22 protein-coding genes (2 of these 22 cut by a window edge) are annotated in these 57,671 nt (G+C 70.7%); 9 read left to right on the top strand and 13 right to left on the bottom strand.

Going from position 1 to position 57,671, the window contains the following annotated elements; translation table 11 throughout:
• From HUA75_RS15420 to HUA75_RS15385, 8 genes are all read right to left on the bottom strand, one after another.
• Positions 1-1,653, bottom strand: the 5' end (the start) of a protein-coding gene (locus tag HUA75_RS15420) for a non-ribosomal peptide synthetase (protein ID WP_174486816.1). 2,895 nt of this gene lie to the left of the window's left edge; the window shows 1,653 of its 4,548 coding nt (coding positions 1-1,653); its start codon is at positions 1,651-1,653; its stop codon lies beyond the left edge, outside the window.
• On the bottom strand, positions 1,650-8,114 hold the full coding sequence (locus tag HUA75_RS15415) for a type I polyketide synthase (protein WP_174486815.1): 6,465 nt from the start codon (positions 8,112-8,114) through the stop codon (positions 1,650-1,652). Before HUA75_RS15415 ends, HUA75_RS15420 begins: the two co-directional genes overlap by 4 nt.
• Entirely contained in the window at positions 8,111-23,653 is a 15,543-nt protein-coding gene (locus tag HUA75_RS15410) for a type I polyketide synthase (RefSeq protein ID WP_174486814.1), read from the bottom strand. The genes HUA75_RS15415 and HUA75_RS15410 overlap by 4 nt, the downstream gene beginning before the upstream one ends.
• A gap of 11 nt (positions 23,654-23,664) precedes the next feature.
• Positions 23,665-29,238 carry a type I polyketide synthase gene (locus HUA75_RS15405; protein WP_174486813.1) on the bottom strand — a complete coding sequence of 1,858 codons (5,574 nt, stop codon included), beginning with the start codon at positions 29,236-29,238 and terminating at the stop codon, positions 23,665-23,667.
• Between the two features lie 19 nt (positions 29,239-29,257).
• Positions 29,258-34,846: a type I polyketide synthase gene (locus HUA75_RS15400; RefSeq protein ID WP_174486812.1), complete on the bottom strand. Its 5,589-nt coding sequence runs from the start codon at positions 34,844-34,846 to the stop codon at positions 29,258-29,260.
• Positions 34,843-41,907 (bottom strand): SDR family NAD(P)-dependent oxidoreductase, encoded by a 7,065-nt coding sequence (locus HUA75_RS15395; protein ID WP_371746117.1) that lies wholly within the window; start codon positions 41,905-41,907, stop codon positions 34,843-34,845. Before HUA75_RS15395 ends, HUA75_RS15400 begins: the two co-directional genes overlap by 4 nt.
• Positions 41,908-42,782: 875 nt before the next feature.
• Positions 42,783-44,165 (bottom strand): ATP-dependent RNA helicase DbpA, encoded by a 1,383-nt coding sequence (gene dbpA / locus HUA75_RS15390; RefSeq protein WP_141641662.1) that lies wholly within the window; start codon positions 44,163-44,165, stop codon positions 42,783-42,785.
• An 88-nt stretch (positions 44,166-44,253) separates the two neighbouring features.
• Complete coding sequence (locus HUA75_RS15385) at positions 44,254-44,694, bottom strand: DUF488 domain-containing protein (protein WP_246137056.1); 441 nt, start codon at positions 44,692-44,694, stop codon at positions 44,254-44,256.
• A gap of 255 nt (positions 44,695-44,949) precedes the next feature.
• Between HUA75_RS15385 and nagZ the strand changes: the two genes are divergently transcribed.
• Positions 44,950-46,014 carry a beta-N-acetylhexosaminidase gene (gene nagZ, locus HUA75_RS15380; RefSeq protein ID WP_141641672.1) on the top strand — a complete coding sequence of 355 codons (1,065 nt, stop codon included), beginning with the start codon at positions 44,950-44,952 and terminating at the stop codon, positions 46,012-46,014.
• Positions 46,015-46,054: 40 nt separating this feature from the next.
• On the opposite strand, the gene HUA75_RS15375 is transcribed toward nagZ, so the two are convergent.
• The 4 genes from HUA75_RS15375 to HUA75_RS15360 all read right to left on the bottom strand — a co-directional run bounded on the left by HUA75_RS15375 (position 46,055) and on the right by HUA75_RS15360 (position 49,211).
• The gene (locus HUA75_RS15375) at positions 46,055-46,492 is read right to left on the bottom strand and encodes a hypothetical protein (RefSeq protein ID WP_141641661.1); all 438 of its coding nucleotides are present in this window, start codon (positions 46,490-46,492) and stop codon (positions 46,055-46,057) included.
• A gap of 100 nt (positions 46,493-46,592) precedes the next feature.
• Positions 46,593-47,087 carry a hypothetical protein gene (locus HUA75_RS15370; protein WP_141641660.1) on the bottom strand — a complete coding sequence of 165 codons (495 nt, stop codon included), beginning with the start codon at positions 47,085-47,087 and terminating at the stop codon, positions 46,593-46,595.
• A 379-nt stretch (positions 47,088-47,466) separates the two neighbouring features.
• Positions 47,467-48,648: a thioredoxin-dependent thiol peroxidase gene (bcp, locus tag HUA75_RS47725; protein ID WP_305794729.1), complete on the bottom strand. Its 1,182-nt coding sequence runs from the start codon at positions 48,646-48,648 to the stop codon at positions 47,467-47,469.
• A 68-nt stretch (positions 48,649-48,716) separates the two neighbouring features.
• Entirely contained in the window at positions 48,717-49,211 is a 495-nt protein-coding gene (locus HUA75_RS15360; RefSeq protein WP_141641658.1) for a hypothetical protein, read from the bottom strand.
• A 56-nt stretch (positions 49,212-49,267) separates the two neighbouring features.
• On the opposite strand from HUA75_RS15360, the gene HUA75_RS15355 reads away from it, so the two are divergent.
• Complete coding sequence (locus HUA75_RS15355; protein WP_141641657.1) at positions 49,268-49,915, top strand: hypothetical protein; 648 nt, start codon at positions 49,268-49,270, stop codon at positions 49,913-49,915.
• A 68-nt stretch (positions 49,916-49,983) separates the two neighbouring features.
• Here HUA75_RS15355 and HUA75_RS15350 read toward each other — a convergent pair whose 3' ends face one another.
• Positions 49,984-51,312, bottom strand: a complete 1,329-nt coding sequence (locus tag HUA75_RS15350; RefSeq protein ID WP_174460908.1) for a response regulator — start codon at positions 51,310-51,312, stop codon at positions 49,984-49,986.
• Between the two features lie 114 nt (positions 51,313-51,426).
• Here HUA75_RS15350 and HUA75_RS15345 point away from each other — a divergent pair, with 114 nt between their 5' ends.
• The 7 genes from HUA75_RS15345 to HUA75_RS15315 form a co-directional block, all read left to right on the top strand.
• Complete coding sequence (locus tag HUA75_RS15345) at positions 51,427-51,792, top strand: MXAN_6627.5 family MYXO-CTERM protein (protein WP_141641655.1); 366 nt, start codon at positions 51,427-51,429, stop codon at positions 51,790-51,792.
• An 11-nt stretch (positions 51,793-51,803) separates the two neighbouring features.
• Complete coding sequence (locus HUA75_RS15340; RefSeq protein WP_141641654.1) at positions 51,804-52,847, top strand: methyltransferase; 1,044 nt, start codon at positions 51,804-51,806, stop codon at positions 52,845-52,847.
• 83 nt (positions 52,848-52,930) lie between these two features.
• Positions 52,931-54,376 (top strand): UbiA family prenyltransferase, encoded by a 1,446-nt coding sequence (locus HUA75_RS15335; protein ID WP_174486809.1) that lies wholly within the window; start codon positions 52,931-52,933, stop codon positions 54,374-54,376.
• Between the two features lie 13 nt (positions 54,377-54,389).
• A complete protein-coding gene (locus tag HUA75_RS15330) occupies positions 54,390-55,781 on the top strand; it encodes an FAD-binding oxidoreductase (RefSeq protein WP_174486808.1) in 1,392 nt (463 codons plus the stop codon).
• A 24-nt stretch (positions 55,782-55,805) separates the two neighbouring features.
• Positions 55,806-56,543, top strand: a complete 738-nt coding sequence (locus HUA75_RS15325; protein WP_141641651.1) for an SDR family oxidoreductase — start codon at positions 55,806-55,808, stop codon at positions 56,541-56,543.
• 64 nt (positions 56,544-56,607) lie between these two features.
• On the top strand, positions 56,608-57,198 hold the full coding sequence (locus tag HUA75_RS15320; RefSeq protein ID WP_174486807.1) for a Uma2 family endonuclease: 591 nt from the start codon (positions 56,608-56,610) through the stop codon (positions 57,196-57,198).
• Positions 57,199-57,247: 49 nt separating this feature from the next.
• Positions 57,248-57,671: the 5' portion of a Uma2 family endonuclease gene (locus tag HUA75_RS15315; RefSeq protein WP_174486806.1), read on the top strand. The gene runs 167 nt beyond the window's last position; the window shows 424 of its 591 coding nt (coding positions 1-424); it begins with the start codon at positions 57,248-57,250; its stop codon lies beyond the right edge, outside the window.

Here is a 57,671-nt window from a genome sequence, read left to right as displayed (position 1 = left end):
CTGGGGCGTCCGCTCCACCTGGGCCTGCACGAGCTGATGCATGCACAGCGCGGGGACGTCGAGCACCGGACCGTTCCAGTCGGTGAGGAGCCTTCCGCGCTCCGCCGGCGACAGCAGCGGCAGCTTCGACAGGGGTGCCTCCGGCCGGGCCACGATGGCCTCCAGCAGGACCTGGAGGTGCTCCACCATCCGCTCCGCCGTCGAGGCGTCGAAGACCTCGCGCGAGTACTCGAGCATGCCGCCCAGGCCGTTGTCGCCCGAGGCCAGGATGAGCGAGAGCTCGAACTTGGCGACGCCCTCCACGCTGCCATCCGGTGCTCCGTTGAGGAACGACCAGCGCGTCCCCGGCAGCTCCAGCACGGGCGCGGGGATGTTCTCCAGCGTGAAGCAGGCGCGCACCAGCGGGTTGAGCCCGCCCTCTCGCGAGGCGCCCACTCCCTGCACCACCTCGCTGAACGGCAGCGACTGGTGGTCCAGCGCCTCCAGCACGACCTTGCGCGCGCGGGCCAGCCACTGCGCGAAGGTCGGCTCGCCCGAGAAATCACAGCGCAGCGCGAGGGTATTGGCGATGAAGCCGATGAGGTCCGCGGGCGTGTTCCCCCGGTTCGCGATCACCGTCCCCACACCGAAATCAAGCTGTCCGGAGTAGCGGTGCAGGAGCGCCGAGAACGCGGCGAAGAGCACCATGAAGAGGCTGCAACCCTCCCGGTGGGCCAGCTCCCTCAAGGCCTCGCTGAGCGCGGGTGAGAAGGCGACGGGAATGGTGGCGCCACGATGGCTCGTGGACGTGGAGACCGCATGGTCCACGGGGAGCTGGAGCGGCGGCAGCCCCTGGAGCTTCCCCTTCCAGTACGTCCGCTCGCGGGCACCCGACTCCCCCGCCAGCCACGCACGCTCGCGCAGGGCCGACTCGGCGAACTGCATCGACACGGGCGGCAGCACGGGCGTCTGTCCCCGGACAAAGGACGCGTACAGCGCCGACAGCTCGCGCACGAAGACGCCGAGCGACCAGCCATCCGTGATGATGTGGTGCTTCGTCACGAAGAGGGCGTGGTCGTCGGGGCCCAGGGCCACGAGGGTGACTCGGAAGAGCGGTCCTGCCGCGAGGTCGAACGGCTGCCGGGCCACCGCATCCGAGCGCCGCTGGATTTCCTCTTCGCGCCGCGCCTCGGTGAGCCCTGGCAGCTCCACCACGGTCAGCGCCACGCCCGCATCAGGTGACGCGATGACCTGTCGGGGACTGCCCTCCACCTCCGGGAAGCGCGTCCGGAGCACCTCGTGTCGCCGGACCAGCTCCTCCAGGCTCCGGCGCAGGGCCTCGGTATCGAGCGCGCCTCGCGCCCGGAGACCGAGATGGACGTTGTACTGCGCCGTGCCGGGCGAGAGGCGGTCCAGGAACCAGAGCCGCTCCTGCCCGCTGGACAACGGGATGACCTCGGGCCTCGCGAGAGGCAGCGCCGGCGCGCTCGACGACACCTCGCGCGCGGAGTGCTTCCCCAGGAACGCCAGGATGTCACCCTTGTTCGCGGACAGCTCGGCGCGCAACTCCGGGGTGAGGACGGCCTTGCCCGCCTCGACCACCAGCTTCTCTCCGTCGACACGCAGGCGCACACCCCTGGCGGCGAGGGTGCTCAACAACTCACGGACACTCATAGAACGAAGACCTCGTTATCGTCAGCGGCGGCCGCATCCATCACCGGCCTGGTACCCTCGTCCGCACGCGCGAGCGTCTCGGCGAGGTTGCGATCCATGACTTCACTCTGGAGATGCGCGCAGAGCGCCTCCAGCGTCGGGTGCTTCCAGATCAACGAGGCGGGCAGTGACAGCGCCAGCCCCGCGGCCAGCCGGTTGCGCAGCTCCAACCCCATCAGGGAGTCCAGGCCGAAACCCTGGAGCGGCGCATCCGGAGCAATGCGCGCCGAGTCCAGTCGCAGGACACGGGCAAGCTGCTCGCGGACGAACTGCTCCAGGGCCGCCCGTGCCTCTTTCGGGGACGCGGTCTTCAGCGTCTCCAGCAGGGCCTCGTTCCCCGGCTCGCGGGCCTCCGCGCCCGAGCCGGCGGGGACCAGCTCCGACAGCCACGGGGACGACCGCGCGCGCGGATAGAACTCCACCCACTTGCGCAGCTCCAGCGGCATGACCGCCATCTGCGTCACCTCACCATCCAGCAGCCGCCCCAGAATCGCGTGGCCTTCCGCGGGCGTCAGACTGTCCGAGCCTCGCTGCGCCAGTCGCTCGCCCCGGTTGGCTTGCGCCGCGGCCAGACCGACCTCCGAGAAGGGCCCCCAGTTGATGCTCAGGCCCGGCAACCCCAGCGCTCGACGATGGTGGGCGAGCGCGTCGAGGAAGGCGTTGGCGGCCACGTAGTTGCCCTGCCCCGGTGCTCCGAACAGGGAAGCCGCCGACGAGTACAGCACGAAGAAGTCGAGCGGCGCCTCGCGCGTCAGGACATGCAGGTTCCAGCCTCCACGCACCTTGGGCGCCATGACGCGCTGGAACCGCTCCACCGTCTGCTGCGACAGCACACCATCGTCCAGCACCCCAGCCGCGTGGATGACACCTCGCAACGGGGCCTCATCCCGGACTGTCTCCGAGAGCACCCGGGCGAGCTGCGCGCGGTCGGACACGTCCGCCCGAGCCACTCGCACCCGCGCTCCGGCGGCCTCGAGCGCGGCCACGTCCTGCTGCTGCTCCGGTGTCAGGGCCGTGTCGCGGCCGATGAGCACGAGGTGACCGGCGCCCTGCTCCACCATCCACTTCGCCACCGCGAAGCCGAGCCCACCGAGCCCACCCGTGACGAGATACGTCCCATCGGCGCGAAGCCGCTTCGCACCCACCGAGGGGACCACCACGCGCGCCTTCGGGTGATTCAAGGTGAAAGAGTTCACCCCGGAGGCGACGGAGGGAAGGCCTCTCACCTCGAACGCGTCCTTCACCTCCTGCCACAGACGAGCAAAGCGCTCGGGCCTGCGTCGGGCGAAGGCCGGCACGTCCACCTCGCACCAGGCGACGTTCGCATCACCCACGGGAGCCGGCACGGAGGACGTCCGCAGGTCGAAGACGCGCGCGCCTTCACCCAGCACAGCGAGGCTCCGGTCGAGGCCGACAGCGCCCGGCGCGACCACGGCCAGCTCCACTCCGCTTCCTCCCGTCGCGGCCAGGAGCCGGGTGACGAAGGTCTCCTCGCCCGGGTCCACGACATGGTCGGCTCCGAGCTCCCGCAGCGAGGCTCGCTGCTCGGTCGTCGTCGCCACGGCGAAGACCTCCGCCCCCACCCACCTGGCCAGCTTGACCGCCGCCCTCCCGAGCCCGCTCGAAGTCCCCAGAATCAGCACGCGGCCCCGCTTCTCCAGTCGGCCCAGGTGGAACAGCGCGTACCAGGCGGGAAGGATGGCCGCCGCGAGCGCCGCTGCGTCCTCGTGTGATGAGGACGACGGGCGGAGGGCCGTGCACACCACGGGCACACACACGTGAGACCCGAGGCGCGACGTCACCAGTGCGACCCGCTCCTCGCCGAGCACGACATCCTTCACATCTTCGCCCACGGCGACGACGCGCCCACTGCACCCGATGACGCCGCCTTCTGCTTCCCACGGCTCGGACTCGAGCCCTCCATGGGAGGCCACGGAGACCTCGATTTCGAGTTCGCCCGGCCCGGGTGGGCGCCGTGTATTCGCCCTCCGCTCCAGACGACCTCGCACGTCCCGCTCCAGGAGGAACGGGTGTCCCGCCGAGGGGACCACGGCCTCGCCAACGGGCCTGCCGGGAACACCGCGCACGATGCGGGCGACATGGCGCCCATCCGCGCGCAGGGAGATTTCCTCCTCCGCGTCCGCCACGAGCAACTCCCGCACCAGCGCGACGCCCGCATCACCCGAGCCCAGGGCAGCGGACACATCCACTCGCGTGCACTTCAGCTCGGAGTGCTCGTGCGCGAGCGTCCGGCCCAGCCCCCACAGCGGAGCCTGGAGCACGTCCGAGGCGGACCGACCGTCAAAGCCATGATGGACGCCTCGCGTGACCAGCCACAGCCTGGGCGGGCTCGACAGGCCCGCTCGGCCAAGCGCCTGGACCAGATGCAGCACGCCACCACACCCCATCAGCGGGTCCACCTCGCGAGGCTCCTGGCCTGTCAGGTGAATCACGCCGCGTGGCTGCGAGCCCGCGCCGAAGGCCTCCGCCAGCACCGCATCGAAGGCCTGGGGCGAAGCCGTGTCCACGACCCGGCGCCCCGGGCCCGCACCCGTGACGTCGACCCGGAGGACCTCGCCCTGTCGCTCTCGCAGCAGGGACTCGACCGTGTCGGAGAGCTCGCTGCCGTCCGCGATGAGCAACCAGCGCCCACCCGCCTCGGTGCCCGAGGACGGGACAGGCTCGACAGCCGGCGCATGCCGCCATTCCTGCGCGAAGAAGAGGTCCCTCCCCGTGCCCTCCGCGACCGGCATGTCCAACTGCTGGACGCGCAGCCCAAGCGCCTCCACCTGGAGCCGGCCAGACGCATCACGCAGCTCCAGGTCGAACGTGTAGACACCACCACGAGCGCCCTCCAGGGGACGCAACCGCACGTGGCAGAAGACCTCTGTCCCCGGCTGCTCGTGAAGCCGCAGGTTCGCGAGCGCCACGGGAACGGCGGGGCCCGCATCCTGGGCGAGGTCTTCCCGGGGAACGGCCGCGGCCACCAACTGGAAGCACGCATCGAGCAACGCGGGATGGATGCGATACGCCGACGCCCGCGCCACGAGCGGCTCCGGCAAACGGACATGTCCGAGCGCTTCGCCTCGGCCACGCCACACCTGCCGCACACCCTGAAACGCCGGTCCGTAGGCCACGCCCCCGCGCGCCAGCGCCTCGTAGTGCGCCGCCGACTCCATCACCTCCGGGCATCGCGCCCGAATCGCCTCGAACGACTCGGGTGTGGGGACGGACAGCGCTTCGTCCATGGGACGCAGGTGCCCCACGACATGCGCCATCCAGCCCGCCGGGGCACTCGCCTCCGTGCCCGCCTTCTGGCTCGAGAGCTGGAACGAGAGGACACCCTCGCGCTCGCCGCTCAGCGCCAGTTGCACGGTGCGCTCCTGTCCCTCGGGGAGCAGCAGGCCCTCCTTGAAGGACGTGTCGACGAGCTCGTGCGCCGTCCCACCGGTCAGCTCCCGCGCCGCCGACAGCGCCATCTCCAGATAGGCCGCGCCCGGCACCACGCACTGCCCGCCCACGCGGTGGTCCGCCAGGAACGAGGGCTCGCGCGCGCTCAGCGTGGATTCCCAGAAGCGGCTCTCCGTCTGCACGGACGTGGTGAACGACGCACCCAACAGCGGATGTCCCCCCACTCGCGCGACGCGACCGCGCGAGGTGGCTGGCTTCAGCTCCAGCCAGTGCCGCTCGCGCTGCCATGGATACGAGGGGAGCGCGACGCGACGGCGCTTGTCCGGATGCAGCCGGAGCCAGTCCACGCGGTCCACGCGGGTGGACATCGCTCCCAGGGACGAGAGCAGGCATGGCCACTCCTCCTGCTCCCGGAGCAGGCTCGGCACCACGAGCCCGCGGCCCGACGTGTCCCCTTCCCTCAACATCGCATCCACGAAGGGCACGAGGATGGGGTGAGGGCTCAGCTCGATGAACAGGACGTTTCCATCCTGGATGAGGCGCTGCACCGCGTCCGCGAACAGCACGGGCTGGCGCAGGTTGCGCACCCAGTACGAGGCGTTCAGCTCCTGGCCCTCGATGGGGGCCCCCGTCACCGTGGAGTAGAGCGGCACCGTGCCGCCGGTGGGACGCACGGCCGCCATCCGCTCCAGCAACTCCTGCCGCAGCGGGTCCATCTGCGGGCTGTGCGAGGCCACGTCCACCTTCACCCAGCGGCAGAACACCTCGCGACGCTCCAGCCGCTCCATCACCTCTTTCAGCGCCGCGGGGTCTCCCGACAGCACCGTGGCCTTCGGGCCATTGCTCACGGCGATGGCGATGCGGTCCTCGGCGCCCCGAATCTCCGCCTCCGCCTGCTCGCGGGAGAGGTCCACGACGGCCATGGCGCCCTTGCCACTGACGCGCCGGAGCAGCTTGCTCCGCTCACAGATGATGCGCGCCGCGTCCTCCAGCGAGAGCACCCCCGCGACGTGCGCCGCGGCCACCTCTCCCATGCTGTGGCCCACCACCGCGTGAGGCTCCAGCCCCCACGAGCGCCACACCGCCGCGAGCGCCACCTGCAAGGCGAACAGCGTCGGCTGGATGACGTCGATGTCATTCCATCGAGGTTGCTGTCCGGGCTTCGTCAGCAGCTCGCGCAAGGACCAGTCGACATGACGGCCGAGCGCCTCGTGACACCGGTCGATGGCCTCCCGGAACGTCGCGTCCCGCGCGTACAGCTGCTGTCCCATTCCCAGCCACTGCGAGCCCTGGCCCGGAAAGACGAAGACAATCCGCTGTCCGGCTCCGCTGCCCCGGCGTCCCACCGACAGGCCCGCGTGGCTCTCCCCGGCGGCGAAGGCGGCGAGCTGCGCGAGGAGCTCCTCCCTGGACTTCGCCGCGAGGGCGAGCCGGTGCTCATGGTGCGTCCGGCCCAGCGTGGACGTGGCGCTGATATCGGCGAGCGAACCCGGCGCCTCGCCCTTCAGGAACACGCTCCAGCGCTCCGCCAGCGAGGACAGTGCTCCGGGCGTCTTCGCGGACAGGACCACGAGCCGCGCCTGGGCCTCCTCGTCCGACGCGGCGGGGACGGTGGCGGAGGGAGCCTCCTCCAGCACGACGTGCGCGTTGATTCCGCTGAGCCCGAAGGAGCTCACACCCGCGATGCGCCGTCCCTCGTGGGCGGGCCAGGGCACCCGCTCGACGGGGACGCGGGCCGGAATGCGGTCCCACTCCACATGCGGGTTGGGGGTGCGGAAGTGCAGATGCGGGGGAATCTCCTGGTGCTGGAGCGAGAGGATGGTCTTGATGACCCCGGCGATTCCGGCGGCGGGCTCCAGGTGTCCGATGTTCGTCTTCACCGAGCCGATGAAGAACGGCCGGTCCTCCGGACGCCCCTTGCCCAGCACGGCCCCCAGCGCCCGCAGCTCTATCGGGTCACCCAGCGGGGTGCCCGTCCCGTGGGCTTCGACGTACCCCACCAGGGCCGGCGCGATGCGCGCGTTGTCGAGCGCCCGCTGGACCACCGCCTGCTGCGACGGCCCGTTGGGCACCGTCAGCCCGCCGCTGGCCCCGTCATGGTTGACGGCGGAGCCGCGAATCAACGCGAGGATGGAGTCACCGTCCCGCTGCGCATCCGAGAGCCGCTTGAGGACGAGGACACCACACCCTTCGCCTCGCACGTACCCGTCCGCGGCCGCGTCGAAGGTCTTGCACCGGCCATCGCTCGCGAGCGCCTGCATGCTGCACAGGCAGATGGTCGTCTCCGGCGAGAGGATGAGATTCACGCCACCCGCCAGCGCGAGGTTGGACTCGCCCCTCCGGAGGCTCTCACTGGCCAGATGGAGCGCGACCAGCGAGGACGAACACGCGGTGTCCACCGGCATGGCCGGCCCCTGCAACCCGAGCACGTACGAGACGCGGCCAGGAACGAAGCTGTAGCCGTTCCCCGTCGCCATGTACCCGTCGAAGCGCGTCGCGTCGTTCTCCTTCAGCAGACGCGCCATGTAGTCGCTGGACATCACGCCCATGAAGACGCCGGTCTTGGTGCCCGCGAGCTGATGGGGCGCCAGGCCCGCGTTCTCCAGCGCCTCCCAGGCGACCTCCAGGACGAGCCGCTGCTGCGGGTCCAGGCTCGCCGCCTCCCGGGGAGAGATTCCGAAGAACTCCGCGTCGAAGTTCTCCACGTCGTCGAGGAAGCCTCCCCGCGTCCCGTACATCTTCCCGGGCAGGCCCCGCGTCTCATCGAAATGACCGGGCACATCCCAGCGGGACTCGGGCGTCTCGCGCAGCGCATCCACGCCGTCGCGCAGGACCTTCCAGAAGGAAGGCCCGTCGACGGCGCCCCCTGGGAATCGGCACCCCATCCCCACGACGGCGATGGGCTCGGTCCGGGCACGCTCCACCGCGTCGAGGCGTGACTGCAGCTTCTCCACGAGCAACGCGGCGCGCTGGAGCGCGGACGGCTCGGCTGACTTTTCCTGCTGGCTCATGACCCTTCTTCCATCAGTGCGGAGAGCTTCGCCTCCAGGGAGGCGGCGAGCTCATCCTGCGAAAGCTCCATGATGCGTTCGAGCAGCGCGGAGTCCTGGACCTCTCCCCGCGCCTCGCCAACGGGCTGCGTCTCCAGGCCGTAGACCTCGCCGAGCAGGTAGCTCGCGATGGCCTCCGCCGTCGGATAGTCGAAGACGAGCGTCGCCGGCAGCGACGTCCCCACGGTCTTCTGCAAGCGATTACGCAGCTCGAGCGCCATCAGCGAATCCATGCCCACTTCGAACAACCGCTCCCGGGGCTCCAACGGCGCCGACGCATCCAACCCGAGCACGCGCACCGCCTCGCCCTGCACGTGCTCCAACAGCAGCGGCATGCGCTGGCGGGGCTCCGCCGACTCGAGCCGGCGCCGGAACTCGGAGGCCGAGCTTCCGCTGTCCTCGGTCGCCGACGCCGGGCTGCCCAGCTCCGCGAGCAGGGTGGGCGCCGTGCCTCGCGGGTACTGCGAGAGGTAGCGCTGCCACTGGATTCGCAGCAGGGTGAGCTGCGGCTGCTCGCGACCGAAGGCCCGGCTGAAGGCCTGGAGCGCCTCGGCGGGAGTGAACGCCTCGATGCCCTGCGACTGGTAGCGGGCCGCGAGCTGCGCGGCCATGCCGACCTCGGCCCAGGGGCCCCAGTTGATGCTCAGCGCCGGAAGCCCCAGCGCCCGCCGGTGATGTGCCAGCGCGTCCAGGAAGGCATTGGCCGCCGCGTAGCTCCCCTGCCCCGGCGCGCCGAGCAGCGTCGACGCCGACGAGTACAGGACGAAGAAGTCGAGCGCCCTGTCCTTCGTCAACGTGTGGAGGTGCCAGGCTCCGTCCACCTTGGGTGCGAGCACCCGGGCGAACCGCGACCAGTCCTGTTGCAGGAGCATTCCATCGTCCAGGACACCCGCGGCGTGGACCACCCCGCGCAGCGGCGCCAACCGCTCTGCTTCCTCGGTGGCGCGGCGGACGTCTTCCAGCTTCGACACGTCCGCCTGGACGACCAGGACCTTCGCGCCCGCCGACTCCAGGGCACGGAGGGCCTGCTGGACTTCGGGCCGGGCTCCGCCTCGGCCGACGAGCACGAGGTTGCGCGCGCCCTGCTCCACCATCCACCCGGCCAGCGACAGACCCAGTCCACCGAGGCCACCCGTGAGCAGGTAGCTGACGTCCGGCAGCAACCGGGGCATGCCGCTGCGTGGCTCCTCCCGCGAGGCGCGAAGCCGGGCGACATGGCGCTGGCCTTCGCGAATCACCACCTGTCGCTCTCCGTCACCCGCGCTCAGCTCGCGCCAGAGGGCCGACACATCGTCTCCGGAGCCGGAGGGGTCCAGGTCGATGAGCGCGCCGCACCGCTCGGGGTGCTCCTGTGAGAAGACGCTGCCCAGGCCCCAGAGGGGCACCTGGCTCAGCGCGAGCGGCGACGGCTTGGACGCCAGCGCCCGGGCACCCCGGGTCACCATCCAGAGACGCGCGGCCGAAGCCGAGGTCACCAGCGCCTTGGCCAACTGCAGCGCGCTGCCTCCGCCCAGTTGGTGAGCCTCTCGCAGCGACTCCACGTCCTCCCCTTCGGGCCCGCGCATCGCCCAGAGATGGACGACGCCCCCGAGCGACTCGCCCGGAAGCACCGCTTCCACGAGCAGTCGCTCGTAGTCCTCGGCGGACCGGGCATCGAGGGTGAAGCGGTCCTCGCCGTGGCGGACGTACGCCGCACCCGGTTGGACCAGCACGGGACGACGGCCACTCTTCATGAGCCGTTCGGCGAGCGCCTCCGCGAGTCCCGACTCGTCCGCGAACACGAGCCAGCGGCCCGTCGCGGGCGCGCCCTCGGGCAGGGGCTGACGCTTCCAGGCGAGCTCGTAGAGGGTGTCACGCTGGCCATGGCGCAGCACCGCCATCAGCGCTTCGCGCGGTGCGCGCTTGTGCTTCAGCCCTTCAATCTCGATGAGCACCCGGCCTTCGGCGTCCACCACGTACACGTCGCCGGTGATGACCTCACCCACGGCCTCCTCCGCGTCGCGGCGCACGGCATAAGCCCACACCGGCCCGGTCGGCTGCTCGTGGAAGCGGAAGCGCTCCACGGAGATGGGCACGTAGACGGTGCTCAACTGCGCGTCCTCGCTGATGAGGTCCGTGCCCATCGCCTGCAGGAAGGAGTCGACCAGTCCCGGGTGGACGAACAGGCTCCGGTCATCGCCCTCCGTCGGCGAGCGCATCTGGCAGAGCGACTCGCGCCCGCCATTCTGGACGCGCTCAATCCAACGGAACGCGGGGCCGAGGTTGAACCCGATGTCCCAGTTGCGCTCGTAGAGTCCGCCTCCGAGCTGGCGCGAGCAGCGCGCCTCGATGTCCTGCCGGGAGATGGGCGCCGGGCGCGCGGCCCCTTCGCCGCCCACCTTGAGCGTCCCCGTGCCATTCAGCAGCCACCCCTCGGTGTGCTCGTCGGCGGTCGCGGAGAGGCTGTAGATTTCGAAGTCGTACCGGCCCTCCCCCTTGGGGGCGAGGACGAGCTGCACGAGCTGCTCCTCCTCGTCCGCGAGCACGATGGGCTGGGAGAAGAGGCACTTCTCGATGGTGTACGGCCCCGTCCCGAACGACTGGGCCGCCGTCGCGATGATGCGTGCGATGTGGCACGAGCCGGGCACGACGATGGTTCCGTAGAGCCGGTGGTCCTCCAGGAACGGCAGGGAGCGCGCGCTGTAGCGGCCCTCGAACACGAGCGACTTGCTCAGGGGTGAGCGCACCCGCTGACCGACGAGCGCCTGCGCACTCGTGAGGGACGAGGCGGGGCGAGGGGCCTTGGCGGCCTCCAGCCAGTGCCGCTGGTGCTGCCACGGGTAGACGGGAAGCGCGACGCGCGAGCGGTGACGCTCACCGTTCAGCGCGGCCCAGTCCACCGCCACGCCCTGGGTGTAGAGCGAGCCCAGGCTGAAGAGGATGTGCGGCTGCTCGGGCTGCCCCTGGCGCAGTGACGGCAACCAGGTGCCCGCGTCGTCCCCGAGCCCCTTGAGCGCCATGCCGGTGAGCGTCGGATGCGGGCCGACCTCCACGAACACGGTGCCGCCGAGCGCTCGCAAAGCCTTCAGTCCGTCGTGGAAGCGCACCGCGCCCCGCACGTGGCGGCGGAAGTACGCGGCGTCCAGCACGGCATCCTCCGCGAGGACCTGGCCCGTGACGTTGGAGGCCAGGTGGATGCGCGGCGCGTGGAAGACCACCTCGCCCGCCACCTTCTCGAACGCCTCCAGCATCGGGTCCATGAGCGGCGAGTGGAATGCGTGGGACACCGTGAGCCGCCGGGCCTTGATGCCCTTGGACTGGAACCCGGTGGCGAGGGCCTCCACCGCCTCACGCTCGCCGGAGATGACGGTGTCCGCCGGCCCGTTGACCGCGGCTATCGAGACCCGGTCCGCGTACGGCGCCAGCACCTGCGTGACCTGCTCCTCGCTCGCGGAGATGGCCACCATCTCGCCATCGCGCGGGAGGGCCTGCATGAGCCGCGCGCGCTCGGTGATGAGCCGCAGGGCGTCCTCCAGCGTCATCACTCCCGCCACGCAGGCGGCGACGTACTCGCCGACGCTGTGCCCCAGCACCGCCCAGGGCTCCACGCCCCAGGAGCGCCACAGCTCCGTCAGGGCGTACTCCAGCGCGAAGAGCGCCGGCTGCGTGTACGCCGTGTCGTCGATGCGCGAACCCGTCCCGTGCATCACGGAGAGGAGCGACTCCTCCCAGGTGCCCGCGAGCAGGGCGTCGCAGCGGTCCAGGGCCGCGCGGAAGACAGGCTCGGTCTCATACAGCTCCCGGCCCATGCCCGCGTACTGCGAGCCCTGGCCGGTGAACACGAAGACGATTTTGGGAGGCTCGCCCTCGAAGCGGTGCTGGGCCAGCCGAGCCACCTCTTCTCCCCGCGCGAGCGCCAGCAGTCGCTCCCGGGCCTGCTCCGCCGAGTCCACGACAACCGCGAGCCGGTGGGAGAAGCCCGTGCGCTGCGTGTTCGCGGCGTGGCAGACATCCGCGAGCGACAGCTCCGGTCGCGCGGTGAAGTGCTCACCGACCCGCGCCGCGAGCTGCGAGAGCGCGCCCTTCGTCTTCGCCGACAGCGCGAGCACGTGCAGGCTTCGCTCGGGCTGCGCCGCGAGCGGCTCGGTCGCGGGGGCCTCTTCCACGATGACGTGCGCGTTGGTGCCGCTCAGGCCGAAGGCGCTGATGCCGGCGATGCGCGGACGCGCGCGCTCGGGCCAGGGCGTGGCCTTCGTCGGGATGTCCAGCGGGAAGCCGTCCAGCTCGATGTGCGGGTTGAGCCGCGTGAGGTGCAGGTGCGGTGGCACCACGCCGTGCCGATGCGCGAGCACCACCTTGATGAGCCCGGCGATGCCCGCCGCCGCCTCCAGGTGGCCGATGCTGGTCTTCACCGAGCCCATCAACAGCCGCTGCTCGGACGTGCGGCCCTCACCGAGCACCTTGGCCACGGCCTGGACCTCGATGGGGTCGCCCAGGGACGTGCCCGTGCCGTGCGCTTCGATGTAGTCCACCTCCGAGGGGGCGACGCCCGCGTTGGCCAGGGCGGCGCGGAGGACCTGCTGCTGCGCATCCCCGTTGGGGACCGTGAGCGCGCTGCTCGGGCCGTCATGGTTGACCGCCGAGCCACGGATGACGGCGAGGATGTCGTCCCCGTCCCGCTTCGCGTCGGACAGGCGCTTGAGGACCACGATGCCGCAGCCCTCGCTGCGCACGTAGCCATCCGCCGAGGCATCGAACGTCTTGCACCGTCCGTCCTGGGACAGGGCCCGAAGCTGCGCGAGGTAGATGGTCGAGTGCGGCGCGAGCGTCATGTTGACGCCACCCGCGAGCGCCAGGTTGGCTTCTCCCGAGCGCAGGCTCTGGCAGGCCAGGTGCACCGCCACCAGCGACGAGGAGCACGCGGTGTTCAAGCTCATCGTCGGCCCCTGGAATCGGAGCAGGTAGGCCAGCCGGCCCGCGGCGAAGCTCGCGTCGTTGCCCGTGGCGATATACGCGTCGCCCGCGGCCGAAGCGCTCCCCACCCCGTTGAGCATCGCGTACTCGTTGCTGCCAATCCCGATGAACACACCCGTGCGGGTGTTCGCCAGGCGCGCCGGAGCGAGCCCCGCGTGCTCCAGGGACTCCCAGGCCACCTCCAGCAGCAGGCGCTGCTGCGGGTCCATGTTCGCGGCCTCTCGCGGGGAGATTCCGAAGAACTGCGCGTCGAACTGGTCGGCGTCGTCCAGGAACCCGCCCCAGCGGGTGTAGGTCTTCCCGGGAACGCCCGGCCTCGGGTCGTAGTAGTCGTCGACCTTCCACCGCGAGGCAGGCACTTCGCGGATGGCGTCCACGCCGCCCTCCAGTAGTTGCCAGAAGGCCTCGGGGCCCGAGGCCTGGGGCACGCGGCAGCCCATGCCGACAATCGCGATGGGCTCCGTCGCGTTGCTCGCGGACCGGACCGTCTCCTCCTTCGTCACCACGTCCAGTTGGAGCACGTCCTGAAGGAGGTAGGTCGACAGGGCCAGCACCGTCGGCTTGTCGAAGGCAATCGTGGTCGGAAGCTGGACGCCGAACCGGGCCACCAGTCTCCGCCGCAGCTCCACGGCGGTGATGGAGTCCATGCCCGTATCGAAGAAGCCCTGCTCCAGCTTGACGGAGGCGCTCGACGGGAAGCCGAGCACCCGCGCCACTTCGTCACGCACCCAGGCCGTCACCAGCTCCCGGCGACGCGCCGGAGAGGCGTTGCGCAGCGGTGCGAGTTCGTCGCTCCCGGAAGGCAGCACCACCGGCCGCGGCGCGGGCACGGAAGCAGGGCCGAGCGCCTCCAGCATCGGCTTGCGCGACCGCGACTCGTACACGGACTTGAAGAGGCTCCAGTCCATCTGGGCGACGGTGCGCTGGGTCGCATCCGTGGTGAGCAGTGCCCCGAGCAGTTGGAGCCCACCCTCCACCGAGAGACCGCTGACGCCCATCCGCTCGAACCAGCGCAGTCCTTCTTCGGCGACCATGCCTTCGGCGGCCCACGGCCCCCAGTTGATGCTCAGCGCGTGCTGGCCCTTCGCGCGACGGTGGTGGGCCAGCGCGTCGAGGAACTGGTTGCCCGCGGCGTAGTGGCCCATCCGGGCCGAACCCCACACGGCGGAGACGGACGAGAAGTAGACGGTGAAGTCCAGGTCCAGCCCTTGCGTCGCCTGGTGCAGCACCCAGCCGCCCCACACCTTCGGACGCAGGATGGAGGCGAGCGCCGCCTCGTCCATCGTCTCGAGCGGCTGGACGGTGGACACACCCGCGGCGTGGATGATGCCCTTCAATGGCGCGGGCCCTTGCTGGAGGAGCCCGATGACCTCCGCCATGCGGGTCGGGTCACCCACGTCCGCGCTGACGGCGTGAACGACGGCGCCCTCGGCTTCGAGGGCCTCGATGGCCGCCACCTGCCGGCCCACGTCGCTCTCGCGCGACAGCGCTGGCCACCCGGCACGGTCAGGCAGCCCCCTGCGGCCCAGCAGCACGAGGTGCCGCGCGCCCTTGGAGACCAGCCACTTCGCCACATGCAGCCCCAGCCCACCCAGGCCACCCGTGACGAGGTACGCCGCGTCCGCGCGAAGCGCGACGGGTGCGAGCCCGCGTGCCGGAGCCGAGGGGACGAGGCGCGCCACGTAGCGGACTCCGCCACGGAAGGCCGACTGGTCCTCTTCATCCGCGCCGGACAGCTCGCGCCACAGCGTCTCCACTTCACCCTCGGAAGCGCGCGGGTCCAGGTCCAGCAACCCACCCCAGACCTCCGGGTGCTCCAGCGCCATGACGCGACCGAGGCCCCACAGGGGCGCATACAGCGGCGAGCCTCCCGTGACTCCTCCCACGGCCTGGCTGCCGCGTGTGCACAGCCACAGCCGGGCGGCGCTCTCGGTCCCCTTGCGCATGAGTGCCTGCGCGAGGCGCAGCGCCGCGTGGACTCCGAGCTGCTGCGCGGACTCGACCTGCGCGAGCGTGGGCTCGGAGACCGGCGCGACCTCCGCGCCCCACAGGTGGACGACGGCGCGGACGGGGCCCACTTCCTGAAGCAACCGGTCGAAGTGCTCGGGGCTTCGCGGATTCAGCGACCGCACCCCGGGGCCCTGGACCGCCTCTTCGTCACCCGGGATGACCAGCCAGCACGGCTCGCCCCGTTTCTCGAGCAGGGCCGCCAGCGCGGCGCCCATGCCCTCGCGGTGACCGAAGACCAGCCACGTCCCCTCATCGCGAGGCGCGCGCGGTGAAGCAGCCCCGCGCTCACGCACCTGCCACGTGAGGTCGTAGACCCAGTCCTCCGGCCGCTTCGCCTCCGAAGCGGGCGCGATGGCCACCACCGAAGGAGCCTTCGCGTCGTCGGCCTCAATCCAGTACCGCGAGCGCTGCCACGGGTAGAGCGGCAGTGCCGCCAGCCGGCCTCCCGACGGGAAGAGGCGCCCCCACTCCACGGGGAACCCCTTCACGTGGAGCCCGCCCAACGCGCCGAGCATCACCGTCTGGCCATCCCGACCCTTGCGCAGGGACGGCACCGCCGCGCCTTCCAGCTCGCGGCGCTCCAGCATCTGGAGGACGTACCGGCCCAGCGCGGGCTGCGGCCCCAGCTCCACGAAGAGCCGTTGGCCCTCATCGAGCAGGACACTCATGGCGTCGGAGAAGCGCACGGCCTCCCGGATGTTGCTCGCCCAGTAGGTCGCATCCAGCGACTCACCCGCGATGACCTGGCCCGTCACCGTCGAAATCATCGGGATGGACGTCGGCCGCGTCTCGAGCCGGCCCAGAGCCTGGACGAGCTCGGCCTGGAGCGGGGCCATCTGCTGGCTGTGGAACGCGTAGTTCACCCCCAGGTCGCGCGTGGAGACACCCCGCGCGCGCAGGGCTTCGAGCACCTCTCCGAGTGCCGCCGGCTCTCCCGAGAGGACGACGGCGCGCGCGTCGTTGATGGCGCCCACCGATAGCCGCCCGGCGTAGCGCGACAGCTCCCGCTCGGCCTCCTCGGGCGACAGCTCGACCGAGGCCATGCGGCCCTGGCCCGTCACCCGCTGCATGATGCGGCTGCGATGCGCCACCAGGCGCGCGGCCTCCGCGAGGCTCAGCGCCCCGGCCACGTGCGCGGCGGCGATCTCACCCACGCTGTGTCCCACGACGGCGACCGGGACGACCCCGAGCGCGCGCCAGGCCGCCGCGAGCGCGACCTGGATGGCGAAGATGGCGGGCTGTGCCACCTCCGTCTCGTCCAGCCGCGACGCGTCCCCTTCGACTTCGAGCGCCTGGATGATGGAGGCACCGGTGTGCGGGGCCAGCAGTGAGTCGCACTCGCGCAGCGCGGCGGCGAAGACCGCGTCGCGTGCGAGCAAATCCCTGCCCATGCCCCGCCACTGCGAGCCCTGACCACCGAAGACAAAGACGACCTTCTCCCGTCGGCTCTCGGCGAGCCCCGTCGTGAGGTACGGCGGCGCCGCGCCGTCCAGGAAGGCCTGGAGCTGCTCGCCCCACTCCTGCCGCGAGCGGCCCGCCACCGCGAGCCGATGCTCGTAGGGGTTTCGTCGGAGCGCGGCGGTGTAGGCGACGTCTTCGAGATTCGGTGCCTGGTCCTCCGGTAGTTTCAGCAGCTCCTGGTACGAGCGCGCCAGCGCCCGCAGCGCGCCCTCGCTCCTCGCGGACAGCGCGAGGAGCTGGGCTCCCACGTCGGTGGCCTCGGACGCGGGCGGCGGCGTGGGAGCCTCCTCCAGGATGACGTGCGCGTTCGTCCCGCTGATGCCGAAGGAGCTCACTGCAGCGTAGCGACGACGCTGGGACACGGGCCACGGCTGCTGCCGCGTCGGGATGACGAAGGGCGTGTCCTCGATGGAGATGCGAGGGTTGAGCGCCTTGAAGTGCAGGTGCTTCGGGATGGCTTCGTGCCGCAGCGCGAGCAGGACCTTGATGAGGCCCGCCATGCCGGCGGCGGCCTCCAGGTGTCCGAGGTTCGTCTTGGCGGAGCCCAGGTAGCAGAGAGAGCCGTCCTCGCGGCGCGCGCCGTAGGTCTCCCGCAGCGCCTCCACCTCTATCGGGTCACCGAGCGGCGTCCCGGTGCCGTGCGCCTCGATGTAGCCAATGTCCTTGGGCGACAGGCTCGCGGCCGCCAGCGCCTCGCGAATCAGCGCCTGCTGGGACAGGACGTTGGGAGTCGTCAGGCCGGTGGAGCCGCCATCCTGGTTCACCGCCGAGGCGCGAATCACGCCGAGGACGTTGTCCCCCTGGGCCAGGGCATCGGAGAGCCGCTTCAGCACGACGACGCCGCAGCCCTCGCCACGCACGAAGCCGTTCGCCCTCGCATCGAACGTCCGGCAGCGACCGTCGGGAGACAGCGCCGTCAACTTGGAGAGCCAGGTGCTGGGCCGCTGGGAGAGCAGCAGGTTGACGCCGCCGACGAGCGCCGCGTCGCACTCGCCGTTGCGCAGGCTCTGTCCCGCCAGGTGCAACGCCACCAGCGAGGACGAGCAGGCCGTGTCCACGGACAGCGCCGGGCCGCGCAGGTCCAGCAGGTACGACAGGCGTCCCGCAATCACGCTGTTGGAGCAACCGATGACCGAGTAGACGTCACCCGCGACATCACGCTCCGCCTGAAGCATGGCGTAGTCATTGCCGCAGACGCCGACGAAGACACCCGTCCGGCTGCCCACCAGACGCGACCTGGGCAACCCCGCGTCCTCGAGGGCCTCCCAGGCGACCTCGAGCAACAGGCGCTGCTGCGGGTCCATCGCCACGGCCTCGCGAGGGGCGATGCCGAAGAACTCCGGGTCGAAGCCATCCACCCGGTCCAGGAAGCCACCCCAGCGCGTGCCCTTGTGCTCCGCCGCGTCCGTGCTGCTCCGCCAGCGGTCCGAGGGGACCTCGCGGACGGCGTCCACGCCTTCACTCAGCAGCCGCCAGTACGCTTCCGGAGCGTTGGCGCCACCCGGGAAGCGGCAGCCCATGCCGACGACGGCGAGCAGCTCGGGGCCCTGTCCGGAGGAAGTCTCCGGGGCGGACGTCCGTGTCTGCTTTACCGAGGGGCGAGCCGCGGGACGCGCCTCGGCGTCGAGCGCGGGCTCCAGCTTGCTGAACAGGTACTCCGTCAACGCCTGCACCGTGGGGTAGGCGTAGACGAGCGTCGCGGACAGCGTGAGCTTCAGACCCGATTCGATGCGGTTGCGCAGCTCCAGGCCCGTCAGGCTGTCCATGCCCACGTCGCCGAAGGGCTGGTCGGCTTCGATGCGCGCCGGCTCCATGCGGAGGATGCGCCCGAGCTGTTCGCGCAGGTAGGACTCCAGGAGCCCCCGTCGCCGGGCTGGCTCCGCCGCCGCCAGTTGCTCGCGCGCGTCGCCCTTGCGCGAGGGCTGCGTGCTCGCCCGCTCCTGCATCAGCACGGAGAGGAAGGGCGACTGCGCCGCGCTCAGATAGAACTCACGCCACTGCCGCAGGTCCAGCGGCACCACCGCCACCTGCACGGCCTCGCGCGCCAGCAGCCGGCCCAGCGCATCGAGGGCCTGCGACGGCGGCATGTTGCCTACGCCCCGCAGCGCCAGACGGTCGCCCCGGCTCGTGGCCACGGCCGCGAGCCCCACCTCGGCCCACGGCCCCCAGTTGACGCTCAGCGCGGGAAGGCCCGCCGCGTGGCGGTGATGGGCCAGCACGTCCATGAAGGCGTTGGCCGCCGCGTAGTTGCCCTGCCCCGGCGAGCCCAGCATCGACGCCGCCGAGGAGAACATCACGAACAAATCCAGGGGCCGCCCCTGCGTCTGCGCGTGCAGGTTCCATGCGCCCTGGACCTTCGGCGCCAGCACCGTGCGCAGCCGGGTCTCATCAAGTTGCGTCAGCACACCATCGGCGATGACGCCGGCCGCGTGGACGATGCCTCGCAGCGGCGGCAGCTCCGCGTCCATCGTCCCGAGCAGGCGTGCCACCTCGGCGGCACTCGTGACGTCCGCGCCGTAGACGCGCACCTCGACTCCGCCCGCTCGAAGCTCTCCGAGCACGCGAAGCGCCTCCTCGGAGGGAGCGCTCCGTCCCGTCAACGCCAGGTTGCGAGCCCCTCGCTGGACGAGCCACTTCGCCAACTCCAGCCCCAGTCCGCCCAGGCCGCCGGTGATGAGGTAGGTACCCGCTGCGGAGAGTTCATGCGGCTCCGACGCCACGTGCCCGGAGGTCCCCCGCTCCAGTCGTGCGACGTGACGAGACGTCCCACGCAAGGCGATGCGGTCTTCCGCCCCATCCGCGATGAGCTCCTCCGCCAGCGACGCCAGCTCCGCGGGTGAGGGCTCCGCGCCCAGGTCCACGTGCGCGCATCGCAGCTCGGGATGCTCGTGGGTGATGACCGCGGCGAGCCCCGACAGGAAGGCCGCGGCGGGCGCGCCAGACGGCTCGCCCTGGGCCAGCACCTGCATGCCCGCCGTCACCAGCCACAGTCGAGGGGTGTCGCGCCAGCCGCGCTGTGCCCACGCCTGGAGCAGGTGAATCACGCTGGTGCCACCCAGGGAGACCGCGCGCTCGAACGCCTCGGGCTTCGACACGTCGGACGCCACGTCGAGCCCGAAGAGGTGCACCATGCCCCTGCACGGCGACTGCTCGCTGAACGCATCGCGCAGGAGCGCCTGGAAGTCCTCGAGCCGGGAGGGATTGACGCGGTAGTGCTCCGCGTCGAGCCGCTCGTAGGCGGCGCCCACCTCCACCACGACGCTGCCTCCGGAGCGCTCACCGAGTCCCGTGGCCAGAGACGCGCCCAGGCCCCGCGTGTCCGCGAAGACGAGCCAGCGGCCCTCGCCGCGCGCGCCCACCGTCCCCGTCGGACGCGGCTGCGACCGCCACTGGACGGAGTAGAGCCAACGGTCCACTTCATCGATAGGGGCGCTGGTGACGGAGACCTTCTTGCACACCAGCCGGCGCACCTCCGCCACCACCCCACCCTGGTCATCCAGGAGCGTGACGTCGCACTCGATGGCGCTCGAACCCGTGGCCGCGCCACTGACGATGCGAACGTGGCTCCAGAGCCCGGCCGACGGGGGGCGCGACAGGACGCGCAGGTGCTTCAGCTCCACGGGGACGTAGACGCCCCCTTCGCTGTCGATGCTCTCCAGCGCCGCGCCCAGGACCTGGAAGCAGCCGTCGAGCAGCGCCGGATGCAGGCTGTAGTGCGCCTCCGATGCCGTCAGCTCGCCTTCGAGCCGCACGCGGCCCAGCGCCTCACCGTCCGCCCGGTACAGCTCCCGCACGACACGGAAGGTGGGGCCATAGTCCAGCCCGATGTCCCGGAGCGTCTCGTAGTGCGCCTCGACCGGGGACTGCTCACCCAGCCGCGCGCGAAGCTCCGCGAGCACGACGGGGGCCGTGTCCACCGCGACCTCTCCCTGTCGCAGCGAGCCTTCGGCGTGGAGCGTCCAGTTCAGCTCGTCCGAAGGCACCTCGCGCATGACGGGTGCGCTGAAGAGGCGGAACGTGTGGGCCCCCGGACGCTCCGTCGACAGCCAGAGCTGGAGGACCCGCTCCTCGTCCTCGGGGAACGACATCAGCGCGCTGAAGGTCACGTCCTCCAGAGAGACGGGCTCTCCGAGCGTCTGCCTCGCCGCGCTGAGCGCCATGTCGGCCATGGCCGCCGCCGGCAGCGCGGGCACGCCCTGGACGCGGTGCTCCGCGAGCAGCGGGAAGTGCTTCGGTCCCAACTGCACCTGCCACAGGCGGGAGACGTCCCCCTGCGCGGACAGGTCGATGCGCTCACCGATGAGCGGATGCCCGGAGGCGCTCCGCGACGAGCGCGCGGCACGAGAGACAGGCTCCATCCAGAAGCGCTCGCGCTGCCAGGGATACGCGGGCAGTGCCACGAGCTGCCCCTTGCCCGGATACACGCGGTTCCACGCGACGCGGTGGCCCGAGGCATAGAGGGAGCCCAGTGAAGCCAGCAGGGTGTGTCGTTCGTCCTCGCCCCGCCGCAGGGAGGCGAGCACCAGGCCCTGCTGCGTGCCCTCCGCGCTCATCGTCTGCTCAATGGCCGGGAGCAGGACGGGGTGGGGGCTCACCTCGATGAAGAGGGTGTGCTCGCTCGTGAGGAGCCGCCGCGCCGCCGCCTCGAAGCGCACCGGGAGTCGGAGGTTGTTGCCCCAGTGGGCCGCGTCCAGCTTCGCCCCGTCGAGGAACTCGCCCGTCACGGTGGAGCAGAGGGGCACGTCCGAGGCGCGCGGAGTGATGCGTGCGATGCGCCCTTCCAGCTCCCGACTGATGACCTCCACCAGCGGGGTGTGCGACGGCACGTCCATCTTCACCCAGCGGGTGAAGACACCCCGCTGCCCGAGCGCGTCGACCGCTTCCTTGACCGCCTCCGGGTCTCCGGACAGGACCTGTGAGCGGGGGCCATTCAGGCCTCCCAGCCAGAGCCTGCCACTCCAGGGACGGATGGCCTCCTCGGCCTCCTCCGCGGAGAGCTCGACCATCGCCATCGTCGCGCCCCGCCCGCCCAGGGTGCGCATGAGCTTGCTTCGGTGGCAGATGATGAGGACGGCGTCCTCCAGGCTGAGCGCCCCGGCCACGTGCGCGGCGACCACCTCGCCCATGCTGTGACCCATCACCGCGTCCGGCTCGACGCCCCACGAGCGCCACAGCGCCGTGAGGGCCACCTCCACCGCGAAGAGCACGGGCTGGTTGACGTCGATCTCCGCCAGACGCGAGTGCTGCTCGTCCGCGGCGATTTCGTCGAGCACGCTCCAGCCCAGGTGGGGCCGCAGCGCCTGGTCCACCTTGACGAGCGCGTCGCGGAAGACAGGCTCTTGCTCCATCAACGCCCGCCCCATGCCGGCGCGCTGCGCGCCCTGCCCCGGGTAGACGAAGACGACCTTGCGGCGCGCGCCGAACGACTTGCGGCCCGTCCAGGCATCCGCGGGCTGCTCTCCGCGCGCGAAGGCTCGAAGCCGCTCGGCGGTGCGCTCACGAGAGTCCGCCAGCACCGCGAGGCGGTGGGCGTGGTGCGTGCGATGCGCGGAGGCCGTGTAGCAGACATCCGCGAGGCTTCCGCCCCCGTCCCGACCCAGCCGCTCCGCATGACGCTCCGCGAGCGCCTGGAGCGCCTCCCGGCTGCGCGCGGACAAGGGCAACAGCTCCGGACGCTGGGGCAACACGTCCTTCACCGGGGACGCCGGTGCCTCTTCGAGGATGACGTGGGCATTGGTGCCACTGATGCCGAAGGAGCTGACGCCCGCGCGGCGCGGCTGCCCGGACACCTCCCACGGGGTGAGCCGCGTGGGGATGGTGAGCGCGCTGCCCTCGAGCTGGATGCGCGGGTTGACCTGCTTGAGGTGCAGGTGCGCCGGGATGCGCTGATGCCGCATCGCGAGGACGACCTTCATGATGCCCGCGACGCCCGCCGCGGACTCCAGGTGCCCCAGGTTGGTCTTCACCGAGCCGACGCCGCACACGCCGCCGTCAGCGCGCGGGACGCCGTAGGTCTCCCGCAGCGCCTCCGCCTCTATCGGGTCGCCGAGCGGCGTCCCGGTGCCGTGTGCCTCCACGTAGCTGACGTGCTCCGGCTTCAGCCCCGCGTTCTCCAGGGCCTGACGGATGAGCGCCTGCTGCGAGAGCACGTTGGGGGTGGTGAGCCCCGTCGACTTTCCGTCCTGGTTGATGGCCGAGCCGCGAATCGTCGCCAGGATGTGGTCGCCGTCGGCGAGCGCGTCGGAGAGGCGCTTGAGGACGAGCATTCCGCAGCCCTCGCCTCGGGTGAAGCCGTTGGCGGAGGCGTCGAACGCCTTGCTCCGGCCATCCGGAGACAGGGCCTGCAGCTTGGACACGAGCAGCAGGGACTGCGGAGAGAGGATGAGATTCACGCCGCCGGCGAGCGCCAGGTTGCACTCGCGGGCCCGCAGGCTCTGGCATGCCAGGTGGAGCGACACGAGCGAGGACGAGCACGCCGTGTCCACCACCAGGCTCGGCCCCTGGAGGTTGAAGAGATAGGACAGCCGGCCGGACAGGACGCTCGCGGCGACGCCCGTGGCGCTGAACGCGTCTCCCGTCTCCGGCTGCTCCACCTGCATGCAGTGGTAGTCGTCGTTGCAGGCGCCGATGAAGACGCCGCTGCGGCTGCCGGAGAGCTTGTCGACATCCAACCCCGCGTCCTCGAGCGCCTCCCACGCCACCTCGAGCAGCAGGCGCTGCTGGGGGTCCATCTGCACCGCTTCACGCGGGGAGATGCCGAAGAAGCCCGGGTCGAAGCCATCCACCGCGTCCAGGTAGCCGCCCCAGCGCATCGCCCCTTCACCCAGGCCGGAGACCTCATCCCGCCGCCAGCGCTCCAGCGGAATCTCCCGCACGGCGTCGACACCGGCCTCGAGCAGCCGCCAGTAGGCGTCCACGTCGTCGGCCTGGGGGAAGCGGCACGCCATGCCCACGATGGCGATGGGCTCCTTCGCGGCGCCTTCCACCGCGTTCAGCCGCGTCTGCATCTTCTCCAACGCCACCAGCATGCGCTTGGCGGGGGACAGCTCGCTGGACTCGTCGTTGCGGTTTGCCATGGGGGTTCTCTTCACTCAGCCAATGCGGCGAGCTTCTCCGCGAGGAGCGCCTCGGCCTCTTCGTCCGAGAGCTGCTTGACGTTGTTGACGAGCACGGCTTCGAGCGCCGCCGCTTCATCGCGGGGCTGCTCGGCCTGAGTCGTGATGGGAAGTTTCAGTTGCTCGGCCAGGTGCTCGACGAGCGACTCCACCGTCGGGTAACGCCACACCAGCGTCGCCGGGAGCCGCAGCCCCAGGCTGGCCTCGAGCCGGTTGCGCAGCTCCAGCCCCATGAGCGAGTCCAGCCCCATGTTGCCGAAGGGCTGCTGCGGGTCGATGCGGGAGGGCGCCAGCCGGAGCACATGCCCGGCCTGCTCGCACAGGTGTGTTTCCAGCAGTTGAGCCCGCTTCGGCCGTTCCGCCGCGCGGAGCGTCTCCACGAAGGCGCCCCGGTCCGCCGGGCCTTCCGCGCGACGGGACTGCTCGCCAGCGAGCCGTGACAGGAACGGCGACTTCGCCGCCGTCAGGTAGAACTCGCTCCACTGGCGCATGTCGAAGCGCATCACCACCACCCGCGCGTGGGAGCCCGTCAGAATCCGGCCCAACGCCTCGAGCGCCTGTGCGGGCGGCATGCTGTCCACGCCTCGCTGGGAGATGCGCTCGCCGCGCGCCTCCGCCGCGGCCGCCAGTCCCACGCCAGCCCAGGCGCCCCAGTCGACGCTCAGCGCGGGCAGGCCCAGTCCCCGCCGGTACGACGCCAGCGCGTCGAGGAAGAAGTTGGCCGCCGCGTAGTTGCCCTGTCCGGGTGAGCCCAACAGCGAGCCCGCCGCCGCGAAGAGCACGAAGCTGTCCAGCGGCAGGGCCTGCGTCAGCACATGCAGGTTCCACGCGCCATGGACCTTGGGCTCCATCACCTTGCGCAGGCGTTCCGCGGTGAGGTTCGCCAGCACGCCGTCATCGAGCACCGCAGCCGCGTGGAAGACTCCCCGCAGCGGAGGCATCTGGGCCGCGAGTTCACCGAACACCCGCTCCAGGTCCGCTCGCACCGCCACGTCGGCCTTGCACACCCGGACCTCCGCGCCCGCCGCGCGCAGCCCCTCCAGCGTCCGCTGCGCCTCCTCGGAGGCACCGCCCCGGCCCAGCAGCGCGAGGTGGCGGGCGCCGCGCTCCACCAACCACTCCGCGAGCTTCAGGCCCAGACCTCCCAGGCCGCCGGTAATCAGATAGGTGCCGTCGGCGCGAAGCTCCGCCGGCGCGGCCTTGCTTCGCTCCATGCGCGACAGTCGGGCCACGAACCTCGCGGGCCCCCGAAGCGCAACCTGCTCCTCCGGCGTCGACGCGAGCAACTCACTGGCGAGCCCGCGTGCCTGGTCCTCGTCGAGCGCGCCCAGGTCCACCGAGCAGCACCGGAGCTCGGGGTGCTCCAGCGAGAGCACCCGGCCCAGACCCCAGATGGGGGCCTGCTCCACATGGAGGACCTGCTCCGAGGGACGGGGGGCCTGGACACCTTCCGTCACCAGCCACAAGCGAGGCATGTCACGGAAGCCCGAAGCCACCAGCGCCTGCGTGAGATGGAGCGCACTGCCCGCCCCGAGCATCCGCGCTCGCGCCAGGGCCTGGGGCCCGTCCTCGGGACGAGGCGCATCCAGGCTGAAGAGGTGGACGACGCCCCGGCACGATTGCCGCCCGGCGCCGAACTCGGCCTCCAGAATCCGCTCGAAGCCTTCCACCCGGGACGGGTCGACCACGTAGTGCCCGGGCTCGATGAGGCGGGACTCCTCGCCGTGCGAGACGAGGATGCACCGCTCGCCGCGCGCGCTCAGCGCCGCCTGCAACTTCCGGCCGAAGCCCTGGCGGTCCAAGAGCACCAGCCAGGCCCCAGGCGTGGAGTCCGGAGCGGGCGTCACCTGCTCACACGGCATCTCCTGCCAGTCGACCTGATACATCCACGAATCGACCTCGTCGGAGGACCGCCGCCGCATCGCCTCCAGCCGGCGGCACAGCAGCCCCCGGGCCTCCATCAGCACGCGGCCCTCGCCGTCCAGCAACGTCACATCCGCTTCGAGCGAGCCCGCGCCGCTGCGCGTGCCGGGCCGGATGCGGGCGTGTCCCCACAGCTCCCCGCCAGGGCGCCCGTGGGCGCGCAGGCTCTCGACAGCCATCGGAACGAACGTCTCTCCCGGCCGGTCGCCCAACCCCGCTCCGTTGATGACCTGGAGGCAGGCATCCAGCAGCGCCGGATGGAGCTGATGGGCCGCCATCTCCGAAGCAACCGACGACGACAGCTCCAGGCGCCCCACCGCCTCGCCGGGCCCCTTCCACAGCTCCTTCAGCAGCCGGAAGCTGGGGCCGAAGTCGACGCCCCGCTCCTTCATGAGCTGGTAGTGCGTCTCACCGTCCATCCGCTCCGTGCACCGCGCACGCGCCTCGTCGAGCGCGAAGGCCTCCGCCGCCTCGGCTTCACGGAGCCGGCCCTCGGCGTGCAGCGTCCAACCACCGCCCGCTTCCGTGGACCGGCTGAAAATCTGGAACCGCTTCGCTCCGCCCTCGTCCGGGGTGAAGCGCATCTGCACCGCGAGCGGCTCGTCGCGGGAGAGCACCATCATCTCCTGGAAGCTGACGTCCTCGAGCGCATGACGCGTGGGCCCCAGCGCCTCGGCGGCGCCCGCGAGCGCCATCTCGAGATAACCCGTCCCAGGAAGGACGACCTCTCCGTGCACGACGTGGTCACCCAGATACGCCGGGCTGTCCGCCAGCAGCCCGGTCTGCCACAGGTGCGCGCCGTCCTCTCCGGCCAGCGCCACGTGGGCCCCCAGCAACGGGTGCTGCCCGGCGACCAGGACCTGACGCGCGCGCGGGGACGACTCGAACCAGAAGCGCTCGTGCTGCCAGGGATAGGTGGGGAGCGCCGCCCGGCGGCCCCGCACCGGGTGCTGGCGCTGGAGGTCCACCGCATGCCCCACGGCGTACAGGGAGCCCAGCGACGACAGCATCGAGCCCCGCTCATCCTCGTTGCGCCGGAGTGAAGGCAGCACCGCGCCCTCGCGCCCGAGGTGCCGCAGGTGTTGCTCCACGGCGGGCAGGAGGATGGGATGCGGGCTCAGCTCGATGAAGATGTCGTGTCCGTCGACCGCGAGTCGCTCGATGGCCGTCGAGAACAACACCGGCTCACGGAGGTTGTCGGCCCAGTAGGAGGCGCCGAACGCCGCGCCATCCGTCAGCGCTCCCGTCACCGTCGAGCAGATGGGGACACGCGACGCGCGGGGTGAGATGCCCTGAAGGGCCGCGAGCAGCTCCGGCCGCAGCGAGTCCATCTGCGGGCTGTGCGACGCGACGTCCACCTTCACGAAGCGGCAGAAGACCTCCCGCTGAGTGAGCGCGCCGGAAATCTTCTCGAGGGCACCAGGGGCTCCCGAGAGGACGGTGGAGCGCACGCTGTTGCTGACCGCGACGGAGACCTGGTCCTCGAAGCCGCGCAGGGCCTCTTTCGCCTCTTGCAGCGTCAGGTCCACCAGGAGCATCGAGCCCTGGCCACTCACGCCGCGCAGCAGCCGGCTTCGGCGGCAGATGATGGTCGCCGCGTCCTCCAGGCTCAGCGTGCCGGCCACGTGTGCCGCGGCCACTTCGCCCATGCTGTGGCCCACCACCGCGTCCGGCTCGATGCCCCACGCGCGCCACAGCTCCGCCAGCGCCACCTCCATGGCGAAGAGCACGGGCTGGATGACGTCAATCTCGTGGAGACGCCCCTGGCCCTCCTCGGCCGCGAGCTCCGCCAGGACACTGAAGTCGGCGCAGGCCCGGATGGCCACGTCGCACCGCTCCAGCGCGGCGCGGAACGCGGGCTCCTCCTCAAGCAGCCTCCGACCCATGCCCAGCCACTGCGAACCCTGGCCTGGGAAGACGAAGACGACCCGGCGGCGGACCTGCCCCGAGCCGCGCCCGATGGCCGCCCCGGGCACGGACTCGCCCCGCGCGAACGCCTCCAGCTTCTCCACGAAGTCGGCGTGCGTGCGGCCCGCGAGCGCGAGCCGCTGCTCGTGGTGGGAGCGCGACAGGGCCGCCGTGGCGCACACGTCGCGCGGCGACACGTCCGGGTGCTCGGTGAGCCAACGCGCGTGACTCGCGGCCATCGCCCGGAGCGCGTCAGCGCCGCGCGCCGAGAGCACGAGCAACTCCGCGCCCCGCGAAGGAAGCGGAGGCGGGGGCGCCGGAAGCGGAGGCTCCTGCAGGATGACATGCGCGTTCGTTCCACTGATTCCGAACGCGCTCACCCCCGCCAGACGCGGCTGCCCGGCACGCGGCCACGGCTGTACCTGCGTCGGGACGACCACCGGCGCGCCGTCCAGGACGATGTCCGGGTTGAGCCGCTGGAAGTGCAGGTTCGGAGGAATCGCCTCGTTGCGCAGCGCGAGCGCCGTCTTGAGGACGCCGGAGAGCCCGGCCGCCGCCTCCAGGTGGCCGAGGTTCGTCTTGACCGAGCCCACGAAGAGCGGCGACTCGGCGCTCCTGCCCGTCGCCAGCGCCCGCGCCAGGGCCTGAAGCTCGATGGGGTCGCCCAGCGAGGTGCCCGTCCCGTGGGCCTCGACGTAGGAGATTCGCGAGGGCTCCAGGCCACCGCTCGCCAGGGCCTGGGCGATGACGCGCTCCTGCGCCGGGCCGTTGGGGACCATCAGTCCGCTGCTGGCGCCATCCTGGTTCACCGCCGAGCCGGCGACGAGCGAGAGAATCTCGTCACCGTGGGCCAGGGCATCGGAGAGCCGCTTGAGCACCAGGACGATGCAGCCCTCCGCGCGCACGAAGCCATTGGCGGAGGCATCGAACGTCTTGCAGCGCCCGTCAGGCGCGAGCCCCCTGCTGCTGGACAGCGCGATGGTCGCGTCCGGCATCAGCATCAGGTTGACGCCCGCGGCCAGCGCCACGTCGCTCTCGCGGTTGCGCAGGCTCTGGCAGGCCAGGTGGAGCGCGACCAGCGACGACGAGCACGCCGTGTCGATGGCCATGCACGGCCCCTGGAGGCCGAGCGTGTAGGAGAGCCGGCCCGCCGCCGCGTTCAGGGATGTCCCCGTCAGGTGGTAGATGTCCGGGGCCCCGCCGAGCTGCCGCGCCTGGAGCTGCGCGTAGTCACTTCCGATGATGCCCAGGAAGACGCCCGTCTTGCTTCCGGCGAGCTGGTCGGGCGGCTGGCCCGCGCGCTCGAGCGCCTCCCACGCGACTTCGAGCAGCATGCGCTGCTGCGGGTCCATGCGCGCGGCTTCGCGAGGCGACACGCCGAAGAACGCGGCGTCGAAGTTCTCCACGCCGTCGAGGAAGCCTCCCCAGCGCGCATAGGTGCGGCCCTGCTTCATCGGGTCGGCGTCGAACAACGCCTCCGCGTCCCACCGCTCACGGGGCACTTCGGTGATGGCGTCCACGCCCTCGTGCAGCAGCCGCCAGAAGGCCTCCGGCGTCCGCGCGCCCCCCGGCACGCGACACGAAGTGCCGACGATGGCGATGGGCTCCGAACGCGTCCGCTTGAGGGCCTCGCTCTCCGCGTGCAGCTCGAGCGCCAGCAACACGAGCCTCTTGGGAGGAAGGCTCGAAATCTTCTCGTAGAATTCTTTGCTCATCGCCGTCGTGCCCGCCGCGTCAGCTCAGCTTCTGTGCAATCAACCGCTCGACTTCGTCGTCGGACAGCTCCGTGACCTGCGACAGGCGCGCGGAGAGGTCATCGATTTGCGCGGGCGCCACCTGCGCTCGCGGCTCTTGCGCCCCCGCCACGGTGGGCAGGGGGATTTCCACCGCGGTGACACTGCTGGCCAGACGCTTCGCCAACGCCATGACGGTGGGGTGGTCGAACGCGAGGCTCGCGGGCAGCTCCTTCTCCAGGCCCCGCTGGAGCACCGCGCGCAGCTCCACGGACATCTGGGACGTCATGCCCATCTGGAAGAAGCCCCGGTCCGTGGGGGGAAGCTCGGAGGGCGCGAACCCGAGGATGCGCCCGACCTCTCCCTGGATGCGGAGCACCAGCGTGTCGAAGCGGCGGTCGGGCGGAAGCGACTGGAGCTCCGCGAGCAACCGCGCCCGCGAAGACGCCTCACCCACCGACGCGGACGCGGACTCGCCCATGTGTCGCAGGAAGGGCCGGCGGCGCCGGGCCTCCCAGATGGGCTTGAGCACGCTCCAGTTCACCGACGCGACCGTCTTGTGGCTCGCGCCCGAGCCCAGCACCTGACCCATCGCATCGAGCGCACGCTCCGAAGCCATGGGATTGAGTCCGAAGCGCGCGAAGCCGCGCACGCTGTCGGCGCGCTCGCCGCCAATCTCGTCCCACGTCCCCCAGTGCAGGGTGGTCGCGGGCAGCCCCGAGGCCCTTCGGTGGTGCGCCAGCGCCTCCAGGAACTGGTTGCCCGCCGCGTAGTGCGCCAGGCCGGAGGCGCCCCACAAGGTCGACGTCGACGAAAACATCACGAAGAAGTCGAGCGCCAACCCGCGAGTCAGCTCATGAAGCACCCAGGTGCCGAGCACCTTCGGCCGCAGCATCGCCGTCATCGCCGTGAGGTCCAGGTCCTCCAGCCGTCGCTCCGTCAGGAGCGCCGCGGCGTGAATCACCCCACGCAGCGGAGGAAGCGTTTCGGCCGTCTCGCGCAGGAGCGTCGCCATCCGCTCCCGGTCCGCCACGTCGGCGGCCAGCGCGGTGACAGTCGCACCGAGTGCCCGGAGCGACTCGAGTGCCTCACGGCGCCGCTCCGACGCCGCGTCGCCGGAGCCCGACAGCCCCCCACGGCCCAGCAGGACGAGGTGCCGCGCGCCCCGCTCCACCAACCACCGCGCCACCTTCAGGCCCAGTCCGCCGAGCCCACCCGTGACGAGGTAGGTCGCGTCCTGGCGCAGCCTCAGCGGCTCCGTGGGTGCCGTCACCCGGCCACGGGTAAGACGGGCCACCAGCGAACGCCCCTCGCGGAGCGCGAGCTGGTCCTCGCCATCCACGCCGAACGCGGAGACCTCGCGAAGCACCGCCAGCGCCTCCTCGGGATGACGCTCCGGAGACAGGTCGATGAGGCCTCCCCATACGCCGGGCTGCTCCAGGGACACGCTGCGACCCATGCCCCACAGCGGCGCCTGGGCCAGCGACACCCGCTCGGCGCCCACGCCGGTGACCTGTGCGCCCCGAGTGACCATCCAGAGCCGCGCGCGGCCAGGTGCGCCCATGAGCGCCTTCACCAGGTGCAGCGCGGCCACGCAGGACTCCGGCGTCCCCGTCTGCTCGTCGAGCACCGCGTCGAGGCCCCACAGGAAGAGTGCACGGCCTTCGTGTCCCGAGGGCAGCGCGGGCAACTCGCGCAGCAGGCGCTCCATGTCCTCCGGCCGCTTCGGGTCCACCACGAAGCGCCGTGCATCCAGCCGCTGGAATCCGCCTCCCGAGGTCACGGTGACAGGCGAAGCACCCTGGCGGCGCAGCGCCTCCACGAGCCCGGCGCCCCAGCCCCCACCATCGACGAACACCAGCCAGTCCGCGGGCACAGGCGGGGCCACGCACACCGGCCTGGGCTCCCACGTCACGTCATGGAACCAGTCCTGGGTGCGAACCTCGCCCAGCACTTCAAGCAGCCGCTCCGTCGCCACGCGCCGCAGCCGCACCCCACGCGCCACGGCCACCTGGCGACCGGCGGCATCCAGCAACGTCAGCGTCCCCACCCGCTCCTCGGAGCGGACCGTGGGCGCGATGGACACATGGGCCCACTGGACGTCCGCGCGGCCCGGAAGGCACTCGAACGATTCGAGGCTCAGGGGCATGAACAGGGCGGCCTTCTCGGGCTCCGCCGCGAGGGCGAGCGCCAGGGTCTGGAGCCCCGCGTCCAGCAGCGCCGGGTGGAGCTGGTAGCGCGCGGACTCCTGCATCCGCTCCGGTCCCATCACCACGCGCCCGAGCGCCTCACCGGGCCGCCTCCAGGCTTCACTCAGCGTCCGCAGCGGCGCGTCGTACTGGACATCGCTGCGCTCCAGCTCCTCGTAGATGGCCGCGCCCTGGACGTGCTGTGCGCAGCGCGAGCGCACCGCCTCGATGACGTCCGGCACTCCCGTGAGCACCCCCAGCGGCCGGACCTGGCCCCGGCAGTGCCGCACCCACTCCGTCTCGGACGCGGCTCCATCCACCGCCCGGCTGTGGAGATGGAACACGTGCCGCCCCTCCGAAGCCGAGGAGAGGTGGACCTGCACGAGGCGCCGCGAGGACTCCGTCAGCACCAGCGCGCGCTCGAACTCCACGTCGGAGAGTTCCCGGGCGCCTGAGCCCAGCGACTCGGACGCGGCGCTCAGCGCGAGTTCGACCAGGGCCGAGGCAGGGACCACTGCGACGCCGCCCAGCCGGTGCGCCCCCAGCCACGGCAGGGAGGTGCTGCCCAGCTCCAGCTCGAAAATCTGGCCATCCGCTCCATGCGCGACACGGACCGGTCGGCCCTTCAGGGATGTCACCTGCTCGGCGATGGAGACGACGGGCGTCGCCACCGCGTCGAGCCAGTACCGCTTGTGCCGCCAGGGATACGTGGGCAGCGGGACGACCTGTCCGCCCTCCGGGAACAGCCGCGTCCACGCCACGGGGCAGCTCGCGCGGTACAGCGCGCCCACGGACTCCAGCATCACCGTGCGTTCGGACTCCTCGCGGCGCAGGGAAGGAGCCGTCACCCCTTCGCGTCCCGCGTGCTGCATGCACCGCTCGACGGCGGGCAGCAGAATCGGATGCGGGCTCATCTCCATGAACACGGTGTGCCCGCCCTCGACCAGGCCGAGCACGGCCGAGGAGAAGAGCACCGGCTCACGCAGATTGCGCACCCAGTACGCCGCATCGAAGCCCGAGCCATCACAGCCGGTGGCCGTCACCGTCGAGACGATGGGCACCGAGGCGGAGCGCGGCCGGACCGAGGAGAGGACGGAGAGCAGCTCTTCTCGCAGGCAGTCGACCTGCGGGCTGTGAGAGGCCACGTCGACCTTCACCCAGCGGCAGAACACGTTGCGGGCTTCGAGCGACCCGCGAAGCTCCTCGAGCGTCACCGCATCGCCGGACAGCACCGTGGACGTCGGGCTGTTGCTCACCGCGATGGCCACGCGCTGCTCATGCCCCACCAGGACCTTGCGCGCGTCCGCCAGGGACAGCTCCGTCGCCAGCATCGCGCCCTGGCCACTGATGCGCTTGAGCAGCCTGCTCCTGAGGCAGATGATGGCCGCCGCATCCTCCAGGGTGAGCGCGCCCGCCACATGCGCCGCGGCCACCTCGCCCATGCTGTGCCCCACCACCGCGTCCGGCTCGATTCCCCAGGAGCGCCAGAGGGCCGACAGCGCCACGGCCATGGCGAACAGCACCGGCTGCACGACGTCGATTTCCCCCAGGCGCGACGACTCGGAGGGCGCCCGGAGCACGTCGAGCAACCCCCAGGACACATGGGGGCGCATGGCCGCGTCGATGCGCTCGAGCGCCTCGCGGAAGACAGGCTCCTGGTCGAGGAGCTGACGACCCATGCCGTGCCACTGCGAGCCCTGACCCGGGAACACGAAGGCCACCTTGGGCCGCTCGTCCGTGCCCTTCATGGCGGCGGTGACGCCCGACGAGGCGAGGTCCTGGAGCTTCTCGGCGATGGCGGCCGGGGAGTCGCCCGCGACGGCCAGGCGGTACTCCTGGTGGGTGCGCCGCAGCGAGGCCGTGTAGCAGACGTCCCGGAGCGACACGTCCGGCGACGCCACGAGGAGGCTTGCATAACCGCGCGCCAGGGCCTGGAGCGCGGCGGGCGAGCGCGCCGACAGGGGCAGCAGGTGGGCACCCGCCGCGCGCTGGGACGGCGCGGCCACGGGCGCGGGCGGCTCCTCGAGAATCACGTGCGCGTTCGTCCCGCTGATGCCGAACGAGCTGACCGCGCCTCGGCGCTTGCGCTCGGCCTGGACGGGCCACGGGTGGAGTGACGTCGGGAGGGTGATGGACTCGCCGGTGAAGTCGATTCGCGGGTTGAGCCGCTGGAAGTGCGTGAGCGGCGGAACGGCCTCGTGCCGCAGCGAGAGGACCATCTTGATGATGCCGGCGATTCCCGCGGCCGACTCCAGGTGGCCAATGCTCGTCTTCGCCGCGCCCACGATGAGCGCCTGCCGCGCGGACCTGCCGCTGGCGTAGACCTCGTGGAGCGCCTCCATCTCGATGGGGTCACCCAGCGACGTCCCCGTCCCGTGCGCCTCGACGCAGTCGATGTCGGCGGGCTCCAGGTTCGCGCTCTGGAGCGCCTGACGGATGAGCGCCTTCTGGGCGAGCACGTTGGGCGCCGTCAGCCCCGCGGATTTGCCGTCCTGGTTGACGGCCGAGCCGCGCACGAGCGCCAGGATGGGGTCTTTGGCGGCGATGGCATCCGACAGCCGCTTGAGGACGACCACGCCACAGCCCTCGCCGCGCACGAAGCCGTTGGCGCGCGCGTCGAAGGTCTTGCAGCGCCCATCCGGCGACAGCGCCTGGGCCCTGGAGACGCTGCTCGAGGAGAGCGGCGAGAGGATGAGGTTGACGCCGCCCGCCAGCGCCATCGAGCACTCCTGGTTCCGCAAGCTCTGCGCGGCCAGATGCAGCGCCACCAGGGACGAGGAGCACGCGGTGTCCACGGTCAGGCAGGGGCCCTGGAAGTCGAGCAGGTAGGACAGGCGCCCCGGCACCACGCAGTTGATGGCGCCCGTCACGCTGCTGGAGTCACGCGCGGACGGGTTGCCCACCTGGAGCAACGCGTAGTCGTCGCTGTACACCCCGATGAACACGCCCGTGCGGCTGCCCGCGAGCCGCGACATGTCCTGCCCGGCGTCCTCCAGCGCTTCCCAGGCGACCTCCAGGAGGATGCGCTGCTGCGGGTCCATCCGGTGCGCCTCGTGCGGCGAGATGCCGAAGAAGTCCGCATCGAACTGGTCCACGTCCTGGATGAAGGCCCCCCACCGCGCCCCCAGCTTCTCCAGGGCCTCGGGGTCCATCCGCGCCATCTCCTCACGCGTCCACCGCGAGGAGGGCACCTCGGTGACGGCGTCCCCGCCATCGCGCAGGAGGTTCCAGTACGACTCCGGGTCCTTGCCTCCACCCGGGAAACGGCACCCCATGCCGATGATGGCCACCGGCTCCGAGCGGGTGCCCTCCACCGCGTCCAGGCGGGACTTGAGGTCCATCGCGAGCAGCGCGAGCCGCTTGGGGGAGTACTGCGCGATTTTCTCCGCGAAGCTCGTCATGTGCCCTGCCCCATGCGCTGAGCGAACAGCCGCTCGACTTCCTCTTCGGACATCTCGTCAATCGCACTCGCCTCGGCGATGGCCGGCGGCGCCGCTTCGTCCCGTGGCTCCGGAGCCCGGTCCTCGAGCGGAAGCCCCAGCTTCTCCGCCAGGAAGGGCGCGAGCGTGGCCACCGTCGGATAGGTCCACACCACCGTCGCGCTGAGCTTCAGCCCGAGCGCCGCCTCCAGGCGGTTGCGAATCTCCATGCTCATCAGCGAGTCGAGCCCCAGGTTCATCAAGGGCGTCCTCGGGTCGATGCGCGCGGGCGCCATGCGCAGCACGCCGCCCACCAGCTCGCGCAGGTGGCCATCCAGCAGGGCCCGTCGCTCGGAAGCACGAGCGGCGAAGAGCTGCTCGCGAATCCGGCTCCGTCCCGCGCTCACGGAGGGCCGGGCAGAAGGCTCCTGGGCGAGCCGGGTGAAGTAGGGCGACTGCGCCGCGGACAGGTAGAAGCCCAGCCACTGCCTCGCGTCGAACGACATCACGCTGAGCTGTGGCCGCGCCTGTCCCATCACCATTCCGAGCACGCTGAGCGCCTTGTCCGGAGACATGCCCCGCAGGCCCCGGGCCTCGAGCCGCTCACCCCGGTTGGACTGCGCCGCCGCGAGCCCGACGCTCGTCCAGGTTCCCCAGTTGATGCTCAGCGCGGCCAGTCCCCGCGCGCGGCGGTCATGGGCCAGCGCGTCCATGAACGCGTTGGCGGAGGCGTAGTTCGCCTGCCCCGGGGTGCCCAGCGAGGCGGCCACGCTGGAGAAGAGCACGAAGTGCTCCAGCGGCAGGTGGTGCGTCTGGGCGTGCAGGTTCCAGGTCCCCAGGACCTTGGGTGCCATCACCGAGGCGAAGCGCTCCTCGGTGAGGTTGAGCAGCAGGCCATCCTCGAGGAGCCCGGCCGCGTGGAACACGCCGCGCAGCGGTGGCATCGCCTCGTCCACCCGGGCCAGCGCTCGCGCCACGTCATCCGCGACGGCGACATCCGCCTGGAAGGACTCCACGCGCGCGCCCGTCTGGCGCAGCTCCGTGAGTACGTGCTCGGTGGCCTCGGTGGGAGCACGGCGCCCCAGCAGGAGCAGGTGACGCGCCCCATGGGAGACGAGCCAGCGGGCGACTTCGAGCCCCAGTCCGCCGAGTCCACCCGTGATGAGATAGGTGCCGTCGTCGCGAAGCAGCGTCGAGGGCTCCCGAGCGACCAGCGCGTCCGGGGCCCTGGACAGCCGCGCCACGAAGCGCGTGCCACCGCGCCAGGCGGACTGGTCCTCGAACGTCGTGGACGACAGCTCGCGGAGGAGCGCGTCGGCGCAGGCGTCCACACCGCCCTCGACATCCACGCGCGTGCAGCGCAGGTCCGGCTGCTCCACGGCCAGCACCTGTCCCAAGCCCCAGAGCGGCGCCTGCGCCACCGCGACGCGCTCCGGCGACCCGCCGACGGACCGCGCGCCCCGCGTGGTCAGCCAGAGGCGGGGAGCATCCCTCCAGCCCACCTGGGAGAGCGCCTGCGTCAGGTGCAGCACGCTGGTGGTGGTGGACCGGCGCGAGTCCTCCAGCGTCCGAGGCGTGAGCACGTCATTCGCGGCGACATCGAGGCTCCACAGGTGCACCACCCCGCGGCAAGGAGGCGTCCCGGCCCCCAGCGCTTCCCCGAGCAGCCGGCGCAGGTGCTCCACGTTCCGGGGGTCCACTTCGGCGCGCCCCGGCCCCGTGAGCCGATACGTCTCTCCAGGGACGACGAGCACGCACGTCTCCCCGCGCGCTCGCAGCAGGGTGGACAGCGCCTGCCCCACGCCCCCCTGGTCACCGAGAATCAACCAGCTTCCCGGTGTGCGCTCCGGCCACGTCGGCTCCACCGGCAGGGGCTGCTTCTCCCAATCCACCTGGTAGAGCCACTCACCGAGCGCCTTGCGGGCCGCGACGCCCGCGTCGAGCCGGTACAGGCGCAGCTCGTCCAGCTCCAGCAGCACCTGTCCCTGGTCATCCAGGAGCCGCAGGTCGAAGGAGCGCTCCCGCTCGTTCGCCGCCCCGTCGCCCACGGAAGTCACGTGGACCCACACCGCGCGCCCAGGCCGCTGGAAGAGCCGCACCCGGCCCAGTCCCACCGGCACATAGGTGGGCGCAACGGCCGACGCCTCCGCCACGGATGCAATCAGCTCCACCGCGACCTGGAGGCTCGCGTCCAGGAGCGCGGGATGAAGCCGGTACGCTCCGCTCTCGGCGGCCACCTGCTCGGGAAGCTCCACGCGCCCCAACCCCTGACGCTCGCTTCGCCACAGCCGCCGCAGGCCCTGGAACGTGGGGCCGTACATGAGCCCCTGCTCCTGCCTGCGCTGGTAGTGGGCCTCGGAGGAGAGCTCCACGGGGAGCCGCTGCCGCAGTGACTCGGGAGGCTCGGAGACGGGCCTCGTGGCCGCGTGCTCCTCACGGCGCAGGCGCCCCGCCGCATGCTTGCGCCAGCCCGCGTCGCCCTCGGCGCGGCTGGAAATCTGGAAGGAGGCATGCCCCGCCTCCTCCTCGTTCAGCACCACCTGCACGCGCCGCGACTCCGCCGGCTTGAGCGCGAGCATCTCGCTGAGGGAGACGTTCTCGAGCACGAGCCCCGCCTCACCCAGCACCTCCGCTCCGGCGGAGAGCGCCAGCTCCAGATAGGCCGCGCCCGGGAAGACGACGTCCCCCCAGACGCAGTGGTCGGAGAGATACGGGAACGCCGCCGTGCTCACGCTCCGCTCCCAGAAGTGGGTGCCGGGCTGCACGGAGGAGGACAGCGAAGCGCCGAGCAAGGGATGTCCCGCGCGCCCCTCGTCCCCGGAGCCCCTGAGCTCCGGGTCCGCCTCCGCTTCGTCCATCAGCCAGTAGCGCTCCCGCTGCCACGGGTAGCCAGGCAGCGCGACGACCCGCCCACCCGAGGGGTGCAGCGAGGACCAGTCGACGGAGCACCCCCAGGCGTACAGCGCCGCGAGCGACTCCAGGAGGCTGCGCCGCTCAGGCATCTGTCGCCGCAGCGACGCGAGCGCGAGGGCCTCCCGCTTCGACTCGCGCAGTGTCTCCTCGATGGGCGCGAGCAGCACCGGATGCGGGCTCACCTCCAGGAACACGCTGTAGCCGTCCTCCAAGAGCTGCTCGACGGCGCCGTGGAACAGCACCGGCTCGCGCAGGTTCCGGACCCAGTAAGCCGGATGGAAGTCGCCCCCGTCGCTCGTCTGCCCCGTGACGGTGGAGTAGATGGGCACCGGCGCGGGCTGGGGCGCGAGGCCCTCCAGCACACGCAGGAGGTCGTCCTTCAGCGAGTCCATCTGAGGGCTGTGCGAGGCGACGTTCACCTTCACCCGGCGGCAGAAGATGCCCCGCCCTTCCAGCGTGGGCAGCAGCGCCTCCAGGGCCTCGGTGTCACCGGAGAGCACCGTCGAGCGCGCGCTGTTGCTCACCCCCACGGAGAGCCGCGTCTCGTAGCCCGTCAGGGCCGCGCGGGCCTCTTCCAAGCCAAGCTCCACCACGGCCATGGCCCCCTGCCCGCTCTTGCCGCGAAGCAGTTGGCTGCGCAGGCAGATGATGCGCGCCGCGTCCTCCAGGCTCAGCGTACCGGCCACGTGCGCCGCGGCCACCTCGCCCATGCTGTGGCCCACCACCGCATCCGGCGTGATTCCCCGCGAGCGCCACAGCGCGGCCAGCGCCACCTGCATCGAGAACAGCACCGGCTGCACGACGTCGATGTCCTGAAGGCGCGAGCGCGGCTCCTCGGCGAGGAGCTCCTCGGTGAGCGACCAGTCCACATGGGGCCGCATCGCGCGCTCGCAGGCCTCGATGGCCTCGCGGAACACGGGCTCCTCGGCGAGGAGCTGGCGGCCCATGCCCAGCCACTGCGAGCCCTGACCGGGGAAGACGAACGCCACCTTGGCCTTCCCCTCCGGACTCACCTTCCCGTGGCTCACGCCCGGATGGGCTTCGCCACGCACGAAGGCCTCCAGCGCCTCCGCCATCTCCCGCCGCGAGCCACCCACCACCGCCAGGCGGTGCGAAAGCTGACCGCGGCGCACGCCCGCCGTGTAGGTGAGGTCCTCGAGCGACGCACCCGAGTCCTCGGCCAGCACGTCACGGAAGGCGGAGGCCAGGGACGTCAGGGCATCGGGGCTTCGGGCCGACAGGGGCAGCACACGCGCCGACGCCTCGCCCTCCTCCACGCTCCCCCTGGAAACCGACTCCCAGCGGACCGGCTGGCCGTGGACATACAGGACGCCCAGGGTGTCGAGCATCGTGCCCCGCGCGTCCTCCTGTCGACGCAGGGTGGGGACGAACAGCCCCTGCTGACCGGCGTGGCGCAGGGTCGACTCGATGGGGTGCTTGAGAATCGCGTGGGGGCCCACCTCCAGGAAGACGCGGTGCCCCTCGCCAAGCGCGTGGGTGAGCACGCCCGTGAAGAGCGTGGGCATCGCGATGTTCTTCTGCCAGTGGGGGGCATCGGCCTGCGCACCCTCCAACACCGCGGCGGTGACACCGGACACCATGGGGAGGCGCGCGGACGCGGGACGAATTCCCCGCAGCTCCTCGATGAGCACCTCACCCAGCACGTCCATCTGGTGGCTGTGCGCCGCCACGTCGATGTCTCCCTGGCGGCAGAACACGCCACGCGCCTGCAAGGCGGCGAGCACCTCGGCGAGCGCCGCGGGCTCCCCCGACAACACCGTCGAGTCCGGGCCGGAGTCGATGGCGCGGTCCAGCCGCCCCTCGTAGCCCACCAGCAGCTCGGCGGCCTCGGCCCAGGGCACGGCCACGAGCGCCATCGCGCCCTCGCCACTGCGCCGGTGCATCTGCCGGCTCTGGAAGCAGACGACGCGGACGGCGTCCTCCAGGCCCAGGATGCCCGCGGCATGGGCCGCCGCCACCTCGCCGATGCTGTGCCCCATCACCATCGCGGGCTCGACGCCCCAGGAGCGCCAGAGCGCCGTCAAGGCCATCTCCAGGACGACGATGGCGGGCAGCGCGATGTCGATTCGCTTCAGCCGCGCCGCCGAGTCCTCCGCGCCCAGCACCTCCAGCAGCGACCAGCCCACGTTCTGCTGGATGAGCCGCTCACACCGCATCATCACGGCCCGGAACACCGGCTCGGTGCGCATGAGGGACAACCCCATGCCGGGCCAATGCGCGCCATGGCCGGAGAAGACGAAGACCGGCTTCCAGCCGTGCTCGGGCCCCACGCTGCCCACGCACACGCCCGCCCGGGCCTCTCCGGCCAGGAAGGACTGGAGGCTCGCGCGCAGGTCCTTGCGCGACCGGACCGTCATCGCCAGGCGATGCGCGTGCGCCCCGTCTTCGTCCGCCGCCGAGCGCAGCAGCTCGGACCAGGGCTGGTGGATGGCGCCGTCCAGACGCTCGAACAGCCGCTGCGCCGCGGCCCGGAGCGCCTCCGGACTCTCCGCCGACACGCGCACGAGTTCGGCTCGGGGCGCGTCCGGCTCCTCGAGCAGGACGTGGCAGTTGGTGCCGCCGAAGCCGAAGGAGCTGACCCCCGCGAGGAGCTTCCGGTCCGGCTCCGGCCAATCCGTCAGGGTGCGCTGGACCTCCAGCCGCAGCGCCTCGAAGGGGATGAGCGGATTGGGCGTCTCGAAGTGGAGGCTCGGAGGGAGCGCCCGGTACCGGATGGACAGGGCGACCTTGATGAGCCCGGTGATGCCCGCGGCGGCCTCCAGGTGGCCGACGTTCGTCTTGGCCGAACCGATGTGCAGGGGCTTGTCGACGGGTCGCCCCTCACCGAGCACTTCGCCCAGCGCGCGGGCCTCCATCGGGTCACCGAGCTGCGTGCCGGTGCCATGGGCCTCGACGTACTGCACGTCGGTCGTCGCGACCCCCGCGCGGGCGCAGGCCTGGCGAATCACCTCCGCCTGGGCGCTGGTGTTGGGCGCGGTGAGGCCGTTGCTTCCACCGTTGTTGTTGAGGGCACTGCCTCGGATGACACAGCAGATGGAGTCGCCATCCGCGAGAGCCTGGGAGAGGGGCTTGAGCACGACCACACCGCCCCCCTCGCCCCGCACGAACCCGTTGGCGCGGGCATCGAAGGTGTAGCAGCGACCGTCCGGAGAGAGGGCGCCGAGCTTGGAAAGGGCGACCGTGCTGTCGGGCGCGAGCGTCAGGTTCACGCCGCCCACCAGGGCCAGGGTCGACTCGCCCCTGCGAAGACTCTCACAGGCCAGATGCACCGCTGTCAGTGAAGACGAACACGCCGAGTCCATGGACAGACTCGGCCCCCGCAGACCCAGGACGTAGGAAATGCGGTTGGCGATGATGCTGTGGTGGTAACCCGTGGCGGTGTACGAAGAGATGCGCCGCAAGCCGAGCCGCTGCAGCTGCGCCTCGTAATCCATCCAGACGGCGCCGAACATGACAGCCGTGGGCGAGCCCCGCAGCCGGTCCGCTGGGATGCCCGCATCCTCCAATGCCTCCCAGGTCAGCTCCAGCATGAGCCGCTGCTGCGGGTCCATGTGGAGCGCTTCCTTGGGTGAGATGCCAAAGAAGAGCGGGTCAAACCCATCCACCCGGTCCAGGTACCCCCCCCAGCGGGAGGTCACCTTGCCGGGAGCCGCGGGGTCGCGATCATAAAGACGGTTGACGTCCCAGCGCTCGGCGGGGACCTCGGAGATGGCATTCGTCCCGCCCGCGAGCAGACGCCAGAACGCCTCCGGGTGGGGGGCCTGGGGAAGACGACACGCCATGCCAATCACCGCGATGGGCTCATCCTCCATCGAGTGTCTGGGAAGGACCTGCGAGGTCGGGCGAGCCCGCGCTCCAGAGAGGTGCGCGGCCAGGGACTCCAGGGTAGGGAATTCCCAGGCGAGCGTGGGTGACAACGGCCGCCCGAGCATCGCTCCCAACTCCGCGATGAAACCCGTGGCCATCACGGAGTCCAGCCCATACCTGCTGAAGCTCTCGCGCACGTCCAACTGGCGCGCATCGACTCCCAACCGTTGTGCAAGCACACGGGCCAGACGCGCCTGGATCCCAGCCAGGCCGTCCTTCACCACACTATCGTTCGCTGACACTGGAACCTCTAACTCGCGCGCCCGCAAGCCAATGACGTTTTCCTGGAAAGCGAGACGTAAACGGGCATAACCCGTTTCCCCTCTATTTGACGCGATGCGGGAAAAATAGATGCCAAAGATTGTCGTGCGTTGCAAGTCATAAAGCGGCACCGCCTGTTTTGCTGGAAAACAAAACAGGGTTGCGAAAACCGTGGCCCCCCAACAAACGGGGCCACGTCTGTATGAATTTGCCTGATGACCCCAGTCAGACAACCACGAGGCGAGTCTGGCGTCTCTCGTCGGGCAAAAACATTGCACAACTGCCATCCATGACTTGCGCCCTCGGAGATACCCGCACAGGACAGGCAGACGGTGGACACCGCCGCGTCCAGGAAATTCGACCTGCCTTCTCGAGAGCGCCACGAACGAAGGCCGTCACGCGGTCCTCGGGCCGGGCAACACACTCATAGAAATTTCATCGTGTCGGCAGAGCGACGCCCTCTCGCGATTGCCTTTACCTGGCATTCGTCAGACAGCCATCGCAAAGACTCGAAGCTGATGCACGGACGCCACAAATTCATGCGGGCTGGAAGCGGGGAGTCCCGTCACCCCGCCGCGACACGTGACACGGCCCGGGCCATCCACCTCGTTCCCAGGTCGTGCGAGGCACGAGCCCGCATCAGGTCATGCGCCGTGAGGGCACCGGTCCTCGGCGCCACCGCATGGCAGGGTGCTGCCCTGGCGCGGCGAACCTCCACGGGAGGCATCCCGCCCAGAAGCGGCAAGCCACTCAGCACTGGAGGATTCCCGCATGACGGAGTCACCCGTCGCGGGTGGGAGGGCCAGAAGGTGCGGGCCTGGCCCGTTCCGCGTGCGGGTTCGTTCTCCGCGGGCGGCTACTTCACGCGCTCAATCTTGTGCTTGCGGCCCTTGATCTTGCCCTCGCTCAAGCGCTGGAAGGCCACCTTGATCACGCGGCGCGCGACGGCGACGTAGGAGATGTGGTCCTGGATTTCAATCTTGCCGACGTCCGTGGCGGCGAAGCCACCCGCCTCACCCGTCAGCGCGCCGAGGATGTCTCCCGGCCTCATCTTGTCCTTGCGCCCGGCGGAGATGTAGAGCGTCTCCCAATCCGAGCCGAGCGAGCCCGGCTTCGACGCCGCGGCCTCCAGCTCCGCCGCGTCGCCCGGCTCCAGCTTCAGGCCCAGGGACTGCTCAATCTCTTCCACCTTGCGCTTGTCGTTCGGCGCCACCAGCGCGATGGCGAGCCCCGTGCGCCCCGCGCGTCCCGTGCGTCCGATGCGATGCACGTACGGCTCCGGCTGGAAGGGCATGTCGAAGTTGACGACGGCGTCGAGCGCCTCCACGTCGATGCCTCGCCCCGCCACGTCCGTGGCGACGAGCACCCGCGTGGTGAGGTTGCGGAACTTCGCCATGACCCGGTCCCGCTCGAACTGCTCCAGGTCCCCCTGGAGTCCGTCCACGCTGACGCCCGCGTCGGAGAGCGCCTTCGTCAGCTCCACCACCGTCGCCTTGTGGTTGCAGAAGACGATGGCGGAGGACGGCTGGTAGAGCCGGAGCACGCGCAGCAACTGCTGGGTCTTGTCCTCGGGCTTCGTGTCGTAGCGGACCTGACGAATCGCGGGCGTGGCCTCGGTGTCCTCCACCGTCACGCGCACGGGGTCCTTCTGGAACGCGCGGCTCAGGGCCGCGATGTCTGGAGGGAACGTCGCGGAGAAGAGCACCGTCTGACGCCGTGACGGCATCGCGCCGATGATGCGCTCCATGTCCTCGCGGAAGCCCATGTCGAGCATCCGGTCCGCCTCGTCCAGCACCACCGTGCCCAGGCGCTTCGTCTCCAGCGCCTCGCGCTCCAGCACATCAATCACCCGGCCGGGCGTCCCCACCGCGATGTGCACGCCCTTCTCCAGCGCCTCCAACTGCGGCCGGATGGGCTGTCCGCCCGCCAGCACCAATATCTGAAGGCCCGGCAGCCGGCGCCCCAGCTTGCGAATCTCTCCCGCCACCTGGGCGCACAGCTCTCGCGTGGGGCAGAGCACCAGCCCCTGCAGGCGTCGGTCCTGGAGCTGGACGTGCTGGAGCATGGGCAGCGCGAAGGCCGCCGTCTTGCCGCTGCCGGTGCGCGCCTGGCCGACCAGGTCCTTGCCCTTGAGCAACACGGGGATGCTCTGCGCCTGGATGGGCGTGGCGGCCTGGAAACCCAGCTCGGCGATGACCTGGAGCAAGGGTGGAGACAGCTCGAGCGTGGCGAAATCCATCAGGGCCTCGATTGAACGGAGGCGCGGAAGGTGCCTCGGAATCCCGGGGCCCTTGTAGCAGCCGTCCGTGGCGGAACAAGCCCCTGTGTCAATGCACCGTCGGGTGCTGGCGCGAGCGCCGCCTGGCTGGACGCAGCCCGCGCTCCAGATGCGCCTTCAGGACGACGGCGCTGTTGTGGTCCTCGTCCCGCGCGCTGAACAGCAGCGTCACGTCTCCCCGTCGGGCCGCCTCGACGAGCGGCGCCAGGGCCTCGCGATGCTCCCGCAGCTCCTGGGCGTACCTGCGCTGGAACTCCTCCCAGCGCGCGGGCTCATGGCCGTACCACTTGCGCAGCTCCGTGCTGGGCGCCACGTCCTTGAGCCAGCCATCCAGCTTCAGGTGGGTCTTCTTGATACCTCGTGGCCACAGTCGCTCGACGAGGAAGCGAGCCCCCTCCGAGTCGTGCGGCTCCAGGTGGTGATACACCCGCTCGATTTGAATCATCGTCCCGTGCTCCCCCGACAGGTGGACGGGCAGGCGCCCTGGCATCCCGCGCTGGCGCCTCGCCGCCGTGCCTCAACATGACGATGCGAGGAGCCCGCCGGAAGCCACGTGGAGGAGCCGGGCGACCCCTGCCCCGGGCGGACCGGGATGGCGGCCAGCGGACATGACCGCCCGGGAGGTGACGGGCAGACGACGCCCGGTGCGTACCTCGAAGGAACGGTATCCAGCTGAGGCCCGGGTTCTGCGACACTGCGTCCCGTGACCGCCTCCGCCCTCTACCGCGACTGCGCCCGCCTGTTCATGGTGGGCTTTCCTGGGACTCGCATCGACGCCGACCTGGCGGCCCTGATGGATGACGGCGTCTATGGCGCCATCCTCTTCAAGCGCAACGTGGGTACGGCGCAGGAGACGGCGACGCTGTGCCGCGAGCTGAAGACGCGCGCGGGTCGGCCCTTCATCCTCTCGGTGGACCAGGAGGGAGGACGGGTGGCGCGGCTGCGCGGGGCGCCGTTCACCGCCCTGCCCCCGATGCGCGAGCTGGGACAGCGCGGGGACGCCCGGTTGGTGGAGCGCGTGGGGCGGCTGCTGGCGCACGAGCTGCGCGCGGTGGGCTTCGACTGGGATTTCGCGCCGGTGCTGGATGTGGACACCAACCCAGCCAATCCCGTCATTGGGGACCGGAGCTTCAGCCGGGACGCGGAGGAGGTGGCGCGGCTGGGTGTGGCGCTCGCGCGGGGCCTGGAGGCCGGTGGCATCGCCTCCTGCGGCAAGCACTTCCCCGGGCATGGTGACACGACCACGGACAGCCATCTGACGCTGCCCAGGCTGGCGCATGATCTGGAGCGGCTGCGGCGTGTGGAGCTGGTGCCCTTCCGGGCCTTCGCGCAGGCGCGGCTGGCCTCGCTGATGACGGCCCATGTCCTGTTCGACGCGCTGGACAAGGGCGTGCCCGCGACGATGAGCGAGCGCGTGCTCACGGGGGTGCTGCGCGAGGAGCTGGGCTTTGACGGCGTGCTCGTCAGCGACGACCTGGAGATGAAGGCCATCGCGGACCACTACACGGTGGAGGAGGCGGCGGTGCAGGGCACGCTCGCGGGCGTGGACCTGTTCCTCGTGTGCCACCACGCGGAGGTGCAGCGTCGCGCCATCGAGGCCGTGGTGAAGGCAGTGGAGTCCGGCAGGATTCCGCGCGAGCGCATCACCGAGGCGCACCGCAGGCTCGACGTACTCGCCGCGCGCTTCGCGCACCCGGCGGAGGACCGGCTCGCCACCCTGGGGGGCGCCGAGCATCACGCGCTCGCCAAGGGGCTCGACAGCGCCTTCGCGGGCAAGGACCCCACCGAGGTCATGCTCGCGTCTCGATGAGCGTGACGGCCACGGGGCACCGGCCCCGTGCACCGAGCAACTAGTGCGGCACCTGGGAATCCTCGCGTGGAGGAGCATCCCCTGGCTTCGGGGCCGACGTTCCATCCGTCGTGTTCTTCGCGGGTGGGGCACCCTGGGGCGGTGCGTCCTGCTCCTGCTGCTCCTTCTGAATCGCTGTCGGTGAGCCCGCCGCGATGCCGGGCTCCACACGCGGAGGGACATTGCCCACCGCCGTGGGCGGCAGGTTCGTGCCCACGATGTCCTGCACTGGCGCGATGTCGGGCGTGCCCGAGCCACCCGTTCCCGGGCCGAAGCTGCTCAAGGGCTGCGAGTCATTGGCGACGCCCTGATAGGGGCCGCCCGTCCTGGGAATCTCCCGACGGACGCGCTCTTCCTCCCGGTGACACGCCGTGCCCACCAACGAAGCGACGGCCAGCGCGCCGGGTAGGAGCCAGCGGCGAATGTTTCCCTGGTTCATGTGTCCATCCCTCCGGCGAGCCATTCAGGCCCCAGAGGGATGGATACCCATCCTCGTACGCGGATGCCGGCGAAGAATCAGCCGTCCGCCCGAGTCGAACCTAGCGCCGCAGCCGAGCGTTGCGGTCCTGCCAGCCCAGCGGCCGGTAACCCCAACCGTGGTTGAAGTCTGTCGAGCCGCTCTGAAGCGCGCCATCCTCGCCGCCCAGCCCCTGTGCCGTCGGCGCGAAGGTGGCGCCACCCTCGCTGCCGTACCGGTCCTCCATCATCTTCCCCTTGTCGTCCCAGAGAGACTTGTTCTGCTGTCCCTCCAGCTTGGGCGTGCGCGGGTCGATGCTGGAGCCAATGTCCTTGATGGTGCCGTTGTGGCCCCGGTCCGCGACCATCAACCAGGGCGGGGACTTCTCGGGATGCACGTTGCCCTGCATGTCCAGGAGCGCATCCGGCTGGATGCCACGCTGAGCGAACGGCCCGCCGCGACTCTCGCCCGGCTGCTTGCCCCCTGTCTCGGGCAGGCCACCGCAGCCCACCGCGCCCATGACACCCACCGTCAACGCCGCCACCTGAGCCCACCGCCGGAAATTCCGCTCGCGCATGTCCCACTCCTCGGATGTCTGTCTTCAAGTCCCCCGCATCCCAGGAGAATGGGCACGTCTGGTGTCCAAACCACGAGGCGGGTACACGGCGGCCGCTTGGGCCGCTTGCTCAGTTACGCCCTCCTCGGCGCTCGCGCACCGTCTTCTGCATGGTCACGGTGGATTGAGACTTCTTCGGGACAGAAGCCCGCGTCTCGCCGCAAATTTTGCGCGGCGATTCCCTGCTCCCTTGCCTGGTTCAAAGCACCGTGCGTCCGAGTACGACCGTCGTCGCCGCACAGGCAGTGCTCCGTGGCGCCTCATCCCCAGATACGGGGACGAGGCTTGAAGCGCCGCGTCCACGCATCTGGGAAGTGGCCTGCTTCACGGCAGCGCTCCGCTACTTCCGCTTCGCAGCTGACTTCTTCGCGGGCGCGGACTTCTTCGCCGAGACCCCCTTCTTCGTGGGCGACTTCTTCGCGGAGGTCTTCTTCGCGGGCGAGGCCTTCTTCGCGGACGCCTTCTTCGCGGCTGCCTTCTTCACAGGCGCTGCCTTCTTCGCGGGCCCGGCCTTCTTCGCGGCCGCCTTCTTCACAGGCGCTGCCTTCTTCGCGGAGGTCTTCTGCGCGGCCGCCTTCTTCACGGGCTCGGCCTTCTTCGCGGAGGTCTTCTGCGCGGGCGCTGCCTTCTTCGCGGAGGTCTTCTGCGCGGGCGCGGCCTTCTTCTCGGGCGCGGCCTTCACAGGCTCGGTCTTCACAGGCGCGGCCTTCTTCTCGGAGGCCGACTTCTTCGCGGGCTCGGCCTTCTTCTCGGAGGCCGGCTTCTTCGCGGGCGCGGCCTTCTTCTCGGGCGCGGCCTTCTTCTCGGGCGCGGTCGTCACCGCGACAGCCGCCCCGGCCGGCGTCTCATCCTGCGACGCGGTCTTGCTCGCGGGAGCCTTCGTCGCCGCGGACTTCCGCTTCGCGGGCTCGAACTTCGTCACCTGCGCCGGCGCCGTCAACGGAGTGCCCGAGAGCGGCGTGAGTTCATCTACCCACTCCGAGTCCTTCACGGACGCCGCGGGCAGTTCGGGCGCCGCCGCCTCCACCTCTAACGCGGACCCGCCCGACACCGGAGCACTCGGCTTCGCCCCCAGCGCGGCGAGGACCTCCACCACATGGCCGTTCACCTTCACCTTCGGCCACACCTGCTTCACCTTGCCGTCCGGTCCAATCAGGAACGTGGCGCGGTTGATGCCCAGGAACTTGCGTCCATACAGCGACTTCTCCCCCCAGACGCCGTAGGCGTCCGACACCTGGTGCTCGGTGTCCGCCAGCAGCGGGAAGGGAAGGTTGAACTTGGTCGCGAACTTGCGATGGCTCGCGGTGCTGTCCGCGGACACGCCGAGCACCACCGCTCCAGCGGCCTCCAGCACCGAGTGCTCGTCGCGGAAGCTGCACGCCTCCACGGTGCATCCGGGAGTGTCATCCTTCGGATAGAAATAGAGGACGACGTTCTTCCCCGCGAGCTGCGAGAGCGTCACGGAGTTGCCGTCCTGGTCCTGAAGCACGAAGTCGGGAGCCGCGTCACCTGCTTGGGGCATGGGCATGCGCGCTCCATAGCCACAAACCCGACGTGTTCTCAATCATCCGTGAGCGACGTCACACGGCGTCAATGCGGCGGACTCCCATGCTCGTGGCCTTCTTCCCCGGGGGGGTGGCTCTTGGCCTCCAGCCGGACCAGGTCCGCGTGACACTGTTCGAGCGCCTTGTGCAGTGGCTCGCGAGTGGCCTCGTCCGACGCCTGTCCCAGCTTCTTCGCCAGCGCCTCGCACGCGGCGCGCTTCACGTCCGCCTCGCTGGTGCCGGGCCCCGTCGCGCCGGGGGTCGCCAACGGACGCGGAGGCAGGCTGCCCCGCAGGCCACGAATGGCCGAAAGACGCTTGTCGGCTTCCGGACGCGAGCGCGAATTCGCGGGCACCTTCTCCAGCGACGCGACCACCGCGTCCCACGCCGGGTCCGTCGGCGGCACGCCCCGGTCCACCAGCGCCTCGTACTGCGCATTGGCTTCCTGGAATTGCTTCTTCCCCGAGTCACACCCGGTGAAGAGGACCCAACAAAACACGAGTGAAAGCGCGGCCGGCAGCGGTCGGAAGGCAGTCCACATGACGCGTAGGTACCTCTTGCTGGCCTCCGGAGGGAAGCGCGGGTAGGGTCCGCGTCGTGCAGCCCATTCTCCTTGCCTTCCTGCTCGGTCTGTCCCAGGGCCTGCTCCACGCCGTGGGGCCGGACCATTGCGCGGCCGTGGCCACGCTCGGAACCCTGAATGGGGGCCGGCGTCGCGCGGCCATCGCCACCGCCTTCCGCTTCGCGCTGGGGCACGCGGCCATGCTGGGCGGCATCGCCTCCCTGTGCCTCCTGGCCGGCGTGGGCCTGTCCGAGACCTTCGAGCGCTGGGCCGAAATCTTCGGCGGCGCCGTGCTGGTGGCCCTCGCCGTGACGGCGCTGTTGTTCCCCAACAGCCTGAACCACGGCCACCCCCACCTGCCCGGCCACTCCAAGGAGCCGCACGAGCACGTGCACACCGTCAGCACCGCCGCCGGCGCGCTGATGGCCGTCAGCGGCGTGCGTTCGTTGCTGCTCGCCCTGCCCCCGCTGCTCGTCGGCGGAAGCATGAGCCTGGCCGCGTGGACGTACCTGCCCGGCTTCGCGCTGGGCATCCTCATCGGCATGGGCACCGTGGGCCTGCTCTTCGCCGAGGGCCTCACCCGCCTCAACGACCGCATCACCACCTGGGTGCAGCGCGTCGTCGCCGTGGGCTCCGGTGCGCTCGGCCTGTTCTGGATTGGCTCCCGCCTGACGGGCGGCTGAGCTCGAACTCCAAGCCACCCCGGGCGCCCCAGGCTCCAAGCAGGCGCCCGCCCGGCGACCCGGACGCGCTACGAGCGCTTGTCCAGGATGCCCAGCGCCATCATCGCCACCAGGAAGCCGTAGACGACGTGCTCGGGGCGGTTGGCGAACGCCAGCAGCTCCGCGACGGTGCGGTTGCCGTCAATCTTGGGCAACAGCTCCGCTTCCCACCGCTCCAGCTCCACTTCGTTGAGCTGGTACGCCGGGGCCACCGCGGGGATGAGCCGGTCCTCCGGCTGCAGCAGCCGGCGCAGGCGCTCCGGCTTGTAGAGCTTCTTGATGCCGCGGACGATGAGGTTGGCCGGGTGCACGTCCAGCTTGATGGACTCCGAGCTGGCCTTCTCCCGGAAGCTCATCAGATACGTGCCCTCTTCCCACGCGAAGAGCGAGTAGATGACGGCCTTCACCTGCTGGCCCACGTAGTAGAGCCGCTCGGTGTCCTTGAGCAGCCCGCGCTCCACCAGCACGTCGCCGGTGCGCCGGTTCGTCGCTCCCGCCACGGCGGAGGCATCCTGGAGCTGCTCGGGTTTGATCTTCCCCACGCGGACGAGGAACTGCCCGAAGCGGTCCGCCAGCAGGTTGGAGAGGGCGAACACCGGCATGCCCTTCTCGAAGTAGACGACCTTCTTCACCTTGCCGCGCTGGATGCCCAGCTCGCCCGTCTCACGGGAGAGGTAGTAGGCGGTGAGCAACGAGGGCAGGTTGTCCTTCAGCTCGCCCCGGCGGCTGCCCGGCGCGCCCGAGCCCGCGGGAGGAGAGTCCGGCGGACGGCCCGGCGCGGGCGACCGCACCTGGGTGGCCGGCACCTTCTGCATGGGGCTGGCGGTGAGGTTGGCGCCGCGAATCTCCGCGGTGATGTTGCCGCCGCCCGTCACCTTGATGCGGCCCGTCAGCTCCATCACATCCTGGGGGCCCTCCTCCTCCACGTCGATGTCCAGCTCCACCTCGAAGGCGTCCTGGAGGGAGCCGGCGGGCGGGGCCTTCTTTTCCGGAGGGAGGACCTTGGTGACGGCTTCCAGCAGCTTCTGCGCCTCGAACGGCTTCTCGAAGTAGCCGGCGGACTGGTACTTCTGCCGGGCCTCCAGCGCGTGCTTGCCGCCCTTGAAGACGCCGGTGATGAAGAGCAGCGGGAGCTGGGGGTTGTCCTTCCGCAGCGCGTCCGCCAGGTGGTAGCCCATCATGTCCGGCAGCAGGATGTCCAAGACGGCCGCGCCGGGGGGATTGGCCCGAGCGACGTCAACCGCCTGCCTGCCGCGGCTGGCGCCGACGACCTCGTAGCCCGCGTCCTCGAACAGCTGCGTGAGGAGGGAAAGAAGCTCCGGGTTGTCATCGACGACGAGGATTCTGGGGGCGGCCATCGCGGGTCGTACGCTACCAGATGAAGGCGGTGGGGTGGGACAATCTACCCCCGAGTTCCGGTTTCCACGGTGGATGCATCTGTGCGGCGGGGCGGTTAGGGTGACGACCCCGTCATGTCCCTTCGTCACCTTGTCCGCGCCCAGGGCTTGTCTCTGCTGGCCTGCCTCCCCCTCTTGCTGCCCGCCGTCGCCCTCGCCCAGTCATCGGGGGACGGAGGCATCATCATCCCCCTCCCGGACGCATCCACTGGAGAGGGCGGACCCGACCGGGACAACCCGGAAGGGGAGGACGGGACGGGGCGGGTGAACACCGTCTGTCGCAGCAGCGGAGACTGTTCGCCGCGCTTCTCCTGCGAGGACGGCACCTGCCGCTACACAGGGGTTCGCAAGGCGGAGCAGGTGGGCTGCCTGATGGGCGTGGAGGCCGCGCTGGTGATGGTGGGACTGGCCGGCCTGGCCCTCCCCCGGAAGAAGCGTTAGGGGGCGCACGAATGCGGCTGGGGCTCAAGGCGGACAACCTGCTGGAGCGAGTGGCGGACTGGTTCAACCTGGCCCCCCAACCCCTGGCCCATGCCTTCTTCGGGATGATGGCGTCGCGCACGCTGATGGCGGGCGTGCGGCTGGGCATCTACGGCGCGCTGGCGGACGGCGCGGCCACGTCGGAGGCGCTGGCGGCGCGGCTGAAGCTGTCCCCGGAAGGCACCCGCTCCCTGCTGGAGGCGCTGGTGGCGTGCGAGGCGGTGGAGCGTCAGCGCGACGGCCGCTACCGGCTGGCTTCGCGCTCCAAGCGGTGGCTGGACCCGCGCTCGCCCAAGTACGTGGGCGCCTTCCTGGAGTTCAACTACGCGCAGTGGGACTGGTGGACGGGGCTGGAGGGCGTGGTGCGCTCGGGCGAGGCGGTGGACATCCACGACTTCGCGCCGGAGGACCCGCGCTGGCGCGACTACATCCACGCCATGCATCAGCTCGCCCGGCTGGCGGCCCCGGAAGTCGTCGGCGCCATCCCCCTGCCCCGGGGTGCCAGACACCTGTTGGATTTGGGCGGTGCGCACGGCTGGTTCGCCGCGGAGCTGTGCCTGCGCCACCGGGGCCTCAAGGCCACGGTGCTGGACTTGGAAGGCAGCGTCCGAGTGGGCCGGGACATCATCGCCTCCGCGGGGCTGAGCCACCTGGTCACCCATCAGGCCGGGGACATCCTCTCCGCGGAGCTGGGTGGCCTCTATGACGGCGTGCTGCTGTTCCAGGTGATGCACCACCTGACGCCCGCGCAGAACGTGGCGCTCCTGCGCCGCATCCGCTCCTCGCTGGCCCCCAAGGGGACGTTGGCCGTGCTGGAGTATCTGCGCGAGGACATCCAGGACCCCGCCAGCTCCGCGCCCCTCATCGGCCTGCACTACTTCGTCACCTCCGGCGCTGACGCCTACACGCCCGCGGAGGTGGAGGGCTTCCTCGACGACGCGGGCTACCGCATCGAGAGCAGCCGACCCATCCGAAACCTCCCCCTTCAAACCCTGCTGATCGCCCGACTCGACTGAGCGGTGCCCTGGCGGGCGGGGGGCCGCGCGCCCTTCCCGCTCCCAGGAGCGGTCCGACAGGGTAGCCTTCGCCCCCGTTGCCCATGCTTCCCGAGACACCCCTCACCGCTGACTCGCCCGAAGTGGCGCTCGCCGTCGACCTCGACGGGACGCTGGTGCGCACCGACACGCTGCACGAGAACCTGCTCGTGCTCTTCAAGCGCGCGCCGTGGCTGCTCCTGCTGCTGCCCCTGTGGGTGCTCAAGGGCAAGGCGTACTTCAAGGCGGAGGTCGCCCGGCGGGCGGGCCTGGACGCCGCGCAGCTGCCGTACAACGAGGAGCTGCTCGCGTTCCTCCACGAGGAGAAGGCGCGGGGCCGCCGGCTGGTGTTGGCCACGGCGGCGGACCAGCGAATCGCGCAGGCCGTCGCCGCGCACCTGGGAATCTTCGCGGAGGTCCACGCCAGCGACGGCACGGTGAACCTCTCCGGCGCGCGCAAGCTGGCGAAGCTGAAGGCCGCGCTGGGCACGTTCGACTACGCGGGCAACGACGCGGTGGACGTGCCGCTGTGGCGCGAGTCGCGAAACATCGTGGTGGTCCACGCGCCGGCGGGCGTGCTCGAGAAGGCCCGGGGACTGGGGCGTCAGGTCCACCGCGTCTTCGAGAAGCCCAAGGTGGGCCCGCGCGTCTGGGTGAAGGCGCTGCGCGTGCACCAGTGGGCGAAGAACGCGCTCGTCTTCGTGCCGGTGCTCGCCGCGCACAAGGCCGCGGCGCCGAATCTATTGGCCCAGGCGGTGCTGGCCTTCGTGGCGTTCAGCCTGTGCGCGTCCAGCGTGTACGTGCTCAATGACTTGCTGGATTTGGACTCGGACCGGCGGCACCCGACGAAGAAGAAGCGCCCCTTCGCGGCCTGCTCGCTGCCGGTGAGCGTGGGCGTGGTGCTGGCGCCGGTGCTGCTGCTGGCCGGGGCGGCGGTGTGCCTGCTCTTGCCGCCCGCCTTCGCGGCGCTGCTGGCGACGTACTACGCGCTGACGCTGGCGTACTCGCTGCGGCTCAAGCAGGTGGTGATGCTGGACGTGCTGGTGCTGGCGGGCCTGTACACGGTGCGCATCTTCGGCGGCTCGCTGGCGGTGGGCGTGCCCACGTCGAGCTGGCTGCTCATGTTCAGCATGTTCCTGTTCCTGTCGCTCGCGCTGGTGAAGCGGCTGAGCGAGGTGCGCCGGCTGCGGCTGTCCAACGAGACGTCCGCGCATGGGCGCGGGTACCTGGCGCAGGACTACGAGCAGCTCGCCAGCCTGGGCGCGGCGGCGGGCCAGGTGTCCGTGCTGGTGCTGGCGCTGTACATCACGTCGAAGGAAGTGACTGTCTATTACGACCACCCGGAGCGCCTGTGGCTGTTGTGCCCGGTGATGCTCTACTGGGTGGGCCGCATCTGGGTGCTGGCGCATCGCGGGCAGGTGAACGAGGACCCGCTCGTCTTCGCGCTCAAGGACAAGGTGAGCTACGCGGTGGGGCTCGTCTCCGCCCTGGTCTTGTGGGCGGCCACGTGAGAGGGCTTCCGCGATGAAGTCACTGGAGTCCTGGGGGCGTTACCCCCAAGTCGAGCAGCGCACGCAGGCGCTGACGTGGCGCTCGGACGCGCTGCCGCAAGTCTCTGGCTCCGTGCTGCCGCACGGGCTGGGGCGCAGCTATGGCGACTCCTGCCTCAACGGGGGCGGGACGCTGCTGCTCACCTCGGGCCTGGACAAGCTCATCGCCTTCGACGCGGCCACGGGCGTGGTGCGCTGCGAGGCGGGCGTCACGCTGGACACGCTGTTGCGACTGGCGGCGCCTCGGGGCTGGTTCCTGCCGGTGACGCCGGGCACCAAGTACGTGACGGTGGGCGGCGCCATCGCCAACGACGTACACGGGAAGAACCACCACCGGGGCGGGACGTTTGGCCGCTACGTGCGCCGCTTCGAGCTGGTGCGCTCGGATGGCAGCCGCCGGGTGTGCGCGCCGGACGAGAACCCGGACTGGTACGGCGCGACGATTGGCGGCCTGGGCCTCACGGGGCTCGTCACGTGGGCGGAGGTGCAGCTCAAGCCCATCAGCAACCCGTACGTGCTCCAGGAGACGGTGCCCTTCGGCAACCTGGACGAGTTCCTCGTCGTGGCGCGCGAGTCCGAGGCGGACCACGAGTTCACCATGGCGTGGGTGGACTGCCTGGCGCGCGGCAAGAAGGTGGGACGGGGCCTGTTGTACCGGGGCAACTTCGCGCCACCGCAGTTCGACGGGCTCCCGCTGGCCAAGAGCCACCTGTCGCATGGCATTGGCCTCGCGGTGCCGATGGACATGCCGGCCTTCTGCCTCAACCGGCTGTCGGTGTCGGCGTTCAACTGGCTCTACTTCCACCGGCAGAACGGCAAGCCCAAGCAGCGGCTGACGCACTACGACCCGTTCTTCTATCCGCTGGACGCCATCTACGCGTGGAACCGCATCTACGGCAGCCGGGGCTTCCTCCAGTTCCAGTGCGTGGTGCCCTACTCCACCGCGCGTGACGCGCTGAAGGACATCCTGGAGCGAAGCTCGCGCGGCGGGCTGCCCAGCTTCCTCTCGGTGTTGAAGACCTTCGGTGACCTTCCCTCGCCGGGGTGGATGTCCTTTCCGCGCCAGGGTGTGACGCTGGCCATGGACTTCGCCAACCGGGGGGAGAAGACGTACCGGCTGGTGGAGGAGCTGGACCGGGTGACGCGCGAGGCGGGCGGCGCGGTGTATCCGGCGAAGGACGCGAGGATGAGTCCGGAGAGCTTCGCCGCGTACTTCCCGCGCCGCGCGGAGTTCGCGGGGTACATCGACCCGGCGTTCTCCTCGTCGTTCTGGCGGCGGATGAATCCGGTGACGATGCCCTTCTCGCTGGAATCGGAGCGCGCTTCCGGAGCGCCGCATCCCAAGTCCCTGCTTGCGCTTCGCTGACCTCTCTCCGAGATTGCCGACCCCATGAAGAAAGTGCTCGTCCTCGGCGCCACCAGCGCCATTGCCCAGGCGACGGTGCGGCTGCTCGCCGCTCGCGGTGCCTCGCTGTACCTCGTGGGCCGCAACGCGGAGAACCTGGACGCGGTGGCGAAGGATGCCGCCACGCGGGGCGCCGCGAAGGTGGAGTCGAAGGCGGTGGACCTGAACGACTTCGCGGTGCACGAGGCGCTGGTGGACGGGGCGTTCCAGGCGCTGGGCGGGCTGGACGGCGTGGTGCTGGCGCACGGCGTGCTGGGAGACCAGGCGGAGGCGCAGCGCTCGTGGACGGCGACGGAGGCGGTGCTGCGCACCAACTTCCTGAGCGCGGCGTCGCTCCTGACGGTGCTGGCCAACCGCTTCGAGGCGCAGAAGGCCGGCACGCTGGTGGTGATTTCGTCGGTGGCGGGAGACCGCGGCCGGCAGAGCAACTACGTGTACGGCACGTCGAAGGGCGCGCTGACCGTGTTCCTGCAGGGCCTGCGCAACCGCCTGGCGAAGTCCAACGTGGCGGTGGTGACGGTGAAGCCGGGTTTCGTGGACACACCGATGACGGCGCACCTGCCGAAGAACAAGCTTTTCGCCTCGCCGGAGAAGGTGGCGCGCGGACTGCTCAGCGCCGCGGATGCGCGCAAGAACGAGGTCTACGTTCCCGGCATCTGGGCGCTCATCATGCTCATCATCAAGAGCATCCCGGAATCCGTGTTCAAGAAGTTGAAGCTCTAGCTGTAAACGGACGCCGTCAGCGGCGCTGCTTGTCAGAGGGCTTTGCTATCCCCAGACTCGGGGCATGGCCTACGGCAAACGCGAGACAGAGGGTGTCGCGACCCTCGCCGACATCGAGGCTCTGCCCGAGGGCGTCGTGGGCGAGATCATCGAAGGAACGTTGTATGTGCATGCCCAGCCTCGTGCTGGGCATATGGACACACTCGGAAGTCTGCATGCCCTGCTCTGGGGCCCCTTCCAGCAGGGGAGTGGCGGACCTGGGGGTTGGTGGATTCAGGTGGAGCCCGGCATCCGGCTGGAGGGTTCTCCGGAGTTCATCCCGGACCTCGCGGGCTGGCGGAAAGACCGGGTGGCGCGAATCCCCGCCGGCTCGTGGCTCGTGGCTCCGGACTGGGCCTGCGAAATCCTGTCACCGTCGACACGCGCGTATGACCTGCACATCAAGCAGCCGTTCTACGCGCGGATTGGCATCAAGCACCTGTGGTTCATCGACGTGGACGCACGAACCCTCACGGTGAGCGAGCTGCGCGACGGACTCTGGATGGAAGTAGGGACCTACGGTGATGAGGACGTCGTCTGCGTGCCTCCGTTCGAAGACCTCGAGCTGAGACTCGGCGCGCTCTGGCCGTTCGTGGAGCCCTCCGCCGGGATATAGCCTCTCGCGTCCGCTTGTCAGACAGCGCTGCTATCTCCACACTTGGGGCATGGCCTACGGCAAGCGCGAGACAGAGGGTGTCGCGACCCTCGCCGATATCGAGGCTCTGCCCGAGGGCGTCGTGGGCGAGATCATCGATGGAGTGCTGTACACGCATGCCCAGCCGCGTGCTGGGCATATGGATTTCATTGGAGCCTTGATTACCGAGCTCCGGGGGCCATTCCAACGGGGCCTGGGCGGCCCGGGTGGCTGGTGGATTCAAGTGGAGCCGGGTGTCCGGTTGGAGGGCTCACCGGAGTTCATCCCGGACCTCGCGGGCTGGCGCAAGGAGCGGGCGGCTCGGCTACCCGCGGGTTCGTGGCCCATGGCCCCGGATTGGGCCTGTGAAGTTCTGTCACCGTCGACACGCGGCTACGACACGCGCATCAAGCGCCCGTTCTACGCACGCATCGGTATCAAGCACCTGTGGTTCA

Origin of the sequence: Myxococcus sp. CA040A (assembly GCF_013336725.1) — a bacterium.
GTDB classification, from domain to species: domain Bacteria; phylum Myxococcota; class Myxococcia; order Myxococcales; family Myxococcaceae; genus Myxococcus; species Myxococcus llanfairpwllgwyngyllgogerychwyrndrobwllllantysiliogogogochensis.
Note: the sequence above shows the minus strand (reverse complement) of the source record. Positions and strands in the feature narration are given on the sequence as shown.

Excerpts from the sequence above, each read along its gene's own strand:
- HUA75_RS15415 (WP_174486815.1), bottom strand. The coding sequence starts at position 8,114 with ATGAGCCAGCAGGAAAAGTCAGCCGAGCCGTCCGCGCTCCAGCGCGCC.
- HUA75_RS15410 (WP_174486814.1), bottom strand. The coding sequence starts at position 23,653 with ATGGCAAACCGCAACGACGAGTCCAGCGAGCTGTCCCCCGCCAAGCGC.
- HUA75_RS15405 (WP_174486813.1), bottom strand. The coding sequence starts at position 29,238 with ATGAGCAAAGAATTCTACGAGAAGATTTCGAGCCTTCCTCCCAAGAGG.
- HUA75_RS15400 (WP_174486812.1), bottom strand. The coding sequence starts at position 34,846 with ATGACGAGCTTCGCGGAGAAAATCGCGCAGTACTCCCCCAAGCGGCTC.
- dbpA (WP_141641662.1), bottom strand. The coding sequence starts at position 44,165 with ATGGATTTCGCCACGCTCGAGCTGTCTCCACCCTTGCTCCAGGTCATC.
- HUA75_RS15385 (WP_246137056.1), bottom strand. The coding sequence starts at position 44,694 with ATGCCAGGGCGCCTGCCCGTCCACCTGTCGGGGGAGCACGGGACGATG.
- nagZ (WP_141641672.1), top strand. The coding sequence starts at position 44,950 with ATGGTGGGCTTTCCTGGGACTCGCATCGACGCCGACCTGGCGGCCCTG.
- HUA75_RS15375 (WP_141641661.1), bottom strand. The coding sequence starts at position 46,492 with ATGAACCAGGGAAACATTCGCCGCTGGCTCCTACCCGGCGCGCTGGCC.
- HUA75_RS15370 (WP_141641660.1), bottom strand. The coding sequence starts at position 47,087 with ATGCGCGAGCGGAATTTCCGGCGGTGGGCTCAGGTGGCGGCGTTGACG.
- bcp (WP_305794729.1), bottom strand. The coding sequence starts at position 48,648 with ATGCCCCAAGCAGGTGACGCGGCTCCCGACTTCGTGCTTCAGGACCAG.
- HUA75_RS15360 (WP_141641658.1), bottom strand. The coding sequence starts at position 49,211 with ATGTGGACTGCCTTCCGACCGCTGCCGGCCGCGCTTTCACTCGTGTTT.
- HUA75_RS15350 (WP_174460908.1), bottom strand. The coding sequence starts at position 51,312 with ATGGCCGCCCCCAGAATCCTCGTCGTCGATGACAACCCGGAGCTTCTT.
- HUA75_RS15345 (WP_141641655.1), top strand. The coding sequence starts at position 51,427 with ATGTCCCTTCGTCACCTTGTCCGCGCCCAGGGCTTGTCTCTGCTGGCC.
- HUA75_RS15340 (WP_141641654.1), top strand. The coding sequence starts at position 51,804 with ATGCGGCTGGGGCTCAAGGCGGACAACCTGCTGGAGCGAGTGGCGGAC.
- HUA75_RS15335 (WP_174486809.1), top strand. The coding sequence starts at position 52,931 with ATGCTTCCCGAGACACCCCTCACCGCTGACTCGCCCGAAGTGGCGCTC.
- HUA75_RS15330 (WP_174486808.1), top strand. The coding sequence starts at position 54,390 with ATGAAGTCACTGGAGTCCTGGGGGCGTTACCCCCAAGTCGAGCAGCGC.
- HUA75_RS15325 (WP_141641651.1), top strand. The coding sequence starts at position 55,806 with ATGAAGAAAGTGCTCGTCCTCGGCGCCACCAGCGCCATTGCCCAGGCG.
- HUA75_RS15320 (WP_174486807.1), top strand. The coding sequence starts at position 56,608 with ATGGCCTACGGCAAACGCGAGACAGAGGGTGTCGCGACCCTCGCCGAC.